Below are 57,671 nucleotides of genomic sequence, written 5' to 3'. Positions count from 1 at the left end.
ATTGAACGTCGTTTACTCGGCTTGTGGCAAGACCGTTACGGTCCGAACCGTGTAGGTCCGGGCGGTATGTTCCAGATTGTTGCCGACATGCTGAAAATCATGTTCAAAGAAGACTGGACACCAAAATTTGCTGACAAATTGACTTTCCGTATGGCTCCAGCAGTTGCGATGGCAACTGCGGTGCTATCGTTCATGGTTATTCCTGTTTCACCTTATCTAGGTGTTTCAGACATGAGCATCGGTCTATTGTTCTTTATGGCAATGGCTGGTATTGCGGTATACGCAGTATTATTCGGTGGTTGGTCATCAAATAACAAATACGCATTACTTGGTGGTTTACGTTCTGCTGCTCAAACCATTTCTTATGAAGTGTTCTTGGGTATTTCACTGATGGGTGTGGTTGCGATTGCAGGCTCATTCAACATGCGTGAAATTGTTGAAGCTCAACGCGATGTTTGGTTTGTTATTCCTCAGTTCTTAGGTTTCTTAATCTTTGTGGTTGCGGGTGTTGCGGTAACTCACCGTCATCCATTTGACCAACCAGAAGCAGAACAAGAATTGGCGGAAGGTTACCATGTCGAATACGGCGGTATGAAATGGGGTATGTTCTTCGTTGCGGAATACGTCAACGTCGTACTGATCTCTGCATTAATCGTGACTTTATTCTTCGGTGGTTGGTTAGCGCCTTTCAACCTAGATATTCCATTCATTCCAGCTGCATTCTGGTTCATTATTAAAACAGCATTCTTTGTAATGATGTTTGTCTTGGCTCGTGGTTCTTTAATGCGTCCACGTTATGACCAAGTGATGAACTTTGGTTGGAAAATTTGCTTGCCATTGGCGTTGGTTAACCTTCTGGTAACTGGTGCTGTGATTCTGATGAATCAGGCCTAAGACAGCAGGGAGAATAAAATGTTTAAATTTCTAGCTGGATTTGGGTCAATTGTACGTTCGTTGTGGATGGTATTCTCACACGCGACACGTAAACGTGACACCATTTTATATCCAGAGGTTAAAGCGGAAGACATCGTACCACCACGTTTCCGTGGTCGTATCGTGTTAACGCGTGACCCTGATGGTGAAGAGCGCTGCGTTGCATGTAACCTTTGTGCGGTTGCATGTCCAGTCGGCTGTATTTCACTACAAAAAGCTGAAAAAGAAGATGGTCGTTGGTATCCGGAGTTTTTCCGTATCAACTTCTCACGTTGTATTTTCTGCGGTATGTGTGAAGAAGCATGTCCTACGACTGCGATTCAAATGACACCTGACTTTGAGTTAGGTGAGTATGTTCGTCAGGACTTAGTATATGAGAAAGAAAACCTTCTTATCTCAGGTCCTGGTAAATACCCAGACTATAACTTCTACCGCGTAACAGGTATGGCTGTTGCTGGTAAAGATAAAGGTCAGGCTCAACGCGAAAGCACACCAGTTGATGTACGGAGTCTATTACCATGATGTGGCCATTTTATTTGATGGCGCTTGTGGCCATCGTCTCTACCGTTCGTGTTGTAACTAACACGAACCCAGTACACGCTTTATTAAGCTTGATTATCTCTTTACTTGCAGTTGCAGGTATCTTCATGATCGTGGGTGCGCCGTTTGCCGGTGCCCTCGAAATTATCGTTTACGCTGGCGCAATCATGGTGCTATTCGTATTCGTCGTGATGATGCTGAATCTTGGTCAAAATACAGTTGAACAAGAAAGCAAATGGCTGACTTCTTCAGCGTGGGCATATCCTGCGTTGATGAGCTTCCTGATGGGTCTAATCCTTGTTTGGATGTTGAAGTCAGACTACACAACTGCTGGCACTGTCATGGGTGCTCAAGTTGTCGGTCCGAAAGAAGTGGGTACTTCACTCTTTACTCAGTACTTATTGCTGGTTGAAGTTGCTGCGATGTTATTGCTTGGCGCACTTGTCGCTGCATTCCATCTTGGCAAACGTGAGCCAGGTGCAGAAGAGGACAAAGAATAATGGGCAACATCCCTTTAGAACATGGTTTGATCGTTGCAACCATTCTTTTTGCACTGGGTTTTTACGGTGTGATGGTTCGACGCAACCTACTATTTATTTTAATGAGCCTTGAAATCATGATGAACGCAGCTGCTTTAGCGTTCGTTTTGGCAGGAAGCGCATGGGCACAGCCAGATGGTCAAGTGATGTTTATCTTGATCTTAACGCTTGCTGCAGCAGAGGCTTGTATCGGTCTTGCGATCGTCCTTCAGTTCTATCATCGCTTCCATCATCTGGATGTGGATGCTGCTAGTGAGATGCGCGGATGAGTTATTTATATTTAACAGTACTATTCCCGCTAATTGGTTTTATCCTGTTGGCGGCAGGTCGTAAAAATCTTCCTGAATCAGTTGCTGCAATTATTGGTGCAGGTTCAGTTGGTCTTTCAGCTTTATTTGCATTAATTGCCGGTATCGACTTTGTTAATAATGGTTCAGTTGCAACAACTCAGCATCTTTGGACTTGGTTCAGTGCAGGTAACTTAGCACCGGGCTTCACGCTTCATTTAGATGGCTTATCATTATTGATGATGGGCATGATCACAGGTGTGGGTTTCTTAATTCACATCTTTGCAACATGGTACATGCGTGGCGAAGAAGACTTTGCACGTTTCTTCTCATACTTCAACCTATTCGTAGCAAGCATGCTGCTTTTAGTGTTGGGTGACAACTTAGCGTTGTTATTCCTCGGTTGGGAAGGTGTAGGTCTATGTTCATACCTATTGATTGGTTACTACTACCAAACACCTGCAAACGGTTTTGCTGCAATTAAAGCATTCACTGTAACACGTGTGGGTGACGTATTCCTACTGATCGCATTGTTCTTGATCTACCAACAATTCGGCACTTTAAACATTGCAGAAGTTGTAGCTGCTGCGCCAACAGTTTTGGCTCAGAGTTCTTCAATTGCGATTTGGACTGCATTGATGTTGTTCTTGGGTGCTGCAGGTAAATCTGCTCAGATCCCATTACAAACATGGTTGGCAGATGCGATGGCTGGTCCTACACCAGTATCTGCATTGATCCACGCAGCAACAATGGTAACGGCGGGTGTTTACCTATGTAGCCGTATGTTCAGCGTGTTTGAACAAGCGCCAGAAGTGATGATGTTCATCTCAATCACAGGTGCGGTGACATTGTTAGTTGCAGGCTTTGCTGCATTGGTACAAACAGACATCAAACGTATTCTTGCTTACTCAACTATGAGTCAGTTGGGTTATATGTTTATGGCTGTAGGTGCTGAAGCTTACCAAGCAGGTCTATTCCACATGCTGACTCACGCATTCTTCAAGGCATTATTATTCTTGTCTTCTGGTGCAGTGATTTTGGCTTACCATCACGAGCAAAACATCTTCAAGATGGGTGGTCTATTCCACAAAAACAAATTCTTGTTTGCTTGTTTCGCGATTGGTGGCGGTGCATTGGCTGCGATTCCATTCATCACGATCGGCTTCTTCTCGAAAGATGCGATTCTTGGTGCGGTATGGGTGAAAGGTCAAGCGATTGCAGTTTATGACTGCTTGTACTGGACTGGTGTAGCAGGTGCGTTCTTAACTTCAATTTATACATTCCGTCTTATTTGGGTTGTATTCTTTGGTAAAGAAAACACGCCTTACCATGAAATCAAAGGTGTTACTTACTGGGGTCCATTGGCGATTCTTGCAGTGCTTTCAACTGGTTTAGCTTATGTATTAAAAGCACCAGTAACGAATATTTTAAATGCTGCACAAATCCCAGCGTTTAATATTCCAGAAGCACTAGAACACGGTATGCATAGCGCTGAATACACAGCTGTTGGTATTGCACTTGCAGGTCTTGCAGTGGGTGTGGTGTTATTTGCCTTTGCTTATGGTGCAGTGAAATCGTTCGCGAAAACTTCACTGGGCGCGGGTCTTGCAAATATCTGTCGTAATGCACTTGGTTTCGATGCTTTGTATAACATTGTTTTCGTTAAGCCTTATTTGCTACTGGCTAAAATCTTTGGTCGTGATCCAATTGACGGCTTATGGCTTGTATTGCCTGCACTTGTTAAAGGCGGTAATAGCTTTACAAGTTCACGTCAAACAGGTTCATTGCGTGAATACGCATCTAGTATGGCATTCGGTACGTTTGCATTACTATTGATCCTGGTCGTGATTCAGGTCGTGGGGAAATAAAATGGAAACTCCAAACAATTTAATTCTACCCGCTCTGATCCTTATTCCGTTCATTGCAGGTTTTGTATGCTGGCTTGTCGATAAACTCGACAAGCACTTACCACGCTATATTGCCTTAATTGGTATGCTATTAACGTTGGTGTTAACCGTCGTTTTATGGCAAAGCGGTACTTATAACTACGAGTTGGGTACACAAGCTCCACAGTGGGCTGCTCAATTTAACCTACCGTGGATTACCACTTTAGGGATTAACATTCACCTTGCGGTGGATGGTCTTTCACTGCTTATGGTGGGTTTAACTGCATTACTGGGTGTACTTGCGGTCGGCTGTTCATGGGGTGAGATTCAAAAGAACGTTGGTTTCTTCCACTTAAACCTACTGTGGTCTTTAGGTGGTGTGATCGGTGTATTCTTAGCGATTGACATGTTCCTATTCTTCTTCTTCTGGGAGATGATGCTGGTACCAATCTACTTCTTGATCGCACTTTGGGGTCATAAAGGGGCAGAAGGTAAGTCACGCGTTTACGCTGCAACTAAATTCTTTATCTATACTCAGGTTGCGGGTCTGATCATGTTGATCGGTATCTTGGGTCTAGTGGTTGTTGGCTTCCAACTTCACGGTCAAATCAGCTTTAACTATGACTTCTTGATGAGTGTTGCACACACTGTTGAGGCAAAAGCTCCAGCACTTGCGTATGCATTCATGATCTGTATGTTTATTGGTTTTGCGGTAAAACTTCCAGTTTTCCCATTACACGGCTGGTTACCAGATGCACATGCGCAAGCACCTACAGCGGGTTCTGTCGACCTTGCAGGTATCTTGATTAAAACTGCGGCTTATGGTCTTTTACGTTTCGTTATTCCATTCTTCCCGGTAGCATCTGCTCAGTTTGCTGACATCGCGATCATTCTTGGTCTAATCGGTATTTTCTACGGTGCATGGTGTGCATTCCAACAAACAGACATGAAACGTCTGCTTGCGTACACATCTATTTCGCACATGGGCTTCGTACTTCTTGCATTGTATGCAGGTAACATCCTGACATTCCAAGGCTTGATGATTATGATGCTGGCTCACGGTCTATCTTCTGCTGCATTGTTCATTATGTGTGGTCAGGTTTACGAACGTCTGCATACACGTGACATGCGTTTGATGGGCGGTATCCGTGGTCAGTTCCAATACCTTTCATTCTTCTTAATGTTCTTTGTTGCGGCACTTGTAGGTATTCCGGGTCTAGGTAACTTCATCGGTGAATTCCTGATCTTGATGGGTTCTTATGACAAGTTCCCTGTGTACACAATCCTTGCTGCAGTAAGCTTAGTATTTGCCGGTCTTTACGGTTTAATCCTGATCCACAAAGCATTGTTTGGTACACCAAACGAAGAACAAAAACAGCATTACGCAAATCCGTTGAAAGACTTAAATGCGCGTGAAGTTGTGATTCTTTTAATCTGTGCTCTTGGTCTAGTATGGCTTGGTCTATTTCCACAAAGCTTCCTTGATATTTCAAATTCAAGCATGGCGTGGATTGCGAATAGCTATATCCCAGTTCAAGAAGTCGTTGATGTTGTGCAGCAGATTGCTGTACAACCTGAAAATGTGGAGATGCAATAAGCCATGGACTTCACAATGTCATTTTCTGAGCTTATGCCATTAGCTCCTGTGATGATCGTGGCTTTAACTGCGATCGTCGTGATGTTGCTAATTGCAATCAAGCGTAACCACAATTTAGTTGCAACGACTTCCGTTATCGGTCTGAACCTTGCAGCCTTTTATATTATTTTTGTTTTCGTTGCAGGGCAGTATGCACCTGCAAACGTAATGAATTTGTTCATCGTAGATCCATTTACGATGTTGTACCAATTCGTGATTTTGATTGCAGCACTTGCTTGCTGCACACTGTCACATGCGTATATCGAAACCTATAAAGATAACCGTGAAGAACTTTATATCTTGATGCTGTGCTCTGTAACAGGTGCATTGTTAATGGTTGCAAGTTCTCACTATGCGTCATTCTTTATCAGCCTTGAGTTAATGTCGATTCCTGTATACGGCCTATTGGCTTATACACACCAACGTTCACAGTCGCTTGAAGCGGGTGTGAAATACTTGGTGCTTTCAGCAACCGCTTCTGCGATGTTGTTGATGGGTATGGCTTATGTATATGCGTATACAGGTACAATGGCATTCGTTGCTGAACCAGGCAAAATGTTCACAACATTCAGCCAACCGGGTGTAGTCCTTGGTCTTGCACTGATTGTATTTGCTGTTGCATTTAAATTGTCTCTTGCGCCATTCCACAAATGGACACCAGACGTGTATGCAGGTGCGCCAGCGCCAATCGCGACATTCTTAGCGACTGTGGCTAAAGTGGCAATGATCGGTCTATTCGTTCGTTACTTCTTGGCTTCTGGCTTAATCCTTTCTGACAGCTTCATCACGATCGTGACCATCATTGCAGTATTGTCTATCCTTGCGGGTAACTTACTAGCAGTACGTCAAGTGAACTTGAAACGTATCCTTGCATACTCTTCAATCGCTCACTTTGGTTACTTACTTGTTGCTATTGTCAGTGCACGTAATACTGACTTTGTTCAAGTACAAGGCTTTGCAACATTCAGCAGCGTCAACGTTTATGTGATTACTTATGTATTAACAACGATTGGTGCGTTCGGTGTTGTGACACTGATGTCTAGCCCTTACAACAACAAAGACGAAGCAGGTAGTCTTGCTGAGTACCGTGGTTTGTTCTGGCGTCGTCCAGTGTTGACTGCAACACTCACTGTCATGATGTTATCTCTTGCAGGTATCCCATTAACAGCGGGCTTTATTGGTAAGTTCCTTGTGATCAAAACAGCAGTTGCTGGTGGTTCATGGTTCTTAGCTGCAATGGTGATCCTTGGTTCAGGTATCGGTTTGTACTACTACCTACGTGTGATGGTTGTGATGTACATGACTCCACCGGAAAACCCACGTATCGACGCTGTCGATCATTGGGGTCAAAAAGTGGGTGGTATTATGGTGCTTGGTGCAGCTGCTCTTGTGTTGTTGATCGGTGTATATCCAGATCCAATCATTGCAGTTTCTCAAGTGGCATACTTTGCGATCTCACCTGAATTACAACAGTTCATTTTTAGCTTAATTCAAAGTGGTTTTAACTAATGAATTAAGCAATTAATTTGCTTATTACAAAAAAGCCTCCTGTAAAGGGGGCTTTTTTATTTTTATCATTTGTTAAATAGCTTTATAATGGTTGAAATTTTATCTTAACCTTTTAGGTGTTCTCCCGTGGCTATCCATGAAATCCGTCATCCTTTAATCCGACATAAACTCGGCTTACTTCGTCGTGCAGATATTAGTACTAAAAACTTCCGTGAGCTTGCTCAAGAAGTGACTATGCTTCTGACTTATGAAGCAACGAAAGATTTACCAATGGTCGATCATGAAATTGATGGTTGGAATGGTAAAGTAACTGTAGATCGTATTGCCGGTAAAAAAATAACAGTTGTACCGATTTTACGTGCAGGTATTGGTATGTTGGATGGTTTCTTAAACCTGATTCCAAGTGCGAAAGTATCTGTATTGGGTTTAGAGCGTGATGAAGAAACTTTAGAAGCGCGTACTTACTACAAAAAATTAGTACCAGACGTACAAAACCGTTTAGCGATGATTATTGACCCAATGCTTGCAACGGGTTCATCGCTCGTTGCTGCTATTGACGTTCTAAAAGCCAGTGGTTGTAAAGATATTCGTGTCATGGTGCTTGTTGCCGCTCCAGAAGGCATTAAACGTGTAAATGAAGCTCACCCAGATGTGATCATTTATACAGCATCTGTAGACCAAGGTTTAAATGAAAACGGTTATATCGTTCCTGGTCTTGGCGATGCAGGCGATAAAATTTTCGGTTCAGTTCAAAAAGACTAATTTTTGCATCATGAACAGAAAAGGGGCTTTTATAGCCTCTTTTTTATATACTAAAGACATTGGCATAAATGGAATAGGGTACTTTTATGAAGTCCGAACAATATAAAGGTAAAGTGAAGCAGTACAATCCTGAAAAGGGCTTTGGCTTTCTTTCATGTGAAGAAGGTGATGTATTTTTCCATATCTCTGACTTTCCCGCAGATGGTGTCGAGCCAAAACGTAATGATCGTGTGAAATTTAATGTGGTGAAAAATGGTGATCGTTATAAAGCCATAAACATTGAGCGTGAAGAGGACAAATCTGCAAAAGCTAAAAAATCTAAAGTAGTGGCAAATAACCAGTCAATTACTTCAGCTTTGCTTTCGAATTTGCGTAAATAATGTGATTGTAAGATTTCATGGAAATCTTTGAAATTGAAAAAGAGGTCTATAGGGCCTCTTTTTTTATTATCATAAGAGTATTAAAAGAAAAGATGAGAGACAATTTTTATGTTTAAAGAGGGGAAAATCAAAAGCTATAACGTTGAGCGCGGCTTTGGATTTATACAACAAGATCAAGCACAGGATTTATTTTTTCATATTCGTGATTTTCCTAGCCGACACATCGAACCACGTGTTGGAGAAAATCTCAAATACAGGATTGAAGCAGATCAAGGTAAATTTAAAGCGGTAAATATCATCCGTTTAGATTTGAAAAAAGAGCAGTCCACTCATGAACAGATAAATTCGTCATTTGAATCAAGGTCGGATCGAGTGAATGACCAAGCTACTCCTCACGATACAGCCAAAGGCACAGTTTGGGGCAGTAAAATCTTCAGCATGATTGGACTCATTGTAATTGTAGTATTAGCTGTGGCAATCTATGGGAAATATCAGCAGTACCAAGAACAGAAGCAGCTACATTTACAACAGCTCATGCAAGAAAATGAAAACATCGTAAAAGAACAACGTAAAGCTCAGGGGGATTTACCCGATCGGGTGCTGTCTGAGCAAGGTGAAAAAAACCTATACGGCACAGCTTCAACGCAGGCTCAGTCTGTTGTTCAATACGCTGCGCAGGCACCTTCTTCAAGTGATACGCCAAGGGCGGCAGAGAAAGCACAGTTTAGTTGTGATGGGCGTACGCATTGTAGTCAGATGAAATCTTATGAAGAAGCGGTCTATTTTCTTCAACATTGTCCAGGCACAAAAATGGACGGAAACAACGACGGAATACCTTGCGAACGACAATTTAATAAATAAAAAAAAGCGCCATTAGGCGCTTTTTAGTTTAAACAGATTTTTCACAAAATTGCATAAAGGCTTTGAGACCCGGTCCTTGGTATTTCTGACGATGTACCAACATAAATAATGGACGGGCAAGTTGCCAGAACGGCGTATCTAAAACCACCAATTGACCTTTTTCACGTAAAGGCTCAATCGCAAGTTTAGAAATACATGACATACCAAGACCACCTGCCACGATTTTTAGAATGGCTTCGTTATGACCCAAGGTTAAACGTATATTGGCATCTGGCAGGTCTTTTAAAATTGCGTTGTCAAATACTTCACGTGTGCCTGAACCTTCTTCACGTAAGATCCATTCCACATTCTCAAAGTCAGCTGCAGTGAGTGCACGATCCAACTTCGCTAAAGGGTGCTCTGGTGAACAGCACACGGCAAGTTCATCGTCACGCCAGTGAATACATTGCAACTGTGGCAGATGGCATGAACCTTCAATTAAGGCCAAATCCAACTGAAATTGGTTTACCGCTTCAATCATTTGGCGGGTATTGCCGACTTGAAGTTGTAAATGTGCTTGAGGCTGAATTTGTAAGAAATCTGCCATGAGGTCTGGCATCAAGTAGTCACTGATAGTTAGGGTCGCACCTAAACGCAGATCAATACTTTGTAGTTCGCCTTTTGCTGCTTGTTCAAAAGCTTCACAGCGCCCTAAAATTTCCAAAGCTTGTGGCAATAAAAAACGACCCAAGTCATTCAATTGCAAGCGTTTACCTAGTCGGTCAAACAGTGGAGCACCGAGACCATCTTCGAGGTCTGCCAATGCCATACTTGCTGCACTTTGAGTAAGTTTGACAGCATCACTGGCTTTGGTAACGGTACCTTCTTGAGCGACTGCTACAAAAACAGCCAACTGGCGTAAAGTCATGCGCATGAATCAGGCCTTAACATTTAAAAAATATTAATAAATTATGCTGTCATGCTAACATGAGCACAGTCTGTCACGCCACGTTCAAATCATGTCAATTGAAAAATTTAGCTTAGAAAAGGTTTTATCTGTACACCGTTGGACCAATACTTTGTTCAGTTTTACCATGACACGCCCTGCGCATTTTAAATTCACCGCTGGTCAGTTCGCACGAATAGGCTTGAAAGTGGGCGATGAATTGGTGGTTCGTGCCTATTCTGTGGTGTCATCACCCTTTGATGAAACTTTAGAGTTTTTCTCTATCGTCGTTCCAGATGGTGCGTTTACTTCAAATTTGCAGCATCTACAAGTGGGCGATGAGCTGTATTTAGAAAAAGTGCCTTATGGCTTCCTCACCTTGGCGCGTTATCAGTTGCCATTGCCGAAGGACTTATGGCTGTTGGGGACAGGAACGGGTTTGGCACCATTTTTATCGATGTTACAAGACTTTGAAACGTGGTCTAAATACGAAAAAATTAATCTAGTCTACAGTGTGCGCACCGTATCAGAACTGGCTTATGTAGAGCGGATAAAAGAAATCGCTGAGACCTTTGGTGAAGGGCATACGGGCTTCAAATTTATTCCTATTGTGACACGTGATCCAAATGCACCGCTGCATGACCGTTTACCAGTTTTAATTGAAAATGGCGAGTTAGAACAGGCGGCAGGCTTAGCGTTTAATGTTGATACGACGCATGTCATGCTGTGTGGTAATCCACAAATGGTTGATGACACCAAGGCGGCTTTAAAGGCGCGTGGTTTGACCATGAACCGTCGTGGTGAAGGCAATATTGCTGTAGAAAATTATTGGTAATCTGTCATGAAAAAAAGCTCATCGATGGATGAGCTTTTTTATTTTCGGAAATTAAATAACTGATGTTATGCATGCAAAAGTAATTTTGCATTTTTAAAATGATTGTTAAGCCAATTCGACGGAGTCTTACATCAAGGGAATGAATAAAGTAATTAGCCTTCGGCTATAGGTACTCTTACGAAGCACGCTTCTCATTAGGCAAAATGAGAAGCGTGCTTCGCTGCAGTGCTCCTCACAGCAAAACTCGTTTACTAGTGTCTAATTATCAAAAGTATCGCAAAAATATTTTTGATTAGAAGAAGTCCTATCTCAAACACTTGCGGATGACGTTACCTCGTATCGTACTTTTATTTGAATCAAATTACGCTTCTGATGTTACTTCGTAACATCAGTTAAATAAACGTTTTGTTGTTAATGCAGAATTTTATTTAAGAACTGCTGCGCTCGTTCACCACGAGGGGCATTAAAGAAATCATCTTTACTGCAGTCTTCCACAATTTTTCCTTGATCCATAAAGATCACACGGTCCGCAACCTGACGCGCGAAGCCCATCTCATGGGTTACACACATCATGGTCATACCTTCTTTGGCAAGACCCACCATCACATCAAGCACTTCGTTAATCATCTCTGGATCAAGTGCCGAAGTCGGTTCATCAAACAGCATGGCAATCGGGTCCATACTGAGCGCACGTGCAATCGCAACACGTTGTTGTTGTCCACCTGATAACTGTGCAGGGAATTTAGCGGCATGCGCACTTAAACCCACACGGTCTAAATAAGCCAAACCTTTTTTCTTGGCTTCGGCTTCTGATCGACCCAAGACTTTAACCTGCGCAATGGTCAGGTTTTCGGTAATGGATAAATGTGGAAACAATTCAAAGTGCTGGAACACCATGCCGACACGACTACGCAATTTATTTAAATCGGTTTTTGGGTCATTAATGGAAATACCGTCGACTAAAATCGTACCGGCCTGAAAAGGCTCAAGTCCATTAACGGTTTTAATGAGCGTTGATTTACCTGAACCTGAAGGTCCACACACTACAACCACTTCACCTTGTTTAATTTGAGTCGTGCAATCGGTAAGCACTTGAAAATCTTTATACCATTTACTGACATTTTGGAGGTCAATCATCGTTTTTTGATCGGTCATACACTTAACCTCCGTTGTAATTTTTTAACTGCATAGGTAGCGATCATACTAATAGTGAAATACACCAAACCGGCAAACAGAATGTATTGAGTTAACAATGACATGAGGTCGCCTCGAACATAGTTGGTGCGGAAAAAGTCTAACAGTCCGATGGCATAAACCATGGTTGAATCTTGGAACAGAATGATGGTTTGCTGTAAAAGCAGTGGCGTCATTTTGCGAAAGGATTGCGGCAAAATAATTAAGCGCATCGCTTGGCTATAGCTCATACCGAGAGCATAAGCTGCAGAAGTTTGACCTTTAGGAATCGATTGGATCCCGGCACGGACAATCTCTGAAAAGTAAGCCGCTTCAAATAACATGAAGGCCACGATACTCGACACAAGGGCAGTATCAATCGTTAGATAGTTACCGGTGATCCCTGTGTAGATAAAGGGTACTGCAAAGTAGAACCACATCAACACCAAGAGCAAAGGAATAGAACGAAAGAGGTTCACATAGCCTTTAGCAAAAATATTAAAAGCTTTAATCGAGGACAGGCGCATCAACGCCAATAAAGTCCCAATAAAGACACCACCAATGGTTGCCGTGATCACCACTTTGAGTGTGATGCTGAAACCATGCCATAGCGCAGGGCCAGACGCTTGAAGGTCTTGAATAAAAGAACTGAGCCATTCCATTATTTATCTCCTGCAATTAAGCCAGGAACGCGTAGGCGTTTTTCCAGAAAATTCATTAAACCAATTAAACAGATGTTGATCACGATGAAAATAATGGTGACGTAGGTATAAATTTCGATAGTGTTTTGCGTGTATTCACTGATGGTTTTCATCTGTGAAATGATTTCTGCAACACCGACCAAAGACGCAACTGAGGTGTTTTTGACACAGTTGGTCAACTCAGAGCTCAGTGGTGGCAAAATCGTACGGAACGACTGAGGTAAGATCACATAGCGATAAAGTTGAGTCGTGCTAAATCCCATGGCATAACCAGCATTGGTTTGCCCCAAAGGAAGCGCTTCAATACCAGTCCTGACTTGCTCACAGACCCGTGCAGCTGTAAAAAGACCCAAGCCGACACTTGCGGAAATTAAGGCGGTCGTATTTGCCCCAAGGTCATTCATCCACCAGCTTTTAATCGCAGCAGGGAGGAAGTTGGGTACAACATAGAACCATATAAATAGTTGAATCAATAAGGGTACATTTCGGAAAATAGTCACGTAGGCCGTACCAATACCTCGTGCTACAGGACTCGGTAGGGTACGCATAATACCCAAGATGCTGCCGAGCACCATCGCAATGCTCCATGCCACCAAAGCGATGACAAACAGCCAGCCGATCCCAATTAAAATCCAATTCAGGTAGGTCGAATCACCTACACCTGTAGATTGGAACAGCACACCCCAATTCCAGCTATAATTCATAGGAACTCCCTATAATGAGCTTAAGCCAAAATCCGTTTGGCTTAAGCATCTTTAGAATGTTTAGGGAAAGTTATTCGTCACGGTCATGTGGATTACTAATCAATGCTTTTAATTGATCAGACATCGGGAAATTCAAATTGATATTTTTTGGTGGAATTGGCGTTTGGAACCATTTTTTATACATGTCATTGATTTCACCAGAGCTATAGGTCGCTTTGATTGCATCATCAACCACTTGTTTAAAGCCAGTATCGCCTTTACGCAGCATACAACCATAGATTTCATGAATCGGCGCTGTACCCACGATTTCCCATTTATTAGGATCTTTGGCTTTCGATTTTTCACCTGCCAGCAAAATATCATCCATCATAAATGCTGCTGCACGACCATTTTGTAGCATGAGGAAAGACTCAGCATGGTCTTTGGCAGAAATGACTTCACCAATACCTAACTCTTTTTCATGTTGACGAATGTAACGCTCAGATGTAGTCCCTGCTGTGGTGACTAACTTTTTGCCTTTTAGGTCAGCAAAATCTTTAATCCCAGAGTCTTTTGCTGTAAGTAAGCGTGAACCGACCTCAAAGAAACCTGTTGAGAAATCTACTTGTTGTTGGCGTTCTTTATTGTTTGTGGTTGAACCACACTCTAAGTCGACTGTGCCATTAGAAACCAATGGAATACGGTTTTGGCTGGTCACTAAGTTATAACGGACTTTTAAATCGGGAAGATTTAATTGCTTTTTAACCGCCTCAACGACTTTTAATTGGAGATCGTGTGCATAACCTACAGGTTGGTTTGGATTATCTGCGATATATGAAAATGGAATCGATGAATCGCGATAGCCTAATACAATCGTGCCGGATTTTTTGATCTTATCTAAAGTCCCTGAGTCAGAAACAGCAGCTTCACTTCCTGCAGCTTTATCCGTTGTAGGTGCTTTATTGTCACTACATGCGCTAAGCCCTAAAGTGAGCGCACTTGCACAGAACAAAGTTGCTAAATGTTTTTTTGACGTCATCGTTAAAACTCCTTTTACCCTGATTTAATATCCACTTTTTATGATCTTGTTTCTCGTTAGATTTTATTGCTTTGTTTTTAAGAATGTTTCAACAATAAAAAAGAGATCATTTTCTACATCTTAGGTGATAAATCGAGCAAGGCTCAAGCAAAATTTATTGCCGAATTGTTACTAAGAAATGGGATAAGTTATGAACATTTTTTATAAGAAGGTTTGCTATAAGTTATTAAATATAAAATAATTTAATTTTATTGTGAAATAAATAATTAAAATAAAAGGGCATAAAAAAACCTCCAAATGGAGGTTTTCGGGATTAAACTTTAGTTTAATCTCTGTATTAATGCACAAACATATCCATAAATTCACGAATTTCTTGAATCGCTGTGTCTACGTCAGCAGTCAACCAAGTCGGTTCAAAAAAGCCAGCATAATGCTCCAGTCGATCTTGGGGAACAACTAAGCGAATCGGACATTCTTCTTCGAGCAAGCGCCAAGGAATAATAGGCACTTCATTATCTAAAAAAGCCGCAATATTTCGAATATCAATCACCATCGCATTGATGCATTCAGGGAATGGCATCACTGAAAACTCTTCAGTACGTCGGCGGAAATATTCCAAATCACCCCATTTCAACACATAACTCGGCTTACTAAATTCAATAATGCCAATAAGATGCTGATCACGAGTGTAATGAAGGGAACATTGATGAGTGACGTCAGTGTCAAGATCAAGCGTTACACCTTGTTGATGGTACGCCATAGATTTGATAACAGGTGAAAAATAAGGTGGATGATTATAGCTCATTTCATTCATCAAAAGCAGATAATTCCACCGGGCTCAAAAAAGCAGTTATTTTCGAAAAACTTATCACTCTGAAAATGAATACGATTGAAATGTAGTATTCAGTTCATTGTCCGATATTTATACCTTAGCGATTGATTTTAAATATAAAATTAAGGGAATTATCTAAACAGAAAAACGGATATAAATTGAATTGATCTTTCAAGTTACACGTTTTCACTGATTGTAATTGTTCTTCACACAATACAGGATATTGTATTGCTAGTATAAAAATTCAACTATGAACAACAAAATAGCGAGGGGAATATGACACACGATTTTAATAAACCACCCCATACCACCAGTACGGAAGAAACAACACAAAAAAAACGTATCCCTGTGTACATACTGATCTTAGTGGGTATCTTTTTAATCGCATTATTATTTTATATGTTTGCAGATATGAAACCTTCTGCTTCGGATGCACCGCCTGATCATCCTGCACCCAATGCACAAACTGCAACAGCCAATGATACGACTAGCGGTACACCGGGGGATGAAGCTGTTGCTAATGATTCAAATACTGCAACTGCGACAGATCGTTGATAATAATTGATGATAAATACATGAGTCAGAGTTACATGAGTGCAAGATCTGAACCTTAAGTATCTCTTCAGAGTGACATAAATAAAGCCTTGGTTGTCCCAAGGCTTTTTTACATTCAATTGTGAGCTTTTGTTGGAGTTATGCATACTTTGGTTGATTAAAAAATACGCAAAAACTAAGGTGGAAAAGAAAGCTTAAGTTCAAAGCACTAATGCTGTGTGATATCGCGGCATACGTAAAAATGCACATAACAACAGATCATGTATAACAATGAGGGCGAACGTATGAATGATTATCTGGGTGGTCCGCGTGGCCGTTTTGATGCCATGTATTATTGGGAACAGTTTCACCCCATTTTAAGTGCAGTAGCAATTCTCCTGATAGGTTGGGTCATTGCCTTATTGATTGCTGCTGGCGTCAAAAAAGTTTTGCAAAAATTAGGTACAAATCAAAAACTTTCAAATGCAACTGGGCACCGTTCCAATGTTGAAAATATAGTCTCCAGAGTTGTGTTCTGGATTATTTTGATCATTGCCGTCATTGGTGCACTCAATGTGCTGAATTTGACCAGTGTCAGCGGCCCATTCAGTAATATGATTCAGCAGTTCTTGTTATTTATTCCACAGCTTTTGGCTGCGGTAGCTGTAGGTTTTATTGGCTGGATCGTGGCGAGTTTGGTCAAAGTCGGTTCAAAGAAACTGCTTGATAAAACCCAACTCGATGAAAAACTCAGTTCTGAGGTTGGCGTCAGCCCAATCAGTCAAAATATCAGTGAAATTGTATATTGGCTGATTTTGTTACTTTTCCTACCGATTGTTTTATCGATCTTGGGTTTGAACGGTCTATTGTTCCCAATCCAAAATATGGTCACTGAAGTTGTTTCTTATCTTCCCAATATCTTTATTGCTGGTGTCATCGTCTTTGTGGGTTATATCTTGGCGAAGATTGTACGAGGCATCGTGGAAGGCTTGGTGAACAGTTTAAGCCTACAGCAGCAAGTCGAAAAAGTGGGCATGTTTAAAAATGCAAAACTTGCTCAAGTTTTGGGTAATTTTGTCTTTGCTATAGTTATTATCACGGCTTTAATTGTGGCTTTCGAAGCACTTGGTATCGAGGCGATTTCTCAGCCTGCAACAGCCATGTTACATGAGATCATGTATGCGATACCGAACATCATTGCCGCAGGTTTAATCTTAATCTTGGCCTATGTGGTGTCACGCTTTGTGGCACGTCTAGTGGTGGATGTGATCTCGGGTACAGGTGTTGATGCTGTACCTGAAAAATTAGACATTCAACGCTTTTTGGGCAATACCAAAGTGTCGGATGTGGTCGGTTGCCTGATCGTATTTTTCACCATGCTGTTTGCGGTATCTGAAGCAGCTAATCGTTTGGGCTTTGAGCAAATCAGTGCCTTAATTGCCATGTTTATCCAGTTCGGTGCAAGTATTTTACTTGGTGCCGTGATTTTGGTGGTGGGTTTCTGGCTTGCCAATATTGTGGCAAATGTAGTTCAACGAGGGGAATACAACAGTTCGCGTTGGTTAGGTAATTTGGTTCGTGTGCTGATTATGGGCTTGGTTGTAGCTATGGGCTTGCGTGCCATGGGTATTGCCGACTCGATCGTGAATTTGGCCTTTGGTTTAACTCTCGGTGCGGTTGCAGTTGCTTTCGCTTTGGCCTTTGGTTTAGGTGGTCGCAATCCGGCGGAACGATTGTTATCAGATCTTATTGATAAAGCAAAACGTGAAGCCAACGAACCGAATCCAGTACAGGAACAGGCGAAGGCAAAAACCACCTTTAATACACCTACATCGTCTACAGCGAGTCCAACGCCATCAACATCTGTGATGACTTCTGAAGTGAAAACCGACGATGGCTATCCAAACATTCAACAGGCTGCTCCCGGCGTCAGTGAAAAAGAAACTGCGACGCCAGATCAGTTGGATGTAAACCCAAGTGATCAACCACAAAATAATCCATTTGGATCGACAGGCGAGGCTGAAAAAGAGGTCGATGCACCTTCGGCACCTTTAACCACGCCAAAACCAGATGATCCAAATTAAACTATTCTGTTTTTAAAAAATCGGCCACGTTTATGTGGTCGATTTTAATGCTTTATAAGGAATATTTGTATGGCAAAAACACCGAATAAATTTTTAGCCCCAGTGATTATTGCAGGGATCACAGTTGGTTTTTTGGCGAGTGCACGACGCTTTATTTTTGCAAAATCAAAACGCACTGATTTGGAGCAGACAGAACAATCACCGCTAAACAGTGAAAATAATGATACCAATCAGTCCAAAAATAATGATTGAAATTTACCCGAAAATTGGTATTTTAAGTAATAGTGATATATGGAATATTACTTAAAATATAAAAACTTAGGATTCATATTGCTGTCATGAATGACACTTATGATCCGTGCAAAGGAATGGCAAAATGGGGGTAATTTCAATGCTCAATACTTTAGTATCGACACTCAAACAAACCGCAAGCGTGCAACCACAACATATTTCAGTTGCCGTTGAAAAAATGGATTTGACGATTCAACGAACTTCGACGTCGTCGGTATCATTATTTAAAACCGACTATCTTGAATAAATCAGATCGGGTAAGAAAAAGGGCTGAATGAATCAGCCCTTTTTTATGCAGAGTTCATCTGCGGATTATGATCAACTGATGTTTCTACGTGACATCAGAAGTCCTATTTGATTTAAATAAAAGAATGATACGCGGTAATGTCATCCGCAATTGTTTCAGACAGGATTACATTTAATCAAAAATGTTTTTGCAATACATCGAATCATTTGAAGATAGTGAACGAGTTTTGCGGTGAGGAGCACTGCTCCGCAAGATGGTTTCCTTGCGAAGCTTCGCTTCTCATTTTGCCTAATGAGAAGCGTGCTTCGTAAGAGTACCTCAAGCCGAAGGCTAATTTTTTATTCAATCCTTAGATGTAAGACTCCGTCGAATAGACCTAAAAATCTTTTTTATAAATGTGATATTACTCTTACTGTCGTAACTTTAGTGCTTAATTAACGCTAAGTCGAGATCAGACGTATTCAGAAGCCGCATGTGCAGAAGCCCATGCCCATTGGAAGTTGTATCCACCTAAATGCCCCGTTACATCGAGCACTTCACCAATAAAGTACAAGCCTTTCTGTTTTTTACTTTCCATAGTTTTTGATGAGACTTCAGTGGTATCCACACCACCGAGTGTAACCTCAGCAGTACGATAACCTTCAGTGCCTGATGGTTTCACTTCAAAGCTTTCTAAACGGCTTGCAATGAGTTCTAGTTTTTCATCACTGATATTGCCAATGGCTAATTCAGCTTGTTCAGGCCAAATCAGATTTTGTAATTCCACAACCACGCTTTTCGGTAAGTGTTCATTGAACAGTGTGCGCAGTAACACTTTTGGTTGACTAGATTTCTTAGATTTGAGGAAATCTAAAACATCTAAAGCTGGAAGGAAATTGATATTAAAACGTTGACCGACATCCCAGTAGTTTGAAAGCTGCAATGAGCTTGGGCCACTTAAACCACGGTGAGTAAAGAGTAAAGCCTCAGTAAAACTATTTAACTCATTCGATAACGTCGCTTCAACAGCATTGCCGCTCAAGCGAGTGGTTACTTCTTTAAAACTATCGGAGAAAGTGAAGGGTACTAAGCCTGCACGAGTGGGGTAGACAGAATGTCCAAATTGTTTAGCAATCTCATAGCCAATTCCTGAACCACCTAACGTTGGAATGGACAGACCACCACTGGCAATAACCACCGATTCTGCTTCAAAATAGCCTAGATTGGTTGCCACTTGAAAGCCTTGTTCAGGCAAGGCATTGACTGCTTTTACTTCACAGTTGGTTTTAATATCCACCAAACCCGTTTTGTCACATTCTGCCAATAGCATGGCGAGAATTTCTTTTGCACCATTTTGGGTAAATAACTGCCCATGTTTGCGCTCTTCGTACTCAATGCCATATTCGCAGACCATACCAATGAAGTCCCAGTTGGTATAGCGAGTTAATGCCGAAATAACAAAGTGTGGATTATGTGAAATATAATTTTCTGGTTCGACATACAAATTGGTGAAATTACATTTACCACCACCAGACATCAGGATCTTTTTGCCAACTTTATTGGCTTTTTCAACCACCAAAACTTTGCGTCCACGCTGCGCCGCTTTATATGCCGTCATTAAGCCTGATGCACCAGCACCTAAAACAAGGACATCATATTGATTTTGCGACATGGTAAGTTTCCGCGTGGAAGAAAGGACGCAGGATTATACGCTTTTTAGCGCTTCGGTTGAACCTTTCAGGCGACCTTGTAGGCCACCAGTATGAATCACTAAAACACGTTGATGGCTTGTAATTTGACCCCGCTCAATCATGCAGAAAATACCTCGCAGCATTTTAGCCGTATAAACCTGTTCTAATGGGATCGCATAGCGATGTTCAAAGTCATGCATAAACTGTAAAAGTTCCGGCGTTGTTTTGGCATAGCCGCCACAGCAAAATTCATCACTGATGTTCCAATTGGTTTTCTGCGTCAACTGAGCAACATCGTCGCAAAGAAAATTGCCTTTGAGCGCTGAAAAACCAAGTACATGTTGATGTTCAGCACTGGCTTCAATCAAGCCTGTTATGGTTCCACCTGTGCCGACTGCACAGCAGATGAGATCAAAATTTTGTTGATTTTCATGGCTTAAGATTTCTGTACAGCCACGGATAGCCAACGCATTGGTTCCACCTTCAGGAATGACATAATGTTCGGGATATTTCTGTCGTAATTGCGCTAAAGCGTCAACTTGTTTCATTTCCCGATACTGTTGGCGTGTGACAAAACTGAGCTGCATACCAAACTGTTGGGCGGTGGCTAAAGTAGGATTTCGGGATTGATGTTGTAATTCTTCTCCACGAATGATGCCTAGACTACCGAATCCAAATAAATGTGCAGCATATGCTGTGGCTGCAATGTGATTTGAATAAGCACCACCAAAGCTAAGCACCTGTTTAAACCCTAATTTCTGCGCCTCAATAAAATTATATTTGAGTTTATAAAATTTATTGCCTGATATTTGTGGGTGTACCAAGTCCAAACGCTTAATACACAAATCAACCCCTTGATATTGAATAGTCTGCTCAGGAATGGCGTGGGCGATAGATTCAAACATGTTGGTAATCGTTATCTTGGTGGTTAGAGTTCAAATAGGTAGGCATTGTAAAACGGGAGGTGCAGAAGATAAAATCCTTTGCATCTTGGTCAGTTCAACTCTGCTTATAGCACTTCACTGTCGATATCTGCTAACTAGCAACATCAACGGAGGTGACGACAGACATACCGGGTCTTAAGTTTTCCAAACCTTGTTGATTGGGATCAATTGCAATTTTCACGGCGATGCGTTGCACGACTTTAGTGAAATTTCCTGTGGCATTGTCAGGTTTCAATACACTAAATTCAGAACCAGCCGCAGGGGAGATTTGCTCAACTTTGCCGTAAAATTTTTGATGTTTCATGCCATCGACGCTGAACCAAGCTTTTTGACCAATATGCATATCTGCAATTTGCGTTTCTTTAAAGTTAGCTGTCACCCAGCGCTGCTGTGGAATTAAATACATCAGTTGAGAGCCTGCCGCAACATATTGACCAATACGCGGGCTGACTTCGCCAAGTTGACCATCCATAGGTGCCACAATCGTGCTGTAGTCTTTAGTGGTCACTGCCTGATCAAATTGTGCTTTGGCACTATTCACTTGCGCTTTAAGCCCTGTCGCTGCAACTTGTGCAGTTTTGAATGATTCTTTGGCAACTAGTAAATTGGCTTCTGCTTGATGAAGTTGGGCCAAACTATTTTTAGCGTCTGCAATCGCTTTATCTTGTTCTGATTTCGATGCAGCGCCAGTATTGCCGAGTTGTTGGTAGCGCGTCATTTGTGCAAGAGCTAATTCATAGGCCGCACGTGATTGGTCCACTTTCGCTTCGGCTGCCGTAATATCTGCTCTGCGTTGTTCAATGGCCTGGCTTTGATTGGCAAGTGAGTTCTGTGCTTGTTCCACCCCAGATTCAGCCTGTGTGACTTTTTGATCATAGGTCGTTGCATCGATATGCATAAGCACTTGACCTTTTTTCACATGATCAAAATCCGTCACCAAAACATCTTTCACATAACCATTAATTTGTGATGAAAGCACCGTGGTTTTGCCTTTGACATAGCTATTTTCAGTCGACTCGATACTGTTATGAAATGGACCAATCCGCCACGCCCATAAGATCAGCGCAATTCCCAACAAGAGGATGATCAACATGAAAATCAGGGTATGCTGCGGCGTAGAAATAATCTTGCTCGATGGCGCAGGCATAGCGGTTGCTGTTTGTGGTTGCTGCGGTGCTGCTTGCTCAGTGGGTTTATGGTCTTCGGTCATGTTGTTCTCAATATCGATTAGGTCATTTGGCGGTTGCTTATGTTGTTTAAGTCGGGAAAATTTTAACTACTATCCGTGCGTTGCTGTTGGCGTAATTGATATTTATTTTTGCCCATCAGCAATAAACCCCAAAGCAACAATAAAACGGCGAATATGCCATTTAAAAAAATCACATCGTTATAGGCTCGAACTTGGGCTTCTCGAGTGATGGTTTGATTAAGGCTACGTATGGCTTGTTGTTGATCTAAATTAGGGTCTAAAGAATATTGATGCGCACTTTGCGCCAATTGTTGTAGGCGCTGTTCCACTATAGGTGAGGTTTGCGATAAATCATTATAAATCTGTGCCTGATAGGTTTGGGTACGCATTTGCTGATAGGTCGAAAAGAACGATGATCCGACCAATCCCCCAAAGGTTTGCGTTGCAGAAAACAGCACGATAAACGTCACCATGTGCGATGGGCCTTTTTGTAAAGCACTGACAATGCCTGTAAGCAAAAGTGGGCCAATAAACATGCCACTGGCAAAGCCCACCAAAAACTGACTCCAATAAAAATCATGCGGTCGAACATCACTGGTCAGGTGATAATCCAGTGCACAGGCAAAGAGCACGAGACCTGCTGCACCGAGCAGATGAAGCACAATTTTTTCTTTGGAAAAGGTCAGGGCACTAAACACTGTTCCTAAGACAATCCCGATCAGCACGACGGTATAAAAGGAAACAAATTGGTCGGGTCCCATGCCCATGGTTTTCAAAAAATTCACGGCTGCATAGCTTTGTTCTGACATGAGGAAGCGAATGGCAAAGGCACCGATAATAAAACTCACGGTAGACGATGTTCCGAGCCAGCGTGTGACAATCAGGGGATTGACCCGAAAATGTTCATAGGTCAGGCCGACAACTAAAAGAATCAAAGCGGCGATGAGTAAATAGGCCAACCATTCAGCCTCAAACCACCAAAGAATCGGGCCTTGAGTTAGCACGATACATAGCAAAGCAAAGCCGGGTGCTAATAATGCAAAGGTGAATAAATCTTGCTTTTCAAACACTTCGATACGTAGGCTTCGTGGCAGTTTTAGAGAGACCACCATCGCCAAACAACATAAGGCAAGTCCTAATTCAAAGGTGTAAAAAATAGACCAATCGTTGACATCGACCAGATAAGGCGACATGATCCAGGCCAGCGGAATCCCCAACTGCTGAAAGCCCAAAGCTAGATAAAGCCCACGACCAAAATGAGCACGTTTAAACGCTTGCATGATGTAATACATCCCAAGCGAACTGAGTGGAGCTGCAAGTAAGCCGCTAATCACCCGTGCAAAAATTGCCATTTCATAGGTATGGACGAATAAATGCAGCACCATCACCGCGATAAATAAAACCAAACCAATTTCTGAAAATAGCCTAAGTCCATATTGTTGACGGGCTTTAAATAAGATCAGGTTAGAGCTGACATTTGCCATAACAAATGCCGCAGGAATCCATGCCGCTTCTGAAGGCGTTAAACCATATTCACCTTGTAGAAGGGGTAAATTTGCCGTGATAAATCCATTACTTAAACTCCCCGAGATCGCAACAAATAAACCGATAAAGAAGTATAAAAATCGCTTATAGGTGGGATGTGCAATGGCAGCCGGAGAGCCGGGCAAAGTCGGTTTTTCTTCGGGTGTCCAATCCGGAGCAGGTTCCAATAAACGTGGAGATTTGGACATGACGTATTACCCGCAAATACCATGTAGTAAAAATTCCACGGCACGTTTGGCGAGTTTTTCCTGATCTGCTTCGGTATGGCCTTGCAAAGCTGCCCGCAAAATAGAGGTGACCATGGCATAGTCCGCCGGTTTAAAGTCTGCTCGGCAGCGACCATTTTGAATGGCCTGATCAATCATCGGTTGCAATATGGCATCACGTCGTTGGTATATTTCAACCATGGCGGGATCATTCCGATCGATCACACGCCAATATTCCATTAAAGCCGTGAGATAGGGAATATTATAAATATGGTCTTGAATGAGGCGAATAAATCCATCATCGAACTGTGCATAATTAAGCGCACGCTGTTCAAGTCGGTTCAAGGCAGCTTGCATTAAGGCGAGTACCAACTCACGACGGTCATTAAAATTACGATAAAACGTCGCACGTCCAACTTGAGCCTGATCCATGATGAGTTGTAGAGGCGCATTGATTCCGTGAATACGGAATACCTCAATCGCAGCTTCTAAAAGGATTTCACGATTTTGTGCAGCGAGTTGTTGACGTGTGGACATTATTCTTTGACAGCATCATTTTAAATTTATCTAGATATTAAACGGACAAAAGTGTCCGAAGTAAAATCGTATTCGATAGCAGTTTTGTAACTTGTCTTCTATGTAGTTAAATAAAATGAATCAATTATTTATTTTTAAAAGGAAATATTTTTCTATCGGCATCAATCTGCATCCGCATTGGAAAGACCGTCGAGACATAATTACTGACAATTGACCCTAAATCGGCAGATAAATAAGGTGAATATCTGCACAAAAATGCTATGCTGAATTTATAAACAAGATAATTATAAAAATGGAGGGCGTCCAATGCGCAAATTAAGTCGGGCTGTGCTGCCTATGCTGTGCCTGTGCAGTTTTTGGATGGTTGGCTGTGATACGACAGACGAATTGCATCGTCCTCAAAATGAACATCGCACCATGATCATTGGCGGTGTCCCTGTAAATGACCATGACTATAAATTACCGCGTGACGATGTTGCGCTCAATGAAGCCGCTGCAGATGACGATTAGCAGATAGATCCGTAAAAAAATTAGGGTGGACATACTGTCAGTACACGGTAGTGAGACGTGACATGTAAAGAGTCACAGATGCAGTGTGCTACGTCAGATGTGTGAACATTTTGAAGTAGACGTCTTACTTCTGCAGTTTAGTTTGTTGGATTAAAGCCTTACAAACATTTAAAAAGGCTCTGTACTCGCCCAGTATGCCCGAACTGGAATGAACCGTGGTTCAAATGCTTAAATCAGGTCAATCTATCAGGTCTATTTGCCAATTGGATGCCTGAATTTCTAAGTTATTTTGTCTAAGTTGCTGACTAATGCTATCGGCCTGTTTCTGTAAATCTGCCACTGCAATGGTTTTAATCCAACGGATTTCACTCGAGCTATAACGACCATTTTCACGGCGTGAGCTGTCAATCGCTTGTTGCAAGATACGATGCTGTTGGGTCAATAAATCACGTTCATTGAGCACTGAAAGCATGCAGCGTCCTGAACTGGTTTTAGCCTGTGCGTTGGTGGCGTGAATCTTTTCAATTAAGCCATAAAGTTCTGTATTTACGGCAAATGCTTCTTGAATTAAAGCATTCGGTTTTTCGCTAGGTGCATCACCTTCTTGAATGAGCACGTTGTTATTGATTCGTTGTTGCAGCGAGGCCAATTTAGTTTGTAAGTCACTGCGTAAAAGTAGGGCTTCGGCTAATTTCATTGTCTTGATATTAATTTGTACTTTTAGCGATCATGCGATGGATTAATGCGGTATTCAAGTTATTTATAGTGAAAAATTTGGTCAATTAAAATAAACACTGCAAATTATAGGGAGAAATTCAGAGATTCTGTCTGTAAAATTGCCACGAATTTAAGTGAAAACGGTGTGACAGTGGAATCATTTTGGATATTAGGCTCGATTGCGGCAGCACTATTACTTGGTGCAATGAGCCCGGGGCCAACGTCAATTTATGTGGCGAAGAATTCCATTGCGATTTCACGTAAACACGGTTTATTTACTGCACTTGGTACAGGATTGGGCGCTGCAATATTTGGGCTTTTAGCGGTATTGGGTTTGCAGGCATTTTTATTGGCTGTACCTTCTGCATATTTGGCCTTGAAAATTTGTGGTGGTTTATACCTGCTTTGGATGGCATTTAAAATTATAAAACATGCCAAAGAACCGATTGAAGCTGGTGATGCCAGCAGCTCGCAAATGTCACTCCGTCGTGCCTTTACCACTGGTTTAATTACCCAGTTGTCGAATCCGAAAATTGCAATTGTGTTAGCCAGTATTTTTACGGCACTTTTACCGAAAGACATTCCGACTTATTTTTACTTTGTACTGCCAGTTTTGTGTTTCTTTATCGATGCAGGGTGGTGCTCATTGGTCGCTGTGGCTTTGTCAGCAGAAAAACCACGTAAAGTCTATTTGAAGTTTAAAGCGGGTTTTGATCGGGCAGCTGGGGCAGTGATGACAGTGCTGGGTTTAAAGTTGATTTTTGGGATGAAGTAAAAATAATAGATAAAGGGCCTTCATTGATGAAGGCTTTTTTATGTCGATGAGAACGTACTCAAAATTTTAAAGCGAGAATGGTATTTATCACTTAACCACAGGTTTATTAGTTGCCAATACCAAAAGTATGTTGTTAAAGAGTTGCTGTAATGGAAAATTGCCTTTAGAAAAATTGGCAACACATCATTTTAAATTTGCTGAGTTTGAAAAAGCGTATGATGTGTTTAAGCATACGGCTGATGAAAATGATGATTGAAGTGGTTTGATGTTTTAATCAATGCTTTGATTTTGTAATGAAGACTCCCTCTCCCTATGGCAGAGGGTTGGGGTGAGGGTGTTCTGATATTTAGGTACATTTGCTTTACTTTTGTCAGGGCAAAAGTAACAAAACCCCTTTGTTCGTAAGAGGTTACTTCCGTGTGCTCCTAACGAATGGGCGAAATCCATGTCGCAAGGCATTTGATTAAGTATCTTTAAGTTTTTTAAAATAACTTTAGTTCTATAAAAAGGAGTACGTTGATAATAAAAATTTACTAAAATAAGAGTAGTTTTGTTTTTAGTTAATTAAATTGAGTAAGTGAGGCTCAGTTTAGTTATAGAACGACGTATTAAGACGTGTTCTTACCTAAAGTGCATTCAAATTATTCTTCGTACAATTACAATAAATTAATAAAAATATTAAGGTGTCGAATAATGTTAATTCAGGTGCAACAAAAAATTGAGGGAATATTTCAGCAGTTAAATAGAAGTCAAAAATTCTATTTGATAGGGTGTATGTTAGCTTTAAATACATTTTTTTGGTATCTGATGCCAACGAATGATTTTTTCAAAATTAGTTTGTTTCTTCTAAGTGTATGTTGGGCTGGAGGTATAACATCTGACTTTTTATACTGTTATCATAAAGCATGGGGAACAATATTAGGTAAAGTTATTCTTGTTGCTATATATGCATTATTAACAAACATTACATATGGTTTTGCAGATCAACTTGTTAATCACATTGTCGGATATGAATCTAATGGATTGAATAGAGTCACGAGTTTTGTGGCTATAATGATAATTCCTATAGTTTTTATTTTAGTTACATTCATCGTATTTCTACTTCTTATATTTCTAAGTCAATTTTATATGATGTACGTAATTTGGGCTAAAGAAAGAGATGATTTAAAAGAAAGCTATTCTGGATGGAGCTGTGCAGCTAGATTTTTAATATATCCTTTTATCTTTATGCTTTTATTTACCTTTGGAGATAAATATAAAGATAAATATTCAAACTTTATTTCTGAAATGGCCCAATCATATATTTATGCTTTTGAAGCAAAGAAGTTTTCAAGATGCATCACTCCAAAAGATAGTAAAGTAATAGCAGTTTCAAGTGATGAAATTATACTTGTGACTAAAAAAGATGATAACTATAGCTTTGTGCCTATGCTTTGTGATCCAATCTTGAAGAAATAATATTTATAAAAAAGCCCCTACAACGTAGAGGCTTTTTCTTATCTTAATCTTAAAAGTTAAGACACTTTATCACCAGCTTTAGCACCAGTTTCAGGTGAAATCACCCAAACACCATCGCCATTACCCGCAGCTAAAACCATACCGTTAGAAATACCAAAACGCATCTTACGCGGTGCAAGGTTAGCTACCATGACCACCAATTTGCCTTTAAGGTCTTCAGGTTGGTAGAACTCACGGATACCGCTAAATACGTTACGCGGTTCAGCTTCACCAACATTTAAAGTCAATTGAAGCAGTTTATCCGAACCTTCGACGTGAGCAGCTTCAAGAACTTCAGCCACACGCAAGTCAACTTTCATAAAGTCTTCGATACCGATAATTTCAGCTTCGCCGACTTTAGGCTCAGGTTTCTTTTCAGCTTTCTTCTCTTTTTTCTTCTCAGCTTTTGGTGCTTCCGCAGGTGCAGCTAAAGAGTCTTTAGACGCATCAACCATAGCAGCAACAGCTTTTGGATCTACACGCTGCATCAATGGTTGGAATTGAGCAATTTCATGATCCACCAAAATAGTTTTACCAGACGCAAAGTCGAAAGATTCTAATTTTAAGAAGCTTTGAACTTCTGCTGCCAAGGTAGGAAGTACTGGTGCAAGGTAAACAGCCAATTGACGGAATAGGTTAATACCAACAGAACATACGTCGTGAACTTGTTGTTCTTCACCTTCAATTTTCGCTAAAGCCCAAGGCTTTTTCTCGTCGATATATTGGTTGGCTTTGTCCGCAAGCGCCATGATTTCACGGATGGCTGCAGAGAACTCACGTGCTTCATATTGAGCAGCGATTGAAGCGCCTGCATCAATAAAGCTTTGTACCAATTCAGGCTCTGCACACGTTGCAGAAAGTTTGTTATCAAACTTAGTATTGATGAATTTCGCACAACGACTTGCAATGTTGACCACTTTACCCACTAAGTCAGAGTTTACTTTCTGAACGAAATCATCAAGGTTCAAGTCAGAATCTTCAACTTTGTCAGAAAGCTTAGATGCAAAGTAGTAACGTAAATATTCAGGGTTTAAATGCTCTAAGTATGTTTCCGCTTTAATGAACGTACCGCGAGATTTAGACATCTTCTGACCATTTACAGTCAAGAAACCGTTGACGAATAAGCTTGTTGGGGTGCGGTAGTTTGCACCTTCAAGCATTGCAGGCCAGAACAACGCGTGGAAGTAAACGATGTCTTTACCAATGAAGTGATAGACTTCATTTTTAGAATCTTTTTTCCAGTAGTCGTCAAAGCTTAGGTCAGGACGTTTAGTCTTGATGTAGTTTTCAAAGCTCGACATATAGCCGATTGGCGCATCAACCCAAACGTAGAAGTATTTGTTTGGCGCATCAGGAATTTCAAAACCGAAATAAGGCGCATCACGTGAAATATCCCAGTCAGAAAGACCAGCTTCAAACCATTCATCCAGTTTGTTGGCAATTGACACAGGCAGACGACCTTCGTCACGTGTCCATTTTTGCAGGTATTCACCAAAGTTCGGCAGTTTAAAGAAGTAGTGATCTGAAGATTTTTCTACAGGTGTCGCACCGCTCAAAGTCGATTTTGGATTGAGTAATTCAGTTGCGTTGTATGTTGTACCACACACTTCACATGAGTCGCCGTATTGGTCTTCCGCTTTACATTTCGGGCATGTACCTTTAATGAAACGATCCGACAAGAACATTGCTTTTTCAGGGTCAAACAATTGCGTCACAGGGCGTACAGCAATGTTGTCCGCTTCACGGTTCTTAATGTAAATCTCTGAAGCGCGTGCTTGGTTTTCAGGGCTATTAGTTGAGTCGTAATGGTCAAAGTCAACTCTAAAGCCAGCAAAGTCACGTTCATGTTCTTTTTGCACATTGGCAATTTGCTGTTCAGGCGAAATACCATTGGCTTCCGCACGTAGCATAATCGCTGTGCCGTGAGCATCATCCGCACATACATAAGTCACGTTATGACCCATTGCACGCATGGCACGAACCCAAATATCAGCTTGGATATAACCGAGTAAATGACCCATATGAATTGGGCCATTCGCGTATGGAAGGGCGTTAGTAACTAAAATATTACGCACGGATATGACTCTCTCATTCGTATTTATGCAATGGGCTGTAATTTTACATGAGATAGCCAGTACTTGCACAAGGGAATAGGTGAAATCTTTGCAAAAGTAAAAAAATCTATATTGCTGACACAATTACAGTGATAATAGGGCATAACTGTGATGCCTAAGAGTAACAAGCCCATGTATGAAGATGACTATGAAGACGATCAGCCAATCACTCGTATTCCTCAAAATGAACAGCGTCATAAATTGGGGCATCACATTATTAAAGATGCGCAGCAATATTTAGAACAGATTTCTGCAGATGAGCATGCTTTACTGATTCAAACCCTGCGTCATTTGGCACAAGATGAGCCTTATTTCGATATTTTGGCCGATGAACTAGATCAGCCTATAGAAATGAAAGTAGCGAATGATGCTTTAAATTTATTGTATTTTTGGCAACTGCTTCATCAACATGAAGATCAAAAACAGTTTCATTTACTCGATGCGATTAACACCGAGTTTTTTCAGACAGAAATGTTGAAAGCCTTTGATGCCTTAGAGATTGGTGAAAATAAAGCGCAACGTCGTTTGGTTCTACTTGAAGCTTTTAAACTGTATAAGCTGAATTTCCATGCCGGTTGTATCCCTGTCTTGTATGCACAGTTAGAAGGCATTTTAACTGATGTACTGATTCAAACGGGCTTTTTAAAGCAGAGCGGTACCAAGTTTGTCGATGTCTATAAAATTGTACCGGGGCTTAAAGGCAGCGAAATTAAAAGCCTGTGGCACAAATCTAAAATTGCTAATGAGTTGAATCCGTATTTTGCCGAATTGGCAGCCTATCAAATGGATAGCAGCTCTACTGTAGCCATGACCCGCCATAATATTTTGCATGGGACCGACGTCGCGCATTTTAATCAGGGACGGAGTTTCATCCTGTTTATTTGGCTGTTTTCCGCAGTAAGCTTTATGAGCACGGTCAGCAAATAATCTTTTTATGTAGCGGTAAAGTGCGTCATTAGGGGCTTTACCGTTATTCCTTTTGCTTAATTTAGATTGATGAATATCAATACAATAAAAATAGCCTTTATATTTTTCAATGATTTAATACATTTAAACTCGGATCAATTTTAACTCCTAACCTTATGCCAAAAAGCATAAATGCAACGTCATGTAGCTCAATTGTTTCTAAATGCATATTTTTAAGGTCATCCCGTCAAAGCACGTTATAACTATTGTTAGACAATAACAGAGAAGAGGCGAGAACGATGACAACTGAAAATAAAATTGATCAATTGAAAGATAAGGCGTCAGAGTTGGGTGATGATCTAAAGCTCAAAGCCAAAGAGGCTCAACTTGAAGGTGAAAAAGCACTCGATGGTACAAAGCATAAAGTTGAAGAACTCAAGCTTGAGGGTGAAAAAACCTTAAATGACGCCAAACATGAACATGCAGAACAGCATGCTGAAACCAAAGACCGTCTAGAGCAGTTAAAAGCAGAAGCGAGTCATAAATTTGATGAAGCCAAAGTCAAAGCTTCCGAACTTAAACATGAGGCTGTGGAAAAATTTGATGAACTCAAAGTGCAGGCGACAGTGAAATTTGACGAGTTAAAAAAGAAAGCCACTGACACACTGCATAAGTTTAAAAAAGATGACCAAGCTTAATTAGGTTTGATGAAAAAAGCCGTTCTATAAAGAGCGGCTTTTTTAGGTTTTATTGTTTTAATCCATCCAAATTTTCAGTCTTAATATTTTTGACTTGATCATCGACTACGGTAATTACGTAGCGCATATTGGCAATTTCATAGGTGTAATCTACCGCCAATTTTGCAGGCTGATTTTTCTCTTGCAGCGGATAGGACACCATTTTCATCGGAGAAGCTTGCATACGCGAGCGCATGAGATCGATGCTATCACCAATCGCTACAGTTTGTCGGTCAGGTGTTTGAATGGCTTCAGTCGCAATTTCTGCATAGGCTGCTGAAGTCAGGAGCATCAAGGCACATAAAGCCGTTTTATACATATTCTTCTTATACACAGTCTTCTGATACATCGTCATCCCCATTTTAAAAACTAAAAAGCACAAAATGTGCCTTTAGATTGCACATCCATCGCTATGATTATTCTGTTGAAACGATTGAAATATAAACTGAAATTACGCTGTAAAAGTATGGTTGATATGTAATCAATTTAAAATTTTATGGCTTTGGTTTAGCCGCATAGATCAACTACACGGGCATTTTAAGTGGCGCACGCTTGAAAACTTGTTTGAAAGCTGACTAAATTACTCAACTTTATAAGCTTATAGGGATAAGTCATTCATCTCCCTCTTACTCTGGGGCAGATGAACAGGTAAACTATCGCTATTATCTTTTGATGTTCCTGTTTGGAGACAACATAATGTCGTGGCTTTCTTCTCTAAAATCTGTGTTTTCACCCTCCCAAGAGGTGAAAGAAGAGGAAATCCAACAGGTTTTACAAAACTATGTACTTCCCAATTCAAATAATGCCTTAAAAGACCGTATTACTCAGGTGAATGTGCAAGGTCAGATCTTACAGATCACGATTAATACCTTTCCTTCAGAAGCCGATGACTTGCAAAAAATCCATGATGATTTGGCTGATGCGTTGGAAAAATGCCGCATTAACGAACTGAATATGCATGTGATTCAACAAAAAACAGGGCATAAATCTGAAGGTGGTTGTGGTCATCATCATGCAGAAGGCGAAAGCTGTTCTAGCCAAGAAAAAGCTGAAAGTTCTGCAGCAAAAAGCCAGTTACCTCCAGTTGTGGATGCGTCTGCGAAAACACCCGAAGCACCTGCCGAAGTTGATCCGAATAACCCACCGATTCAAAAAGCCGCTCCACAACAGCGTGATGTACCGAAACACCCACGCATTAAAAATGTTATTTTGGTGTCATCTGGTAAAGGTGGTGTGGGTAAATCGACCACCACAGTGAATTTGGCGCTTGCATTACAACAACTGGGTTTAAAAGTTGGGGTATTGGATGCCGATATCTATGGTCCAAGTATTCCAACGATGCTCGGCAATGCAGGCCGCACGCCGATGATTGAAGCTGAGCAATTTGTTCCTATCGAAGCATATGGTATGGCTGTGCTTTCAATTGGTCACTTAACAGGTGATAACAATACGCCAGTGGCTTGGCGTGGGCCGAAAGCGACAGGGGCTTTAATGCAGCTCTTTAACCAAACTTTATGGCCTGATCTGGATGTATTGATCATTGATATGCCACCAGGCACAGGTGATATTCAGTTGACGCTTGCACAGCGTATACCGGTGACAGGTGCTGTGATTGTGACGACACCACAAAACGTTGCATTAATGGATGCGACCAAAGGCATTGAGTTGTTTAATCGTGTACACATTCCCGTGATGGGCGTGGTTGAAAATATGTCGACCCATATCTGTTCGAACTGTGGACATGAAGAGCAAATCTTTGGCACAGGTGGTGGCGACCAACTTTCAGCCCAATACGACATTCCACTCTTAGGCCGTTTACCGCTGAACGTACAAATTCGTGAAAATGCCGATGCAGGGAAACCGTCTGTGATTGCTGGTGATGATGCTGCTGAAAGCTATGTGGCGATTGCGCAAAAAATTGCAGATGCATTGCCTCAAGCTGAAAAAGATAAAAACCGTATTTTCTAAGGGTTAACTGAAATTTAAGTTGCTCGCATTAAATCTGGCCTCGTGTCAGATTTTTTTTCTTAATAAGACCCATTTTGATTTTTTATAGGCAGTTGGTTGCTGTAATTACACAATATTACATTGTATGCATATGTAACGATATATTTTAGCGCTTAATCACACTCATTAAATTATCTTGATAAATAATGAGTTAACCAAATGAAAACTTTAGTCAAATCTATCGTTCTTGCTATGAGTACAACTGTGTTCGCTGCTTCTGCAATGGCAAATACAACGGCTCCTACGGCGAAACAAGTTGCAGGTCAAATTGCGCAACAAAAAATCGCTGCAAATTCAGATGTACAAAAAGCGGTAAAAGCAAAGTCTGAAGCTGAAGCGACAGCGGCAAAAAAAATCAGTGATCAAAAATCAAAATTGACTGCAAAAGAACTCAAAGCGAAAAAAGCAGCTGAAGCTAAAGCACAAACTGCAAAAGACTTTAAAAAAGCGATTGTGGGTTAATCACTGACCATTGATTTTTCAGTGCGCCTGACCTTGGTCAGGCTTTTTTTGTCCTTATGAAAAAACAGTAGCGTTAAATATAAGATTCTTAGAGGATTTTGACTGCGTAGTTTTTTTACATTATACGCTGAAATATTTGCTTAATATTTTGATATTTAAAAATAAAAATTAGTCATCACTAAAATTCATTAATCATCGTAAAATAAGTTTTTGCTAAGTCCAGCAAACTGAATTAATCTTCGCGGATTAAGTTTGAGGTCAAAGTATGATTTCTTGGTTTTTTATTGGTCTAGTTATCAGTATTTTGTTAACACCGGGACCAACCAATACGTTACTCGCATCTTCGGGTATTCAAGTTGGGCTACGTAAATCATTCCGACTCATTCCGGCGGAAGCCTTTGGTTATCTTATTTCGATTAGCCTATGGGGTTTTCTCATTGGTAAAATTTCCGTACATCTCCCTTTACTGCCGACCATTTTGAAATTGTTTAGTGCCGGCTATATTCTATTTTTGGCTATGCGATTATGGCGTACAGCAACTGTCGCTGAAAACTTTAATCAAAAGGGCATTCGTGCACGCGAATTGTTTGTTGCGACTTTATTAAACCCCAAAGCATTATTATTCGCATCTGCGATTTTCCCTGCATTGGCTTGGCAAAATGCGCAGTATTATGTAGCTCATATGCTAATTTTTTTGCTGTTGATCGTTCCAATAGCATTCTTTTGGACCTTCCTTGGTTCCGTTTTGGCGTCGAATAAAATTAGTTGGCTCAATCAAGCCAATTTACAACGAACAGCATCGCTAGTCTTGGTTAGTTTTTCGATTCCACTGAGTTATTCTGCGATTTTAAAACTCTAAAATGATTTGAAAATGACTAAATCCGCTTAGTTCGGCAAAGCTTATTTTCATTAAGTCGGATTTCAGTTAAAGTACCACGCAATAATTGATTTAAGTTTTTGGATAGAGATAAATGGCTATTAAGTCTGATCGTTGGATTCGCGAAATGAGCGAAAAACACGGCATGATTGAACCGTATGCAGAAAACCAAGTCCGTTATGATGAAAATGGCGAAAAGCTTATTTCGTATGGCGTGTCGAGCTATGGTTATGACGTGCGCTGTGCTCGTGAATTTAAAGTCTTTACCAATGTTCATTCAGCAATTGTTGACCCTAAAAACTTTGACGATAAAAGCTTTATTGATATCGAATCAGACGTTTGTATCATTCCGCCGAACTCGTTTGCACTGGCACGTACAGTCGAATATTTTCGTATTCCCCGTAATGTGTTAACCGTTTGTTTGGGTAAATCGACCTATGCTCGCTGCGGTATTATTGTCAATGTGACGCCTCTTGAACCAGAGTGGGAAGGTCACGTGACTTTAGAATTTTCGAATACAACCAACTTACCTGCACGTATATACGCGGGTGAAGGTGTCGCACAAATGTTGTTCTTCGAATCAGATGAAGTGTGTGAAACCTCTTATAAAGACCGTGGTGGTAAATACCAAGGTCAAACCGGTGTGACATTACCGAAAGCTTAATCCTTCGGATTGAGTTTAAAAAAGCGGGCGAATTAGCCCGCTTTTTTGTTGGGTCATTCATCGGAAAATAGACCATTCGGTGGGGAAGTTTTTGCAATTGAGTAATTATTCAGCATAATAAAAAGTTAAGTGACTGGTCTATCACAAGTCTCCATTTAAGGAATAAATGGACAATAACATCAAAGCCAGTTCTCAGGAATAAATATAAGAGAGATGCAGAGCATCTGATAAAAGGAAGGTCGAGATGACTCAATTCACCCAGGCTAAGTTATTCCGCCAGAGTTGCTTAGCAGCCGCAGTCAGCATTTTTGCTGCACCAACTGTATATGCGCTTCAAGATTTATCAGATGAAGCACTTTCAGCCACAACGGGTGAAGGTGTTGCACTCACTTTAGAAAATTTCAAAATGGTCTTTCAAGGGCCAAATGACCGTTCTACGGCTTCTAGTTATGCGTCAGGTATGGTTGATCCTGGGAAAAGCGATACAGGTTTTATTCGGATTATTCCTACTGGTGAAAACTATGAACAATTAGGCCAGCGTGCTTACGATAAAATCTACAAAGCAGCTTATGTTGATGCTTATCAGCAAGGGCGAGTTACGGGCTATAACGGTGTTTATGACTCAACTTTTACAAGTTCAAAAAGCACCTATGAGACAAATAATGCTACACGTATAACCAATGAAACCATCGCAACATATTCAACAGAATATCGTGGCCGATTAGTACAGTCTTATCTTGAATCGCCAACGATGCAGGCATATTACAATCAGCGTTATGCAGATTATAAAGATGGTACTATTATTTCGGGCTTAGAAACTGATGGAACAACAAAGAATACGTTGACAGCAGGTCAGGATAATAAATCTAAAGAATATGCACTGCAAAATACGTATGAGATGATTGAGTTACTATACGGTAACAATAGTACGGGTAATTTACCGACCACTTCGACTTTTTATAAAAATTATGTCTCAGGAAAAATTACCCGTTCAAATATTATTGATACAACAAAAGATGCTCAGTTGAATGCCAAAGCTGCAGAAACCCTCAATCAGTTGGCAACGGACTATGCCAAGCTTGAAGCTCAAAAGGCAAGCGATGCAGCATTAGCAACCGTGAAGAAAAATGCTGAGATTACAGCAAAACAAATTGCTTCGACTGCGACCGTATCGAGTCTCAGATCGAAAGCAGATGTATTTATATATGGCTTAGCCCTGTCCAATAGCAAAGATAAAAATGGCAAAAGTTCATTAGCAACGCGCTATACAGACCAAGGATTTAATTGGGGTACAGCAGAAAACCCATGGCTTTTCCATGCGGGGAATCAAGATGTTGAACAATTTGCGAAAGATAATAAGGGGAATGTTGGTTACTTAGCCATTGAGGCACCATTAAAGAAAATTGCGGCAGATGATGCATCTAACAACATCAAGCTTGGTTTGTGGATGGATGTATTTTCACGGTCTTTAAATTCAAGTAATGTCGTCGATCCGATTACCGGTGCGCCGACCAGTGGCTTAGATAAAGACTATCGTTTACGTACTCAAATTGTTGCGAATGGTTTGAGTTTTAATGGTTCACAAGTTCGAATTTTTCAAACCCTAAAATCAACAAATACCAACTATAACCAAACTTTAGGTTTAGCCAGTTTAATTCGTATTAATACCAATGATCGTGCTGAGTCACTGAGTATCAATGACGGTGATTTGGATGCTCGCGGTATGCGTATCAGTACAGCTGCACGCTCCGAACTGGATGATGGTACTGCAGCGACACCAGCGATGGATCGATCTGCAGCTCCAATCTTTCATGAAACTGAAGGTCTATATTTATATAGCCCAAATATCAATTTAGTTTTAGGAAATATGTATCAGCCCTTTATTGTGGGTTCAGAAGGTCGAAATATTATTCTGGAAGTAACTCGTATTCCAAATGTGCCTTCTATTTACAGTAAAATTTATACCTACTATACGGATATCCCGGGTAATACCACAGGTACATCGGGTTTAACCGCTGCTGACTTTAAAGGTTCAACCTGTAACGTCTATAGTTGTGGTACGGAGTTAAAAGCAAACTCTTCAGATGCGACAGCACTATATCAAGGGCGTAATGCAACACATAGTAGTATTGCAATCGGTACAGTAGAGCGCTTGCCTGGTAATCTGCTGAATGCAAAAAGTACGGATACGGCGACAGGTGTGGTCTTTAAAGGTGTCAATGGACAAAGCACGAATTTAGGATCTGTTGCCATAGATGGCGTCTTGATTCAGCACTTAAAAATAAGAACAACAGGGCTGTAGGAGAAATTACATGTATAAAATTTTATGCGCTGTTGTTTGTGCTGCACTGACACAAACTCATGCAGGCTTAGTGTCTATGGATAATACCGAACTCACTGCTGCAACCGGTCAAGGTGGTGCTGATCTCAGTTGGACACTTTCATTAAACCATCAATATGCCAATGATATGTCAAAAAACAACATATCAATCATGGATGCGAATGGTAAAACGACTCAAGCTTTTTATGGATATCAATGTTCATCCAATGAGTTTTGTCGCTTAGCACTTGCGCCCAATAATCATGTGGATGCAAATGGTAATAAGAAATGGTTGGTGTTTAAACAGTTTCAAGGAACGTTACAGATCGATCAATTTTCACTAGATGGTGTGACGATTATCAATCGTGAAGGTAATCCACAAACGGCTATGCAGTTGACATTTTATGATGACAAGCCATTAAAAATCAGGAATTTAGGTTTTGCTACGTTGGCGGTGGAAACAGGGATGACAGGTAAGGAAGGTTATGAAAATACCAGTACTTATACGACCTATACCGAAAAGAAAGCTGATGGAACAACTTCAACTTTAGCAGTGCCTGATTTTGATCGTGGTTCAGAACAAGGATTTATGGGTGTTAATGTGCATGGCAACATGCACATGAGTGGAAAGTTAAACATCTTCAGTTTTAACTGCACTGGAAATGGTGCAGGTCGCTGTTAATCAGCTTTGACTGAATATAAGGATATTGTGATGAAAAAAATAACAACTTTAACGGCACTCGCAACCAGTATTTTACTTGCTCAACACGCCTATGCTTTTGAAGCGATGACCGATGAAAGCTTGGGTGCATTTACTGGCCAAGATGGTATTTCGATTACCCATGAAGTTTCTAGAGTCAAAGTTGATCAGTTAAATTGGGTTGACCCAACCGACCAAAATAAGATGAAAATGGGTTTGCACAATGTGCAAATAGATGGCGTTGGGCAAAGCACCATTACATCAAAATTAGATTTTGATGTCGGGACTACGGATGCTGGTGTAGGCATGCGTATAGCTGCGAGTGTCAGCCCATTTACTGCTGTTGCACAAAATATTATGTTGCTGTGTCAAGGTGCAACGTGCCAAACGCCTACACAAAATTTAGGTTCACTTACGATTGCAACATCTTCACCTTTAAAAGTATTACTTGAAACCAGCAATGGTCTATTTAACCGTAATGATACGGCGTATATGGAATTTCAATTGCAAAATGCCAGTATTAGTCATGGTATGAATGGACATAGCGTAACCTTAAAGGACTTTAACTTTAACTTTGCGGGTTCAGGTTATATGTATGTGGCTGCTGATGAAGGCATTGTTCTCACTACAAAATCTACAGGGAGCAAAGACCATACGGTCAATTTGGGGCGGGTCAAGGACACTTCAGATGTACATAGCTCACGTAGCGATGCCACAAACCCCGGCGTTAATATCGATTTACGATACGGTACCGATGGTGGTGCACAGCGCAATTTAATTCGTATGGGAGCATCGGGTGCTGTCACTAATGCACGAGTTGCCTTAAATGCCAATCAAGAAGGAATTAAAGATTTTGGTCTAGCAACGAAAGCTTCAGGATATGAGTCCGTTGGTTCAGGTGGTTTACATTTAGGTGTGCGCGCGGATTTCACTTCAAAAGATGATCCGAGTCTTGTTGCAGGTCAAGCACCGACAACCTTAGAAATTGGCCATACGGGTATTGGTAGTTATGCCATTGAATTTTCTAATTTAACATCTTTAGTTGCTGATAAAAATGCCTATATTGATTTTGGCGATATTTATATCAATACCATTCAAGCAAAAAGCCTTGATTTTCTGGTAAATGATAAATTAAAAGCGACATTAGGTTTAACCAATAATGTTTTAACCCAGAATCTGTCAAATCAAACGGCGGGTGGAAATTTTGCACTTGTGGCGATTCGTGGTATGGATTTTCAGTCCATCGCGCGTACCGCACGATTTATTTCGGATAACTCAATTGCTGCAATTGCAAGTAATGACAACAGTTGGGGGATTGGTATCCCGATTTATAATATGAATGCCAACGTTGCATTATCAGAGAAAAAATACAGTTATAAAAATGCGGCTGAAAAATCAGGTATTGGCTATAACCTTGTGATGAGCACAGATGGTTATGGTGTTGATAAAAAAACAGGAACGCCAAGTACAACATCCATTATTTTGATTGATGGTAAAAAAGGTATTAATGGTCAAGAAGTCAATTATTATGCAGGCTTAAGAAACATCAATGCACTTATTCAATCTGATGGTGTGATTGGCTATGAAAATGATGGCATCTATGTACGTGCAGATAATTTATTGATTGCAGCCAATGCCGAGTTAGCGATTGGTCAACTTCCGGGTTCAACCTATAACTGTGCGACTACAGCTTCTGCCAAATGTGGGACCACAGTACCTTTAGATAATTTCTCTAAACGTGATGATGTGTTGACGAATATTGCGTTTAAACTCGATGGTAAAGGTGAGCTATTTATAGTACCGGGTCTAAATGACAGTGCAGAAAATAATTATTTATCTTTCCGTGGAAGCTTTGAATTTAAAGCATTAACTGATGCTGAAAGGAAAGATCAAAAAGTTATGGGAAGCTATTTAAGTTTGATGAATGAAGATGTAAATGCCAGCGGTGTCATTTCAGCTTCAAGTATCAATATTAATAAAATGCAGGGCGATCTAGGTTTTGATGCTCGAATTAAAATGAAACAAGATTCGGTAGAGTTTGATAATCAGGTGAAATTCAATCCAACCAATAATATGTCTAAAGCGTTTCGTGCAGAAGTTTCGATGTTAACAAATGGCAATATGCAAAAGATGGCGGATATTGCCCTAACAGGTGGAACAATGCGAAGTACGATGGGGATTACTCCACGCTAGTAAAATTAAATCAATAACAAATAAATAAAATAACGAACAGGGAATTTGTTATGAAAAAGAAGTTAATCAGAGGTTTGATATTCTCGACATTTGCGATGAGTAGCTTATCTCATGCAATGATGGCTTTAGATGATGAAAGCTTATCAAAAGTTGATGGTCAAGCTTTACTCTCCATGGAATATACGCAGGGGTATAATTCTGTGGATGAGAGTGGACAAGCCGTTGACCAATCCAAAGTTGGCTTTTATAAACTTGGTTTGGAAGCTGAAATGGAGCTCAATGCCAATATTAAAAAGCTCCAATTGGGTTGTGGTGGTGCAAATGGCTCAGGTGCTTGTGATATTGATATTGATCATATTTCACTGAGTGGCTTGCCTGCAAATAGCAATTATACGTCGGATGAACGTGCGGCAACTTCAGCTTTGCTGACCAATCCTTTTATCGAAATTGCAATTAAAGATCCGAAATCAGCGGCAACACGTGAAGTGATGGGCTTTCGTTTGAGCGCTGAAAAAATTTCTGGATTAATGACATTAGGTACAGAAAATAGCAATACACCCAATGGTATCAATACCTTTAGTGGTTATATGAAAACAAAAGCGTCTGCGGGTGTTGCAACAACTGCCGAGCGTGTGATGGACTATGCTTCTACGCAGCAATACATTGAAGGGGCTGTTAAGGGGACATTATTTGGTGCTGAAGTTGATCTACCGCTTCACTACAAATCAGATAATTATTCTTTTAATTTAAAATCAACCACGGCTCCTTTTACGATTCCAGCCACTGTTGTAAGTGGGAATCGAATGACAGATGTACAGTTAAAGGGTACAGGAACTGTTGATCGTCTAGATTTTAGTGGTCCATTAGTAGCTCAAATCTCTCTACTCGGTTTAAACATTAATTTGGATAAAGATGTGACGGGGTATCTTACTGGGCTAAAAACCGATATTACGGTAAATCAAAGTTTAGGTTTGATTCACGCACTATATTTAAATAACCCTGCTTCGCTGTCTTTGCAAGCTCAAAAAATACTCTGGCCTGGTGCTGCAGTCGCAGCAGAAAGAGGGTGGTGGTTGGCGATGGAAGATGAAGTTGATTTGGGCAGTATTACACCATCAGATAAAGTGGCGATTACAGATGAAGTGTTGAAACAAACGATCGCCGGAATTAACCATGACCTAAGTACCAATGTTCGTAACTGTGGAGATTTACTCTTTGGTTGTGTTGCAGGTTCTTCTTTGGATGTTAAAGAGATTAAAAACCCGTCATTAATTGATTTCCCATTAACCAATTTAAAACTGTCTGGACAGGAGTTTCGTTCTAACTGCTTCGGCGGTCTGAAATTCTGTTAAGGCTTAAAATATTTGATATAAAAAATCCCGCACTTAGCGGGATTTTTTATATTTAGCGCAAATTATTTTGCAATTTTCGCTAAAAGGTCTTCTTTACTTAAGTTGCTTGATTCTTCATCACGGCGACCTTTGTACTCAAATGTACCAGCATCCAAACCTTTCTCGCCAATGACAATACGGTGTGGAATACCTGTTAACTCGATGTCAGAGAATTTAACACCCGGACGTTCATTACGATCATCAAGAAGCACATCATAACCAGCAGCAGTTAATTCTGCATACAGTGCTTCAGCAGCTTCCATTGTACGCGGTGACTTATGTGCATTCATGGGCACAATAGCAACTTCGAAAGGAGCAATTGCAGACGGCCAAATAATCCCTTTGTCATCGAAGTTTTGTTCAATCGCAGAAGCAACAACACGGGTTACACCAATACCGTAGCAACCCATAGTCACAACGAGAGGTTTGCCATCTTCACCTAAAACTTTACAGCCAAGCGCTTCAGAGTATTTTTGACCCAACTGGAAGATATGACCAACTTCGATACCACGTTTAATCAAGATTGTACCTTGACCATCTGGAGAAGGGTCACCTTCAACAACATTACGAAGGTCATAAACTTCGGTGTATTGTGCATCACGTTCCCAGTTTACACCTACAGCATGTTTATCGACTTGGTTTGCACCAGCAACAAAGTCTGAAAGTACAGACGCTGCACGGTCAACAATAACGGTAATGCCTTTTTCGGTTAAGCCTTGAGGGCCACAGAAACCAGCAGTTAAGCCTAAGTCAGCTAATTGTGCTTCAGTTGCAAAAGTTAATGGAGCAGCAATTAATGGGTGTTTTTCTGCTTTAATTTCATTCAGTTCATGGTCGCCACGTAGGAATAAGGCAACCACTGGTGCAGCTTTACCTTCTTCAGCAACACCTTGAACCAATAATGCTTTGACAGATTGAGTAGGGTCTGATTTAAGGAATTCAGAAACCTCAGCAATGGTTTTCTGATTTGGTGTATCAACAATCTCAAGTGCTTTAGTCGGAGCAGCACGTTCACCTACTAATACTGCTTCCGCCATTTCTACGTTAGCAGCATAATCTGACTCTGTAGAGAATGCGATGTCATCTTCGCCGCTAGACGCAAGGACGTGGAATTCGTGTGAACCCGAACCACCAATTGAACCTGTATCCGCTTGAACTGGACGGAAATTTAAACCTAAACGAGTGAAAATTTTGCAATAAGCTGCATACATCTTGTCATAGGTTTCTTGTAAAGAAGCTTGGTCAACATGGAAAGAATAGGCATCTTTCATGATGAATTCACGTGAACGCATCACACCGAAACGAGGGCGGATTTCGTCACGGAATTTGGTTTGTACTTGGTAGAAGTTTGCAGGCAATTGCTTATAGCTTTTCAATTCATTGCGAGCAAGATCTGTAATCACTTCTTCATGTGTAGGGCCAAGTACAAAGTCATTGTTGTGACGGTCTTTAAAACGTAAAAGTTCTGGACCATATTGTACGAAACGACCTGATTCTTCCCATAAAGATGCGGGTTGAGTGACAGGCATCAGGACTTGAAGTGAACCAGCACGATCCATCTCTTCGCGGATAATCGCTTCAACTTTATTTAATACGCGAACGCCCATCGGCAGCCAAGTGTATAAACCTGAAGCCAATTTACGAATCATCCCGGCACGAAGCATAAGCTGATGTGAAATAACTTCAGCATCGTTTGGGGTTTCTCTTAACGTTGCAAATAAAAAGCGACTCGCGCGCATGGAAACTGTCCTAAAAAATTAAGCGTTAAAGTGGAGAGTATACAATAAAAAATGAGGTGAACATTTTCCAAAGTCACCTCATTTTAGATTTTGTCATTATGACATGATTTTTTTGGCTTGACGTGCAAGGAAGTTTCGGAAATCATCCAAATAGGTAAAAATCACCGGCACAACCACAAGTGTTAGTAGGGTAGAGGTAATTACCCCGCCAATCACGGCATGTGCCATTGGCGCGCTTTGTTCACCGCCTTCACCTAAACCAAGTGCAAGCGGAACCATACCCATCACCATTGCACTGGTGGTCATTAAAATGGGACGTAAACGGGTTTTGCCTGCTTCAATAATCGCTTCATAACGATCTACACCATGATCCATGGCTTTTTTAATAAAGTCGATGAGTAGAATTGCGTTCTTTGTCACCAAGCCCATGAGCATAATAATCCCGATAATGGAAAAGAGGTTCATGGTTGAATTAAATAAGAATAGGGCTAAGAAAACCCCAATCAATGATAAGGGTAATGAAGCCATAATGGCTGCAGGGTGAATGAAGCTATTAAATTGTGAACCCAAAACAATATAAATAAATACAATAGAGAGGGTAATCGCTGTCATTGCATAACCCGCAGACTCAGCCATATCTTTATTGGCACCTTGCGTGACAAAACTATAACCTGGTGGCAAGTCGAAGTTTTTCTCTATCTCATTGATTTCGGCACCAATATCACCCGCAGGACGTCCTGCTGTGTTGGCTTCAACCATCACTTCACGTGCCAGATCACGACGGTTAATTTGTGAAGCACCAAGTGTTTCTTCAAAGCTTGCCACACTTGCCAATGGAACTAAAATAGGTAAGCCTGCAGCATCGGTTTTTTGTGATGTGATGTACATGCTTTGAATGTCAGTTGGCAGTCGTCGCTGATCTTCAGTGAGTCTTAAATTTACATCATAGGTTTCGCCTTTATCATCCTTCCACGTTGTTACATTATCACCCGCAAGAAGAGGGCGTAATACATTGGCGATTTGATTGACGGATAAACCTAAATCACTGGCTAAAACGCGATTGATATGTACACCTAAGGTCGGTTTAGGTTCTTTGAGTGAGCTTTCTAAGTCGACAATACCGTCGACTTTCGAAATTTCTTTCATGAAGCGGTCAGAAATACGTTGTAACTCATCTAAGTCTGGCCCTTTAATCGAGATCATAACCGGCTTTTGGCCGCCCGATACTGTTTCATCAGCTGAGGAAATCGAGGTAATGGTAATACCTGCTACATGTTTTAAGCGGGTACGGAATTCATTGTTGAGATCCGTTAAGGTTTGACTACGCTCCGTACGTGGTGAAACAGTGACACGAATGCTAGCATGGTTTTTACCCCGATCAGTGGCACTATTAATTGCACCATAAGTGGCTTTGACTTCTGGATGTTGGCGAATGATACGATCTACTTGCTTAAGCTTAGCCTGCGAATATTCAAGGGTTGCATCAACTGGTGTTTCAAATTTGATCCGAATTTCACCTTTGTCTGGTACGGGTACAAATTCAGTTCCGATCAGTTTGGATAAACCTAATGCACCAAATAAAGACGCGACGGCGATTAAAAGGGTAATGAGCCTAAATTTTAAAGCAAGCTTGAGTAATTTTTCATAATGATGGCTTAGGTTGTCGAGCTTGCCCGAAATCCAGTTAAAAAAACGTTTGATTTTACCCGGCTTTTTATTTGGATCTTGGCGCTCTGCCCAGTGAGCAGACAACATGGGGTCAAGGGTGAAACTCACAAACATTGAAATCAGTACAGCGGTACTGACGGTTACACCAAATTGATAGAAGAAACGCCCAATAATGCCGCCCATAAATGCCACAGGTAAAAATACCGCGACAATGGTCAATGTTGTGGCCAATACAGCTAAACCAATTTCTTTCGTGCCGTCGAGTGCAGCTGTGACGTGGTCCTTGCCCATATCGGCATGGCGGACAATATTTTCACGAACCACAATGGCATCATCAATGAGTAGACCGATACTTAGTGAGAGAGCCAGTAGGGTCATCATGTTAATGGTAAAACCAAAAATCCAAACAAAGGTGAGGGTACCTAGTAGCGAAATCGGTAGGGTTAAACCTGTAATGGTTGTCGAACGAAATGAGCCGAGAAATAACAATACAATGAGTACCGCAAGTACTGCACCTTCAATAATCGTACGTGCCACGTCTTTAATGCTGCCACGAATACCTTTTGAAGAATCAACCACAATTTCTGCAGTCGTGCCTTTTGGCAATTGCTGTTGGATTTTACTTAAGGTTTTACGGGTATTATCAACCACCTCAATTACATTAGAGTCCGAACTTCTCAGAATGTCGACAGCGACGGCTGTTTTACCATTCAGATAGGCACTCGACTCCATTTCAGCTTGGCTATCTTCTATTTCTGCAATTTGTTTGAGATAAATCGGCGCGCCATTTTTATTGGCAACCACTAAATCACCGAATGAGTTTGGGTGAATAACGCGAGATTTAATTTCGACCACCAATTCTGAATTCTTTTGTTTTAAGGTTCCTCCCGGAACTTCAATATTTTCAGATTTTAGGGTGTTTATAACTTGATCGATCCCAATCCCGAAACTTTGTAATTTTTGCGGATTTACTTGAATACGAATTTGACGCTGTGCATCACCCAATAAATTGACCGTACCGACACCGGGAACTGTTCTGAGTTGTGGCACAATCCGTTGATTGAGATAGGAACTCAAATCACGTAAAGACATGTCCTTCGATTCAAAAACAATCGACATAATCGCACTGGCAGTAGGGTCGTAGCGTTCTACAATCGGGTCATCAATTTCATCACGAAATTGTGCGGTTACTGGTGCAATTTTATCTCGAATATCTTGTGCAGCTACAGAGGACGAGACATCTAGATTAAATTCGACAATGACCGTGGATAAACCTTCACTGGACTGTGAAATGACTTGCTTAAGGCCTGAAATGGTATTGATCTGATCTTCAAGTTTTTTGGTGATTTCAGATTCGACAGACTCAGGAGAAGCACCCGGATAGTTGGTGTAGACAACTACAAAAGGGAAGTCGACATCAGGAAACTCTTCAACGCCCATACGTTGCCAAGAAGCAAGTCCTAGTACCATCAGACAGAACATCATCATGATGGTGAAAACAGGATATTTCACACTAATTCGGGTTAACCACATAACAACTGTCCTGCCTTATTCTTTTAATTTTGGCTGATACTTACATCTTGTTTGATATCTGAATCATTAAATTTAATTCGGCTGATCAGATCACTATTTTGTAAGCCCTGAACAATCGCGGTGTTATTGCTATAACTCTGATTCAAAATTTGTACAGGTACTTTGGCAATTTTATTTTGACGAATGACCCAGACGTAAGGTTTATCTTTTAGACTTTGAATGGTGTCGAGTGGAATTTTTTGGCCTGAAATATTATCCGTGCCTAAGATGTGACCTTCGACAAAAGTACCAATACTTAATGAAGTAATAGTTTCATTTGGGGCTGCAAAAAATTCAATTTGACGACTAACTTGATCGGCAATCGGTGAAATCCGGCTGATTTGTGCTGTGAGTAAATTGCTATTACCTTGGATGCTATATTCAATCTTTTGTCCAATTTTCAGTGCAGCTTGCTGATCACTTGGTAATTTGGCTTGAATTTCTAATTGGTCTGGATTGACGATTTCAAAAAGGGTTTGTCCGGCAGCAACCGTTTGTCCCGGTTCAACATCACGTTTGGTAATCACGCCTTGGATAGGGCTATAAATGGTACCATCTTGATTGGCTTTTCGCGCAATATCGACATTAGCTTGTTGGGCACGAACATTTTCCATTTGAGCTTGGTAATCGACACGACTTTGTTCAAACTCTACTTTGGAAATAAAGCCTTGATTCAGCAAACGTTGTTTACGTTCCATCATCAGTTTGGCTTGATTGGCTTGAGCTTGCGTGGAGGCAAGGTTTGCTTGAGATTGAGCAAGACGTGCGGCATTGTCTTGATTATTTAAACGCACCAACACTTGGCCTTTGCTGACACGTTGTCCGACCTCTGCATTAACATTTGTTGCAGTCGCAGTGACTTGGGCTTGAATACTGCTCTGATTGACTGCTCGAATGGTACCTGTAAAGGCTGTTTTTGAAATGGCGTTGCCTTGTTCGATCGTGACCAGATCTTGTTGAATCAATTCAATCTTATTTTCTGGTTTTACACTTTGCTGCGGATCTTCTTTTTGACATGCAGCCAAAGTCAGGCTTATGCAAAGCAGGCTAAGCTTTAAAAAGGGGGATGATTGCTGTGCAGATTGCATAATGGTCCTTATATCAGCGGTCTACAAAAGCAATTGAATAACAAGTTTATTCCATCGCTTTTAAACGCGTAATAATTCTGTCGTATTCAGCTTCTGTATTTCGATAGCGAGTTTGTAACGATTGAATGTATTCTTTTTTCGCTACCATATTTTTTTGATTATTATCCAACATTGTTTTTAATTTTGCCGGAACGGTTTCACCTTTTCGAAAATGTTCACGTTCTTGACGAACAAATAATACACGATCATTTTGTAATTGTTTTAATTGTTCTTGTTCAAACACGATCTGTTTACGTATACCAGTCAGTGCATCACGCTTTTTAATGGCTGCAGTTCGGCTATTGGTATAGGCTTTTTTAAGTTTGATATCTGACGCTTGCTGACGTGCTTGGGCAGCACGCTGAGGAGCTTGTCTAATGTCAGCTTCAGCATTGTAGGGGCGGTTACGTTTAATCACTTGCATATTTTGATCAAGTGCTTCATAACCATAGCGAATGTGATTTGGTGTCACATTGGTACTGATATTTGCTACACCTTTACTGTCATAGTAGCGATACCAAGTCGCCTTTTGTGGTTGCTGCATATTGTTTGGTGCAGCAAATAAAAGCGGGGTATAAGCCAGTAAACAAATCGTCAGGATGACTTTTTTTGAGAAATGTTTAAGGCCAATCAAGTGAATTTTTTTTGTAAGCGGACTCAACCTTGTACTCCCCAGTTTAAAGTTGACTAAATTACTTATTTTAAAGTAATAATCTTGCTATAATATGCTTAATTAAGACAATTAAATACTATTCCAAGTTAAAAAAAAATCGTTGGTCATCGGAAAGTGTGAAGCAGTTAATAAAAACAAGAAATCTTGTGTGTTTGCGCAGAAAATGTTCATTGAAAACGCAAGTAAAGATATGTTAAAAATGTTCACAACTTGTAAATAATAATGCTGCTAACTTAATTGTTTGTACATCCTCAATGGGTAGGGTCAATAAATGGACGATAAATTCCAAAATCTAAAAGTCATGGTAATTGATGATTCAAAAACCATTCGTCGTACGGCCGAAACGCTGCTTCAGCGTGAAGGATGTGAAGTAGTCACTGCTGTAGATGGTTTTGAAGCACTTTCAAAAATTGCAGATGCGAATCCAGATATCGTATTTGTCGATATAATGATGCCACGTCTAGATGGCTATCAAACTTGTGCCCTGATTAAAAACTCTCAAAATTATCAAAATATTCCTGTGATTATGCTTTCAAGTAAAGATGGTTTATTTGATCAGGCGAAGGGTCGTGTTGTAGGTTCTGATGAATACTTGACTAAGCCATTCAGTAAAGATGAATTGCTGAATGCAATCCGTAATCACGTTACAGCTTAATTAGATTTTTTATTTTTTGGGGAAAAAGCATGGCACGTATCCTAATCGTTGATGATTCACCAACAGAAACATTCCGTTTTAAAGAAATTTTAGGTAAACATGGTTTTGAAGTGATTGAAGCTTCAAATGGGGCAGATGGTGTGACAATGGCTCAAGCTGAGTTACCTGATTTGGTCTTAATGGATGTGGTAATGCCGGGTGTGAATGGATTCCAAGCAACACGTCAAATTGCACGTGGTGCGACCACCAAACATATCCCAATTGTCATTGTAAGTACCAAAGATCAGGCAACTGACCGTGTTTGGGGTAAACGCCAAGGTGCTTCTGATTATCTGACTAAACCTGTAGACGAAAAACAATTAATTGATGTGATTAAGCAACACCTCAATGCAGGATAAAGCTCTATGGCAGCAAATGGATTTATCGAATTACTTCGAATCGCAAAACGAGGAAACAAAAACTACGTTTCCACTGAAAATGAAGTAAACCGATGGTCAGGCATTGCTTTTGAGATGATGGGGCAATATTACGTTGCTCCTTTAGGTGAAGTAGCTGAAGTGATCTACCCACCAAAATATACGCCAGTTCCCAATACCCAACCTTGGGTGATGGGATTAGCCAATATTCGGGGACGCTTACTTTCTTTGTCTGACCTAGCACAATATATAACCGGTCATCGAAGTAGTTTTTCACCCACTCAAAAAGTTTTATGTATTAGTCATAATGACCATTATGTCGGTTTGGTAGTCGATCAAGTTTTGGGTATTCAACACTTTAATAAGAAAAGTTATTTTTCTAAACATAATGAGTTGGATCGAAATTTGCAGGAATATTGTCAGGGGTATTTCCACCAGCATAACCAGCAGTGGAATGTATTTCTCTTCAGTCGTTTACTGCAAAATCCAAAATACATGAACGCATCTATAAAATTTATAAATTAATTGTCGCGCACGAACGAAAGAAGGCGTAATCGGGGAGAAGCTGAATGGGCTTTAAACTTAAAAAGAAAAATACGGGTGAAAGCACCAGTGGTCGTAAAGGCGGTAATGCTTTTCTGGCAAAACTGCAATCACAGACAGATCAATTATCTCGAGTTTTTGGTGATAGTGAAAAATCCAAACCATTTATTTATGGTGCGATTGGTTCATTAGTACTGGCAACGATTATTTTATTATACCTATTTTATAGCGTTCCTCGCGGTAACCAATTAACGCAAAGTTTGGGTGAACTCCGTCTTCTTTCGCAAACAATTTCGCGTCAAGCAACTGAGGCAACTGCATCAGGTACTGAAGATGCAATGAAAAAATTAATTGCCTCTCAAGATTCGTTCAAAGAAAACTTAGAAACTGTAAAAGACATTCATGCAAATACAGATGCGCTGAAATCTGTAGATACGCAGTGGGCTGAGGTCTCAAAAAGTATTGACTTGATTACTTCGCAACAAAAAATCATTAATAAGTTATATGACACGAACATCGCGATTGGTGAAACCATTCCGGGGATTCAGGCGGAATATAACTTGATGGTCGACCAAATGGCACGTCAAGACATGCCTTCGAACCAGGTGGTGATTGCGAAAAACCAGGTATTCATTGCTGAACGTATTTTACGTTCGATCAGCTCGGTGCTTTCCGGTTCTGATAGTTCACGTGAGTCTGCGGATGACTTTAGTGCCGATACTGAAACCTTCGGTTTGTACTTAAATGCCCAATTGGATGGTAGTACAGAGCTTGGTGTACAACGTATTGAAAGCCCTGAATTACGTGAGTCACTTGAAGGTATTAAAGCTGAATATGACGATGTATTAAAATCAGCGGCTGCGACAATTTTGAAAAACTCAACGCAAATTGTGAACGTACGTAAAGCATCTTCACAAATTTTTGCTGAGTCAGACAAATTGTTGGACAACTTAAATCAATTGTCTTCTAGCACAGGTCTGAAAACCATTTTACCTGCGGTACTGTTGATTCTTGCTTTAACAGCCTTCTTGATCTGTGTGTTCAAACTTCTTTCTTTACGTGGTCAATCGGATAAATTCCGTGTAACCCGTCTTCAAGAAGAATATGACCGTAACCAGAACGCGATTTTACGTTTACTCGATGAAATTGCCGATCTTGCAGACGGTGACTTACGTTCGTATGCGACGGTATCTGAAGACTTTACTGGTGCGATTGCCGACTCGATTAACTTCGCAATCGACCAATTACGTGACCTTGTATCGCGTATTACAGAAACTTCTCAAGAAGTTGCGCAATATACGGCGAATACGCAGGGTATTACCAACCAGCTTGCAGAAGCATCTGAACATCAGGCGCAAGAAATTGCTGGTGCATCTGCCGCAATTAACGAAATGGCAATGTCGATTGACCAAGTATCTTCGAACGCTGAAGAATCAGCTGTCGTAGCAGAACGTTCTGTACAAATTGCTGCAAACGGTGCAGATGTCGTAAACCGTTCAATTGAAGGTATGGATACGATTCGTGAACAGATTCAGGAAACCTCAAAACGTATTAAACGTTTGGGTGAGTCTTCTCAAGAGATTGGTAACATTGTCGCACTGATTAACGATATTGCCGACCAAACAAACATCTTGGCATTAAACGCAGCAATTCAGGCGTCAATGGCGGGTGAAGCAGGTCGTGGTTTCGCCGTGGTAGCGGATGAGGTACAGCGTCTTGCGGAACGTTCAGCGTCTGCAACCAAACAGATTGAAGGTTTGGTAAAAACCATTCAAACGGATACTAACGAAGCTGTAATTTCAATGGAACAAACGACTTCGGAAGTTGTACGTGGTGCGAACTTGTCTAAGGATGCCGGCGTAGCACTAGATGAAATTCAGTCTGTATCGGGTAACTTGGCGAAACTGATTGCAAACATTTCGGATGCTGCAAAACTTCAGTCTGCTTCAGCAGGTCATATTGCGACAACGATGAACGTTGTACAAGAAATTACCTCGCAAACCACCAGTGCAACATTTGATACTGCACGTTCGGTATCTGAATTGGCGAATATGGCTGAATCATTACGTGAATCTGTATCTGACTTTAAACTCCCAGAGTAAGTCAGGCGCAAACCTGTAGTACCTTAGCTGCGGCTAGGGTACTGCACCGATTACAGATAACACATCGATAAGGTGAACTTAACGTCACAGTTAAGTCTTAGGTGATGGTTACAATTAAGTTTGAGCAACCTTCTTGGTGGCAAAACATAAGAAGCCTTAGCTATGAAAGAAATATTAAAAAATTTAGTTGAAACAACTACGCTTCCTGAAGATAGTTATCTTGATCAAGATGCAGAAATTTTAGAGATTTTTGTTGAAGAAATAGAAGAAATCTTTGAAGAGCTGGCGGGTTTATTTACAACTTGGTTGGAAAATCCACAAGATAAAGACACTTTAACGACGATTCGTCGTCATTTCCATACCCTGAAAGGTTCAGGTCGTATGGTCGGGGCAAAATCGGCGGGTGAAACTGCATGGGCAGTTGAAGATACGTTGAACCGTGTCATTGCGGGTTCAGTACAGTTAACGCCAACCGTTCAAAAGTTTGCACAAACAGTTTTAAATGTTTATCAATATAAGCTCTATCCACGGTTTAAAAATGTTGCCGAATTGGATGTTGATTTACGCCCATTGGTTTTAATGGGGCAACAATTACAACAAAATATCAGCCTTGAGCCTGCACTCGAAGAATTATTAAAACTGGCAGATCAATTAAAATCTGAAGATGGTCTCACTGGTTTAGAACTGACTGATGTTGAAGCTAAAGCACCTGTAGAAGTGCTTGAAAGTACGATTGATGTGGTCATTGAATCAGAATCTGTTGTTGAGCAAGTGGATGCAGATGCATCACTAGTCGAAGAAACAGTGAGCATTTTTATTGAAGAAGCTGAAGAACATCTACAAACGATTGATCAGTTCCTCCAATCTGATGATAGTAAATCACAAGACTATAATGGTTTAATTCGCGCGCTACACACCTTACGTGGTAGTTCGTCAATGGCGCAAATCGAAGAGATTTTTGAAGCCAGTTCAAAAGTTGAAAACTTATTCAAAACCTTATTACAAGACGAAATCGTATCGAGCTCGAAAGAAACTGCTTTATTGATTCAATATGCTGAATTTGTTCGTGATTATTTACACGTGCTGCGTTCAGGAGATAAGGCAAATCTTACATCTATTTATGAAACCTTCAAAGCCGCTTGGGATGATTATGGTTTTGCTAGCCAAGATCAATTGGCGCCTGAAGATAATCCACAAGGTTTGGTTTCTAAACTAATCGAATTAAATATTGATCAGTTATTGGATGCTGAATTTGAGTTTGATAAACGTGCCCTTGCTGAATTCCCAGACTATATTCAACAGCTCAGTCAGCAAGCTTTAGAGTTGATCGAACATACGGATAATCGTGCGTCTGTTGGAATCCATGATTTCACAACTCAACTGCGTGCAGCGTATCAGTCTTTAATTGAAAAGCCTGAATTACTCCATGCTGATTATGGTTATGAGTTATTTGCGCAAGCACATCAAGAGTTCATTCACTTATTTGACACTTTAGCTGCGGGTCAGCGTGTAGTGTTAAGTGAAGAGGTTCAGCGTTTCTTAAATGAGCTGACTGCATTTGTTCAACAAGACATTGAAGCAGTTGCAGCGACGACAACACCAGAAGCCCATGTAGTTGCTGAACCTGTTGCCACTGTAGAAGATAAAGCCGCTGTTGCAAATACAACAGCAGTAGACTTTGCACAATTAAGTCAGCGTATTCAACTTGATCATCAACAGATGCAAGCGGCGGATGCGAATAATGACTTTGATGAAGATCTTTTAGGGATCTTTATTGAAGAGGCAGAAGAATTATTGGTGGGGATTGATCAAGACCTCAGTACTTGGACACGTGATCAGACCAATACTTCAGCTTTGAATAATTTAATGCGCTATTTGCATACCCTAAAAGGTGGTGCAAATATGATTGCCGCGTCTCATGTGGGTTTAATTTCGCATGAATTGGAGTCGATTTATGAGCGCATTATTCGTCAGCAAATTTCGATTACGCCTGCGTTAATTCAAATTATTCGTTTAGTGCAGGATGATATTTCAGATCGTATTCAAACCATTCGTGACCAAGGGATCGACTACTCAGCGAATAATGTGATCGATATTCTCAAGAATATTCAGTCAATTGTGGCAGGAGAGCGTTCAGAACCTGTTGCATTGGCTTCGGCCCCTATTTCAGCTGAAACTGAACAAACAGCAGTAGAACCAGATGTATCGGTGTCAGGGCCGATGGATGTTGCTGAAGACACTGCAGAAGCAGTGGTTGAAGCTCAAACGACTGCTCACACTGAGTCTGCTGTTGAACATCTTGAACATGCGGTTGCTGAACATGTTGAGCATCCAGATGACGATCTACGTTCTGTCATGGAAGAAACCTTCCTTGAAGAGTCTGAGGAAATTCTTGAACATGCCGTTCAATTATTAAATCAATGGACTGAACAACGTAGTGACCGTAACGTATTGCTTCAATTACAACGTGCTGCCCACAGTATTAAAGGTGGAGCGCGTATGGTTGAAAATGAACCTGTTGCTGCAATTGCATATCAACTTGAGACGACGTTTGAGCATTTCGCGGTTCATCATTTCAACTCAAATGCATATGACGGCTTACTCAAAACGACTTTGGCATGGTTAAAAGAAGCGATCTTCAACCACGACTATAGTAATTTTGACAGCATCAAATTGAGCTTAGAGTCCATTCAATATGTGGATGTTACGGTTCAACTGCCAAACCGTGTTGCAGAATTGGAACAAGGTATCGTCAGCAAAGGCTTTGAATTTATTCAGGGTGATGGTGTTGAACCGCCATCGATGTTGGGTGAATGGTCTGAAGCCAATTCTTCTGATAACAGTAATGAGATGATTCGTATCTCGGCTGATCTCGTCGAGAAGATGATTGACTTATCAGGCGAAAACTCGATTAACCGTTCACGTATTGAGATGGACTTAGGTCAGCTAGGCAATACCTTGAATGAAATGGAGTTAGCAATTAAGCGACTTGCTGACCAGTTACGTCGAATGGATGGTGAGCTTGAGTCACAAATTATTGCCAAACATGGTTCTGAAAATTCACGCTATGCGGATTTCGACCCATTGGAGATGGACCAATATTCATCGATTAACCAATTGTCAAAATCTCTAGCCGAATCTGCGTCGGATTTGGTTGACTTCAAGAGTACTTTGGCAGAAAAAATCCGTGATGCGGAAGGTTTGTTATTACAACAATCACGTATTCAGTCAGAAATTCAAGAAAGTCTGATGCGTACCCGTTTGGTGCCATTTGATCGTTTGTTACCACGTTTACAACGTATTGTGCGTCAAACTTCTTCGACCTTGAACCGTCCTGCAGAATTGATTGTTCAAAATACAGAAGGTGAATTGGACCGTACGATCTTAGAGCGTTTGGTGACACCATTTGAACATATGCTGCGCAATGCGGTCGACCATGGTTTAGAAGATACTGCTGACCGTTTGGCTTTGAAAAAGCCAGAAGTAGGTAGCATCGTCTTGAACATTAGTCGTCAGGGTACTGATGTACTGGTGTCTTTCAGTGATGATGGTAAAGGGATTGATGAAACCAAAATTAAAGACAAAGCCTTAAAACTTGGTTTAATCAAAGCGGATCAGTTCCTCGATAAACAAGAAATCTTGCAATTGATCTTCCATCCAGGTTTCTCAACGGCACAATCGGTAACGCAAATTTCGGGTCGTGGTGTTGGTCTGGATGTGGTGCAAAGTGAAATTAAAGCCTTGGGTGGTCATGTTTCCGTTGAGTCTGAGTTAGGTAAAGGGACGACCTTTACCATTCGTGTACCAACCACAGTAGCGGTCAGCGATGCCTTGATGGTGAAAGCGGGCGATCAGCAATATGCGATTTCATTAGCGCAAATTGAACGTATTGTCCGTATTGCACCTACGGCACTCGAAACTTACTTCAATAGTAAGGATGACGTGTTTAAAATTGACAACACCAATTACAAACTACGTTATCTATCAGAGTTTGTGGGTAATCAGCCAATTCCACGTTTAAATAATGTCGGCCATTCATTGCCTGTACTACTAATTAAAGGCAACAGTGGTCAAACCATTGCTTTATTGGTCGATCAGCTGGTGGGTTCACGTTCTCAAATCGTGGTGAAACCAATTGGTCAACAATTTACCAGTGTAGCCGCGATTGCAGGTGCCACGATTCTAGGTGATGGTCATGTATGTTTGATTTTGGATGGGCAAAATATTGCACGTCAAATTCAAACTACGCAGCGTGTTAAACATTCAGCTGAACAGCGTGATTTGGGCCGTCAAGCCAATGCGCGTCGTTTAGTGATGATTGTCGATGACTCGGTAACTGTACGTAAAGTGACTTCACGCTTACTTGAACGTCAAGGTTATGACATTGTGACAGCGAAAGATGGTGTGGATGCAATTGAGCAGCTTGAAAATGTCCGTCCAGACTTGATGCTACTCGATATTGAAATGCCACGTATGGATGGTTTCGAAGTGACAAACTTAGTTCGTCACCATGACATTCACCGTGAGCTGCCAATCAT

The 57,671-nt window shown here is 40.9% G+C and carries 51 protein-coding genes (2 of these 51 running past the window's edge); 33 read left to right on the top strand and 18 right to left on the bottom strand.

Features of this window, described 5'->3' with window-relative positions; translation table 11 throughout:
- The 10 genes from nuoH to B1201_RS03115 all read left to right on the top strand — a co-directional run.
- Positions 1-894, top strand: partial view of an NADH-quinone oxidoreductase subunit NuoH gene (gene nuoH, locus B1201_RS03160; protein ID WP_078191100.1) — the 3' portion only. The gene continues 123 nt to the left of window position 1, outside the view; only the last 894 of its 1,017 coding nucleotides appear in the window; its start codon lies off the left edge, out of view; the stop codon is at positions 892-894.
- An 18-nt stretch (positions 895-912) separates the two neighbouring features.
- Positions 913-1,455: an NADH-quinone oxidoreductase subunit NuoI gene (gene nuoI / locus B1201_RS03155; protein ID WP_078191099.1), complete on the top strand. Its 543-nt coding sequence runs from the start codon at positions 913-915 to the stop codon at positions 1,453-1,455.
- Positions 1,455-1,973, top strand: a complete 519-nt coding sequence (gene nuoJ, locus B1201_RS03150; protein ID WP_171262661.1) for an NADH-quinone oxidoreductase subunit J — start codon at positions 1,455-1,457, stop codon at positions 1,971-1,973. Before nuoI ends, nuoJ begins: the two co-directional genes overlap by 1 nt.
- On the top strand, positions 1,973-2,281 hold the full coding sequence (gene nuoK, locus B1201_RS03145; protein ID WP_067665227.1) for an NADH-quinone oxidoreductase subunit NuoK: 309 nt from the start codon (positions 1,973-1,975) through the stop codon (positions 2,279-2,281). Before nuoJ ends, nuoK begins: the two co-directional genes overlap by 1 nt.
- Positions 2,278-4,167, top strand: coding sequence for an NADH-quinone oxidoreductase subunit L (gene nuoL / locus B1201_RS03140; RefSeq protein ID WP_078191097.1), 1,890 nt, complete (start codon positions 2,278-2,280; stop codon positions 4,165-4,167). The genes nuoK and nuoL overlap by 4 nt, the downstream gene beginning before the upstream one ends.
- A gap of 1 nt (position 4,168) precedes the next feature.
- Positions 4,169-5,782: an NADH-quinone oxidoreductase subunit M gene (gene nuoM, locus B1201_RS03135; protein WP_078192291.1), complete on the top strand. Its 1,614-nt coding sequence runs from the start codon at positions 4,169-4,171 to the stop codon at positions 5,780-5,782.
- A 3-nt stretch (positions 5,783-5,785) separates the two neighbouring features.
- Positions 5,786-7,330 (top strand): NADH-quinone oxidoreductase subunit NuoN, encoded by a 1,545-nt coding sequence (gene nuoN, locus B1201_RS03130; protein WP_078192290.1) that lies wholly within the window; start codon positions 5,786-5,788, stop codon positions 7,328-7,330.
- Between the two features lie 126 nt (positions 7,331-7,456).
- Entirely contained in the window at positions 7,457-8,092 is a 636-nt protein-coding gene (gene upp, locus B1201_RS03125; RefSeq protein WP_078192289.1) for a uracil phosphoribosyltransferase, read from the top strand.
- 86 nt (positions 8,093-8,178) lie between these two features.
- Complete coding sequence (locus B1201_RS03120) at positions 8,179-8,472, top strand: cold shock domain-containing protein (RefSeq protein ID WP_078192288.1); 294 nt, start codon at positions 8,179-8,181, stop codon at positions 8,470-8,472.
- 108 nt (positions 8,473-8,580) lie between these two features.
- A complete protein-coding gene (locus B1201_RS03115) occupies positions 8,581-9,333 on the top strand; it encodes a cold shock domain-containing protein (protein ID WP_078192287.1) in 753 nt (250 codons plus the stop codon).
- A 28-nt stretch (positions 9,334-9,361) separates the two neighbouring features.
- On the opposite strand, the gene gigC is transcribed toward B1201_RS03115, so the two are convergent.
- Positions 9,362-10,246, bottom strand: a complete 885-nt coding sequence (gigC, locus tag B1201_RS03110; protein WP_078192286.1) for a LysR family transcriptional regulator GigC — start codon at positions 10,244-10,246, stop codon at positions 9,362-9,364.
- An 85-nt stretch (positions 10,247-10,331) separates the two neighbouring features.
- Here gigC and B1201_RS03105 point away from each other — a divergent pair, with 85 nt between their 5' ends.
- Positions 10,332-11,093, top strand: coding sequence for a ferredoxin--NADP reductase (locus B1201_RS03105; protein WP_078192285.1), 762 nt, complete (start codon positions 10,332-10,334; stop codon positions 11,091-11,093).
- Between the two features lie 411 nt (positions 11,094-11,504).
- Here B1201_RS03105 and B1201_RS03100 read toward each other — a convergent pair whose 3' ends face one another.
- The 5 genes from B1201_RS03100 to B1201_RS03080 all read right to left on the bottom strand — a co-directional run bounded on the left by B1201_RS03100 (position 11,505) and on the right by B1201_RS03080 (position 15,449).
- Positions 11,505-12,248, bottom strand: coding sequence for an amino acid ABC transporter ATP-binding protein (locus tag B1201_RS03100; RefSeq protein WP_078191089.1), 744 nt, complete (start codon positions 12,246-12,248; stop codon positions 11,505-11,507).
- Positions 12,245-12,928 (bottom strand): ABC transporter permease subunit, encoded by a 684-nt coding sequence (locus B1201_RS03095; protein WP_078191088.1) that lies wholly within the window; start codon positions 12,926-12,928, stop codon positions 12,245-12,247. Before B1201_RS03095 ends, B1201_RS03100 begins: the two co-directional genes overlap by 4 nt.
- On the bottom strand, positions 12,928-13,671 hold the full coding sequence (locus B1201_RS03090; RefSeq protein ID WP_078192284.1) for an amino acid ABC transporter permease: 744 nt from the start codon (positions 13,669-13,671) through the stop codon (positions 12,928-12,930). The genes B1201_RS03095 and B1201_RS03090 overlap by 1 nt, the downstream gene beginning before the upstream one ends.
- 70 nt (positions 13,672-13,741) lie before the next feature.
- A complete protein-coding gene (locus B1201_RS03085) occupies positions 13,742-14,689 on the bottom strand; it encodes a transporter substrate-binding domain-containing protein (RefSeq protein WP_078192283.1) in 948 nt (315 codons plus the stop codon).
- 337 nt (positions 14,690-15,026) lie between these two features.
- Positions 15,027-15,449 (bottom strand): hypothetical protein, encoded by a 423-nt coding sequence (locus tag B1201_RS03080; RefSeq protein WP_078192409.1) that lies wholly within the window; start codon positions 15,447-15,449, stop codon positions 15,027-15,029.
- Positions 15,450-15,797: 348 nt separating this feature from the next.
- Here B1201_RS03080 and B1201_RS03075 point away from each other — a divergent pair, with 348 nt between their 5' ends.
- The 4 genes from B1201_RS03075 to B1201_RS16925 all read left to right on the top strand — a co-directional run bounded on the left by B1201_RS03075 (position 15,798) and on the right by B1201_RS16925 (position 18,677).
- Entirely contained in the window at positions 15,798-16,076 is a 279-nt protein-coding gene (locus B1201_RS03075) for a hypothetical protein (RefSeq protein ID WP_078192282.1), read from the top strand.
- A 284-nt stretch (positions 16,077-16,360) separates the two neighbouring features.
- Entirely contained in the window at positions 16,361-18,139 is a 1,779-nt protein-coding gene (locus B1201_RS03070; protein WP_078192281.1) for a mechanosensitive ion channel, read from the top strand.
- A 69-nt stretch (positions 18,140-18,208) separates the two neighbouring features.
- Positions 18,209-18,391: a hypothetical protein gene (locus tag B1201_RS03065; protein ID WP_078192280.1), complete on the top strand. Its 183-nt coding sequence runs from the start codon at positions 18,209-18,211 to the stop codon at positions 18,389-18,391.
- Positions 18,392-18,515: 124 nt separating this feature from the next.
- Positions 18,516-18,677 (top strand): hypothetical protein, encoded by a 162-nt coding sequence (locus B1201_RS16925; protein WP_162689753.1) that lies wholly within the window; start codon positions 18,516-18,518, stop codon positions 18,675-18,677.
- Between the two features lie 451 nt (positions 18,678-19,128).
- On the opposite strand, the gene B1201_RS03060 is transcribed toward B1201_RS16925, so the two are convergent.
- From B1201_RS03060 to B1201_RS03040, 5 genes are all read right to left on the bottom strand, one after another.
- The gene (locus B1201_RS03060; protein WP_078192279.1) at positions 19,129-20,328 is read right to left on the bottom strand and encodes an NAD(P)/FAD-dependent oxidoreductase; all 1,200 of its coding nucleotides are present in this window, start codon (positions 20,326-20,328) and stop codon (positions 19,129-19,131) included.
- Positions 20,329-20,361: 33 nt separating this feature from the next.
- Positions 20,362-21,252 carry a 1-aminocyclopropane-1-carboxylate deaminase/D-cysteine desulfhydrase gene (locus B1201_RS03055; protein ID WP_078192278.1) on the bottom strand — a complete coding sequence of 297 codons (891 nt, stop codon included), beginning with the start codon at positions 21,250-21,252 and terminating at the stop codon, positions 20,362-20,364.
- Positions 21,253-21,382: 130 nt separating this feature from the next.
- A complete protein-coding gene (locus B1201_RS03050) occupies positions 21,383-22,501 on the bottom strand; it encodes an HlyD family secretion protein (RefSeq protein WP_078192277.1) in 1,119 nt (372 codons plus the stop codon).
- Positions 22,502-22,563: 62 nt separating this feature from the next.
- Positions 22,564-24,213, bottom strand: a complete 1,650-nt coding sequence (locus B1201_RS03045; RefSeq protein ID WP_078192276.1) for an MFS transporter — start codon at positions 24,211-24,213, stop codon at positions 22,564-22,566.
- A gap of 6 nt (positions 24,214-24,219) precedes the next feature.
- Positions 24,220-24,768 carry a TetR/AcrR family transcriptional regulator gene (locus B1201_RS03040; protein ID WP_078192275.1) on the bottom strand — a complete coding sequence of 183 codons (549 nt, stop codon included), beginning with the start codon at positions 24,766-24,768 and terminating at the stop codon, positions 24,220-24,222.
- Positions 24,769-25,074: 306 nt separating this feature from the next.
- Here B1201_RS03040 and B1201_RS03035 point away from each other — a divergent pair, with 306 nt between their 5' ends.
- A complete protein-coding gene (locus B1201_RS03035; protein ID WP_078192274.1) occupies positions 25,075-25,278 on the top strand; it encodes an NF038215 family lipoprotein in 204 nt (67 codons plus the stop codon).
- 238 nt (positions 25,279-25,516) lie between these two features.
- Here B1201_RS03035 and B1201_RS03030 read toward each other — a convergent pair whose 3' ends face one another.
- The gene (locus B1201_RS03030; RefSeq protein WP_078192273.1) at positions 25,517-25,975 is read right to left on the bottom strand and encodes a DIP1984 family protein; all 459 of its coding nucleotides are present in this window, start codon (positions 25,973-25,975) and stop codon (positions 25,517-25,519) included.
- A gap of 171 nt (positions 25,976-26,146) precedes the next feature.
- On the opposite strand from B1201_RS03030, the gene B1201_RS03025 reads away from it, so the two are divergent.
- Both B1201_RS03025 and B1201_RS03015 read left to right on the top strand, forming a co-directional pair.
- Positions 26,147-26,770 (top strand): LysE family translocator, encoded by a 624-nt coding sequence (locus tag B1201_RS03025; protein WP_078192408.1) that lies wholly within the window; start codon positions 26,147-26,149, stop codon positions 26,768-26,770.
- 693 nt (positions 26,771-27,463) lie between these two features.
- Positions 27,464-28,228 carry a hypothetical protein gene (locus B1201_RS03015; RefSeq protein WP_078192272.1) on the top strand — a complete coding sequence of 255 codons (765 nt, stop codon included), beginning with the start codon at positions 27,464-27,466 and terminating at the stop codon, positions 28,226-28,228.
- 56 nt (positions 28,229-28,284) lie between these two features.
- Here the strand turns inward: B1201_RS03015 and metG are convergent, their stop codons facing one another.
- Complete coding sequence (gene metG / locus B1201_RS03010) at positions 28,285-30,342, bottom strand: methionine--tRNA ligase (protein ID WP_078192271.1); 2,058 nt, start codon at positions 30,340-30,342, stop codon at positions 28,285-28,287.
- Between the two features lie 171 nt (positions 30,343-30,513).
- Between metG and B1201_RS03005 the strand changes: the two genes are divergently transcribed.
- A complete protein-coding gene (locus B1201_RS03005; protein ID WP_078192270.1) occupies positions 30,514-31,308 on the top strand; it encodes a hypothetical protein in 795 nt (264 codons plus the stop codon).
- A gap of 278 nt (positions 31,309-31,586) precedes the next feature.
- Positions 31,587-31,985, top strand: coding sequence for a hypothetical protein (locus B1201_RS03000; protein ID WP_078192269.1), 399 nt, complete (start codon positions 31,587-31,589; stop codon positions 31,983-31,985).
- A gap of 49 nt (positions 31,986-32,034) precedes the next feature.
- On the opposite strand, the gene B1201_RS02995 is transcribed toward B1201_RS03000, so the two are convergent.
- On the bottom strand, positions 32,035-32,373 hold the full coding sequence (locus tag B1201_RS02995; protein WP_143221647.1) for a hypothetical protein: 339 nt from the start codon (positions 32,371-32,373) through the stop codon (positions 32,035-32,037).
- 347 nt (positions 32,374-32,720) lie between these two features.
- On the opposite strand from B1201_RS02995, the gene apbC reads away from it, so the two are divergent.
- The 8 genes from apbC (at position 32,721) to B1201_RS02955 (ending at position 42,599) form a co-directional block, all read left to right on the top strand.
- Complete coding sequence (apbC, locus tag B1201_RS02990) at positions 32,721-33,992, top strand: iron-sulfur cluster carrier protein ApbC (protein ID WP_078192267.1); 1,272 nt, start codon at positions 32,721-32,723, stop codon at positions 33,990-33,992.
- Positions 33,993-34,190: 198 nt separating this feature from the next.
- Complete coding sequence (locus B1201_RS02985) at positions 34,191-34,493, top strand: hypothetical protein (RefSeq protein WP_078192266.1); 303 nt, start codon at positions 34,191-34,193, stop codon at positions 34,491-34,493.
- A 265-nt stretch (positions 34,494-34,758) separates the two neighbouring features.
- A complete protein-coding gene (locus B1201_RS02980) occupies positions 34,759-35,352 on the top strand; it encodes a LysE family translocator (RefSeq protein ID WP_078192265.1) in 594 nt (197 codons plus the stop codon).
- Positions 35,353-35,464: 112 nt separating this feature from the next.
- A complete protein-coding gene (gene dcd, locus B1201_RS02975; RefSeq protein ID WP_005008040.1) occupies positions 35,465-36,034 on the top strand; it encodes a dCTP deaminase in 570 nt (189 codons plus the stop codon).
- A 244-nt stretch (positions 36,035-36,278) separates the two neighbouring features.
- The gene (locus B1201_RS02970; RefSeq protein ID WP_078192264.1) at positions 36,279-38,336 is read left to right on the top strand and encodes a hypothetical protein; all 2,058 of its coding nucleotides are present in this window, start codon (positions 36,279-36,281) and stop codon (positions 38,334-38,336) included.
- Between the two features lie 10 nt (positions 38,337-38,346).
- Positions 38,347-39,036, top strand: coding sequence for a hypothetical protein (locus B1201_RS02965; protein ID WP_078192263.1), 690 nt, complete (start codon positions 38,347-38,349; stop codon positions 39,034-39,036).
- A gap of 30 nt (positions 39,037-39,066) precedes the next feature.
- Positions 39,067-41,247: a DUF6160 family protein gene (locus B1201_RS02960; protein ID WP_078192262.1), complete on the top strand. Its 2,181-nt coding sequence runs from the start codon at positions 39,067-39,069 to the stop codon at positions 41,245-41,247.
- A gap of 50 nt (positions 41,248-41,297) precedes the next feature.
- Positions 41,298-42,599, top strand: a complete 1,302-nt coding sequence (locus B1201_RS02955) for a hypothetical protein (protein ID WP_078192261.1) — start codon at positions 41,298-41,300, stop codon at positions 42,597-42,599.
- Positions 42,600-42,661: 62 nt separating this feature from the next.
- Here the strand turns inward: B1201_RS02955 and B1201_RS02950 are convergent, their stop codons facing one another.
- The 4 genes from B1201_RS02950 to B1201_RS02935 form a co-directional block, all read right to left on the bottom strand.
- Positions 42,662-44,377: a proline--tRNA ligase gene (locus B1201_RS02950; RefSeq protein ID WP_078192260.1), complete on the bottom strand. Its 1,716-nt coding sequence runs from the start codon at positions 44,375-44,377 to the stop codon at positions 42,662-42,664.
- A gap of 96 nt (positions 44,378-44,473) precedes the next feature.
- Positions 44,474-47,578, bottom strand: coding sequence for an efflux RND transporter permease subunit (locus tag B1201_RS02945; RefSeq protein WP_078192259.1), 3,105 nt, complete (start codon positions 47,576-47,578; stop codon positions 44,474-44,476).
- 23 nt (positions 47,579-47,601) lie between these two features.
- A complete protein-coding gene (locus B1201_RS02940; RefSeq protein ID WP_078192258.1) occupies positions 47,602-48,705 on the bottom strand; it encodes an efflux RND transporter periplasmic adaptor subunit in 1,104 nt (367 codons plus the stop codon).
- 46 nt (positions 48,706-48,751) lie between these two features.
- Complete coding sequence (locus B1201_RS02935; RefSeq protein WP_373684749.1) at positions 48,752-49,342, bottom strand: hypothetical protein; 591 nt, start codon at positions 49,340-49,342, stop codon at positions 48,752-48,754.
- Between the two features lie 346 nt (positions 49,343-49,688).
- Here B1201_RS02935 and pilG point away from each other — a divergent pair, with 346 nt between their 5' ends.
- The 5 genes from pilG to B1201_RS02910 form a co-directional block, all read left to right on the top strand.
- A complete protein-coding gene (gene pilG / locus B1201_RS02930) occupies positions 49,689-50,072 on the top strand; it encodes a twitching motility response regulator PilG (RefSeq protein WP_078191060.1) in 384 nt (127 codons plus the stop codon).
- 29 nt (positions 50,073-50,101) lie between these two features.
- Entirely contained in the window at positions 50,102-50,470 is a 369-nt protein-coding gene (locus B1201_RS02925) for a response regulator (protein WP_078191059.1), read from the top strand.
- 6 nt (positions 50,471-50,476) lie between these two features.
- Positions 50,477-51,013, top strand: coding sequence for a chemotaxis protein CheW (locus tag B1201_RS02920; protein WP_078191058.1), 537 nt, complete (start codon positions 50,477-50,479; stop codon positions 51,011-51,013).
- Positions 51,014-51,057: 44 nt separating this feature from the next.
- Positions 51,058-53,133: a methyl-accepting chemotaxis protein gene (locus B1201_RS02915; RefSeq protein ID WP_078192256.1), complete on the top strand. Its 2,076-nt coding sequence runs from the start codon at positions 51,058-51,060 to the stop codon at positions 53,131-53,133.
- A 162-nt stretch (positions 53,134-53,295) separates the two neighbouring features.
- Positions 53,296-57,671, top strand: the 5' portion of a protein-coding gene (locus B1201_RS02910; RefSeq protein WP_078192255.1) for an Hpt domain-containing protein. The gene runs 139 nt beyond the window's last position; the window shows 4,376 of its 4,515 coding nt (coding positions 1-4,376); the start codon lies at positions 53,296-53,298; the stop codon falls past the right edge of the window.

It is taken from the genome of Acinetobacter sp. ANC 5600, from assembly GCF_002018395.1.
Classification (GTDB): domain Bacteria; phylum Pseudomonadota; class Gammaproteobacteria; order Pseudomonadales; family Moraxellaceae; genus Acinetobacter; species Acinetobacter amyesii.
The sequence above is the reverse complement of the archived record's forward strand: the minus strand, read 5'-3'. Positions and strand labels throughout refer to the sequence as shown.

Excerpts from the sequence above, each read along its gene's own strand:
- B1201_RS16925 (WP_162689753.1), top strand. The coding sequence starts at position 18,516 with ATGGGGGTAATTTCAATGCTCAATACTTTAGTATCGACACTCAAACAA.
- pilG (WP_078191060.1), top strand. The coding sequence starts at position 49,689 with ATGGACGATAAATTCCAAAATCTAAAAGTCATGGTAATTGATGATTCA.
- B1201_RS03105 (WP_078192285.1), top strand. The coding sequence starts at position 10,332 with ATGTCAATTGAAAAATTTAGCTTAGAAAAGGTTTTATCTGTACACCGT.
- B1201_RS03055 (WP_078192278.1), bottom strand. The coding sequence starts at position 21,252 with ATGTTTGAATCTATCGCCCACGCCATTCCTGAGCAGACTATTCAATAT.
- B1201_RS02925 (WP_078191059.1), top strand. The coding sequence starts at position 50,102 with ATGGCACGTATCCTAATCGTTGATGATTCACCAACAGAAACATTCCGT.
- B1201_RS02985 (WP_078192266.1), top strand. The coding sequence starts at position 34,191 with ATGAAAACTTTAGTCAAATCTATCGTTCTTGCTATGAGTACAACTGTG.
- B1201_RS03035 (WP_078192274.1), top strand. The coding sequence starts at position 25,075 with ATGCGCAAATTAAGTCGGGCTGTGCTGCCTATGCTGTGCCTGTGCAGT.
- nuoI (WP_078191099.1), top strand. The coding sequence starts at position 913 with ATGTTTAAATTTCTAGCTGGATTTGGGTCAATTGTACGTTCGTTGTGG.
- B1201_RS03045 (WP_078192276.1), bottom strand. The coding sequence starts at position 24,213 with ATGTCCAAATCTCCACGTTTATTGGAACCTGCTCCGGATTGGACACCC.
- B1201_RS03080 (WP_078192409.1), bottom strand. The coding sequence starts at position 15,449 with ATGGCGTACCATCAACAAGGTGTAACGCTTGATCTTGACACTGACGTC.
- B1201_RS03095 (WP_078191088.1), bottom strand. The coding sequence starts at position 12,928 with ATGGAATGGCTCAGTTCTTTTATTCAAGACCTTCAAGCGTCTGGCCCT.
- B1201_RS03030 (WP_078192273.1), bottom strand. The coding sequence starts at position 25,975 with ATGAAATTAGCCGAAGCCCTACTTTTACGCAGTGACTTACAAACTAAA.
- B1201_RS02950 (WP_078192260.1), bottom strand. The coding sequence starts at position 44,377 with ATGCGCGCGAGTCGCTTTTTATTTGCAACGTTAAGAGAAACCCCAAAC.
- B1201_RS03065 (WP_078192280.1), top strand. The coding sequence starts at position 18,209 with ATGGCAAAAACACCGAATAAATTTTTAGCCCCAGTGATTATTGCAGGG.
- nuoM (WP_078192291.1), top strand. The coding sequence starts at position 4,169 with ATGGAAACTCCAAACAATTTAATTCTACCCGCTCTGATCCTTATTCCG.
- B1201_RS02915 (WP_078192256.1), top strand. The coding sequence starts at position 51,058 with ATGGGCTTTAAACTTAAAAAGAAAAATACGGGTGAAAGCACCAGTGGT.
- B1201_RS03100 (WP_078191089.1), bottom strand. The coding sequence starts at position 12,248 with ATGACCGATCAAAAAACGATGATTGACCTCCAAAATGTCAGTAAATGG.
- nuoL (WP_078191097.1), top strand. The coding sequence starts at position 2,278 with ATGAGTTATTTATATTTAACAGTACTATTCCCGCTAATTGGTTTTATC.
- B1201_RS02920 (WP_078191058.1), top strand. The coding sequence starts at position 50,477 with ATGGCAGCAAATGGATTTATCGAATTACTTCGAATCGCAAAACGAGGA.
- B1201_RS03015 (WP_078192272.1), top strand. The coding sequence starts at position 27,464 with ATGTTAATTCAGGTGCAACAAAAAATTGAGGGAATATTTCAGCAGTTA.
- dcd (WP_005008040.1), top strand. The coding sequence starts at position 35,465 with ATGGCTATTAAGTCTGATCGTTGGATTCGCGAAATGAGCGAAAAACAC.
- B1201_RS03115 (WP_078192287.1), top strand. The coding sequence starts at position 8,581 with ATGTTTAAAGAGGGGAAAATCAAAAGCTATAACGTTGAGCGCGGCTTT.
- B1201_RS02955 (WP_078192261.1), top strand. The coding sequence starts at position 41,298 with ATGAAAAAGAAGTTAATCAGAGGTTTGATATTCTCGACATTTGCGATG.
- B1201_RS02960 (WP_078192262.1), top strand. The coding sequence starts at position 39,067 with ATGAAAAAAATAACAACTTTAACGGCACTCGCAACCAGTATTTTACTT.
- B1201_RS03090 (WP_078192284.1), bottom strand. The coding sequence starts at position 13,671 with ATGAATTATAGCTGGAATTGGGGTGTGCTGTTCCAATCTACAGGTGTA.
- nuoJ (WP_171262661.1), top strand. The coding sequence starts at position 1,455 with ATGTGGCCATTTTATTTGATGGCGCTTGTGGCCATCGTCTCTACCGTT.
- B1201_RS03005 (WP_078192270.1), top strand. The coding sequence starts at position 30,514 with ATGTATGAAGATGACTATGAAGACGATCAGCCAATCACTCGTATTCCT.
- B1201_RS02980 (WP_078192265.1), top strand. The coding sequence starts at position 34,759 with ATGATTTCTTGGTTTTTTATTGGTCTAGTTATCAGTATTTTGTTAACA.
- nuoK (WP_067665227.1), top strand. The coding sequence starts at position 1,973 with ATGGGCAACATCCCTTTAGAACATGGTTTGATCGTTGCAACCATTCTT.
- B1201_RS02940 (WP_078192258.1), bottom strand. The coding sequence starts at position 48,705 with ATGCAATCTGCACAGCAATCATCCCCCTTTTTAAAGCTTAGCCTGCTT.
- B1201_RS03120 (WP_078192288.1), top strand. The coding sequence starts at position 8,179 with ATGAAGTCCGAACAATATAAAGGTAAAGTGAAGCAGTACAATCCTGAA.
- B1201_RS02970 (WP_078192264.1), top strand. The coding sequence starts at position 36,279 with ATGACTCAATTCACCCAGGCTAAGTTATTCCGCCAGAGTTGCTTAGCA.
- apbC (WP_078192267.1), top strand. The coding sequence starts at position 32,721 with ATGTCGTGGCTTTCTTCTCTAAAATCTGTGTTTTCACCCTCCCAAGAG.
- B1201_RS02965 (WP_078192263.1), top strand. The coding sequence starts at position 38,347 with ATGTATAAAATTTTATGCGCTGTTGTTTGTGCTGCACTGACACAAACT.
- B1201_RS03070 (WP_078192281.1), top strand. The coding sequence starts at position 16,361 with ATGAATGATTATCTGGGTGGTCCGCGTGGCCGTTTTGATGCCATGTAT.
- B1201_RS03085 (WP_078192283.1), bottom strand. The coding sequence starts at position 14,689 with ATGACGTCAAAAAAACATTTAGCAACTTTGTTCTGTGCAAGTGCGCTC.
- B1201_RS02945 (WP_078192259.1), bottom strand. The coding sequence starts at position 47,578 with ATGTGGTTAACCCGAATTAGTGTGAAATATCCTGTTTTCACCATCATG.
- B1201_RS03040 (WP_078192275.1), bottom strand. The coding sequence starts at position 24,768 with ATGTCCACACGTCAACAACTCGCTGCACAAAATCGTGAAATCCTTTTA.
- B1201_RS03075 (WP_078192282.1), top strand. The coding sequence starts at position 15,798 with ATGACACACGATTTTAATAAACCACCCCATACCACCAGTACGGAAGAA.
- B1201_RS03050 (WP_078192277.1), bottom strand. The coding sequence starts at position 22,501 with ATGACCGAAGACCATAAACCCACTGAGCAAGCAGCACCGCAGCAACCA.
- nuoN (WP_078192290.1), top strand. The coding sequence starts at position 5,786 with ATGGACTTCACAATGTCATTTTCTGAGCTTATGCCATTAGCTCCTGTG.
- gigC (WP_078192286.1), bottom strand. The coding sequence starts at position 10,246 with ATGCGCATGACTTTACGCCAGTTGGCTGTTTTTGTAGCAGTCGCTCAA.
- B1201_RS03000 (WP_078192269.1), top strand. The coding sequence starts at position 31,587 with ATGACAACTGAAAATAAAATTGATCAATTGAAAGATAAGGCGTCAGAG.
- B1201_RS02995 (WP_143221647.1), bottom strand. The coding sequence starts at position 32,373 with ATGTATCAGAAGACTGTGTATAAGAAGAATATGTATAAAACGGCTTTA.
- B1201_RS03060 (WP_078192279.1), bottom strand. The coding sequence starts at position 20,328 with ATGTCGCAAAATCAATATGATGTCCTTGTTTTAGGTGCTGGTGCATCA.